Annotated in this window: 54 protein-coding genes, 1 pseudogene and 1 riboswitch; of the genes and pseudogenes, 33 read left to right on the top strand and 22 right to left on the bottom strand. The window is 73.9% G+C overall.

Annotated elements, in window-relative coordinates:
- Positions 1–70 precede the first annotated feature (70 nt).
- Positions 71–430 carry an STAS domain-containing protein gene (locus tag KSNIM_RS30715; RefSeq protein WP_263106387.1) on the bottom strand — a complete coding sequence of 120 codons (360 nt, stop codon included), beginning with the start codon at positions 428–430 and terminating at the stop codon, positions 71–73.
- 103 nt (positions 431–533) lie between these two features.
- On the opposite strand from KSNIM_RS30715, the gene KSNIM_RS30710 reads away from it, so the two are divergent.
- Together KSNIM_RS30710 and KSNIM_RS30705 are read left to right on the top strand one after the other, a co-directional pair.
- Entirely contained in the window at positions 534–1,100 is a 567-nt protein-coding gene (locus KSNIM_RS30710) for a helix-turn-helix domain-containing protein (protein ID WP_263106385.1), read from the top strand.
- Between the two features lie 96 nt (positions 1,101–1,196).
- Positions 1,197–1,793, top strand: a complete 597-nt coding sequence (locus KSNIM_RS30705) for a GNAT family N-acetyltransferase (protein WP_411543802.1) — start codon at positions 1,197–1,199, stop codon at positions 1,791–1,793.
- Between the two features lie 77 nt (positions 1,794–1,870).
- On the opposite strand, the gene KSNIM_RS30700 is transcribed toward KSNIM_RS30705, so the two are convergent.
- From KSNIM_RS30700 to KSNIM_RS30690, 3 genes are all read right to left on the bottom strand, one after another.
- Positions 1,871–3,139, bottom strand: coding sequence for a sugar ABC transporter permease (locus KSNIM_RS30700; RefSeq protein WP_263108184.1), 1,269 nt, complete (start codon positions 3,137–3,139; stop codon positions 1,871–1,873).
- A gap of 74 nt (positions 3,140–3,213) precedes the next feature.
- Positions 3,214–3,993, bottom strand: a complete 780-nt coding sequence (locus KSNIM_RS30695; RefSeq protein WP_263106384.1) for an ATP-binding cassette domain-containing protein — start codon at positions 3,991–3,993, stop codon at positions 3,214–3,216.
- 43 nt (positions 3,994–4,036) lie between these two features.
- Positions 4,037–5,140 carry a sugar ABC transporter substrate-binding protein gene (locus KSNIM_RS30690; RefSeq protein ID WP_411543801.1) on the bottom strand — a complete coding sequence of 368 codons (1,104 nt, stop codon included), beginning with the start codon at positions 5,138–5,140 and terminating at the stop codon, positions 4,037–4,039.
- A 50-nt stretch (positions 5,141–5,190) separates the two neighbouring features.
- On the opposite strand from KSNIM_RS30690, the gene KSNIM_RS30685 reads away from it, so the two are divergent.
- The gene (locus tag KSNIM_RS30685) at positions 5,191–6,456 is read left to right on the top strand and encodes a GntR family transcriptional regulator (RefSeq protein ID WP_317634075.1); all 1,266 of its coding nucleotides are present in this window, start codon (positions 5,191–5,193) and stop codon (positions 6,454–6,456) included.
- 77 nt (positions 6,457–6,533) lie between these two features.
- Here KSNIM_RS30685 and KSNIM_RS30680 read toward each other — a convergent pair whose 3' ends face one another.
- Positions 6,534–7,190 (bottom strand): class I SAM-dependent methyltransferase, encoded by a 657-nt coding sequence (locus KSNIM_RS30680; RefSeq protein WP_263106382.1) that lies wholly within the window; start codon positions 7,188–7,190, stop codon positions 6,534–6,536.
- A 334-nt stretch (positions 7,191–7,524) separates the two neighbouring features.
- On the opposite strand from KSNIM_RS30680, the gene efeO reads away from it, so the two are divergent.
- The 3 genes from efeO to efeU all read left to right on the top strand — a co-directional run bounded on the left by efeO (position 7,525) and on the right by efeU (position 10,932).
- Positions 7,525–8,661, top strand: a complete 1,137-nt coding sequence (gene efeO / locus KSNIM_RS30675) for an iron uptake system protein EfeO (RefSeq protein ID WP_263106381.1) — start codon at positions 7,525–7,527, stop codon at positions 8,659–8,661.
- Positions 8,662–8,747: 86 nt separating this feature from the next.
- Positions 8,748–10,040: an iron uptake transporter deferrochelatase/peroxidase subunit gene (gene efeB / locus KSNIM_RS30670; RefSeq protein ID WP_263106380.1), complete on the top strand. Its 1,293-nt coding sequence runs from the start codon at positions 8,748–8,750 to the stop codon at positions 10,038–10,040.
- A 40-nt stretch (positions 10,041–10,080) separates the two neighbouring features.
- On the top strand, positions 10,081–10,932 hold the full coding sequence (efeU, locus tag KSNIM_RS30665; RefSeq protein ID WP_263106379.1) for an iron uptake transporter permease EfeU: 852 nt from the start codon (positions 10,081–10,083) through the stop codon (positions 10,930–10,932).
- 226 nt (positions 10,933–11,158) lie between these two features.
- Here efeU and KSNIM_RS30660 read toward each other — a convergent pair.
- Positions 11,159–11,461 (bottom strand): annotated as a pseudogene (locus KSNIM_RS30660) (alcohol dehydrogenase catalytic domain-containing protein); the annotation flags it as partial.
- Between the two features lie 399 nt (positions 11,462–11,860).
- Between KSNIM_RS30660 and KSNIM_RS30655 the strand changes: the two are divergent.
- The 4 genes from KSNIM_RS30655 to KSNIM_RS30640 all read left to right on the top strand — a co-directional run bounded on the left by KSNIM_RS30655 (position 11,861) and on the right by KSNIM_RS30640 (position 15,551).
- The gene (locus tag KSNIM_RS30655) at positions 11,861–12,451 is read left to right on the top strand and encodes a TetR/AcrR family transcriptional regulator (RefSeq protein ID WP_263106377.1); all 591 of its coding nucleotides are present in this window, start codon (positions 11,861–11,863) and stop codon (positions 12,449–12,451) included.
- 273 nt (positions 12,452–12,724) lie between these two features.
- On the top strand, positions 12,725–13,828 hold the full coding sequence (locus tag KSNIM_RS30650; RefSeq protein ID WP_263106375.1) for a 2-dehydropantoate 2-reductase: 1,104 nt from the start codon (positions 12,725–12,727) through the stop codon (positions 13,826–13,828).
- A 14-nt stretch (positions 13,829–13,842) separates the two neighbouring features.
- Positions 13,843–14,286 carry an RrF2 family transcriptional regulator gene (locus KSNIM_RS30645; RefSeq protein WP_263106374.1) on the top strand — a complete coding sequence of 148 codons (444 nt, stop codon included), beginning with the start codon at positions 13,843–13,845 and terminating at the stop codon, positions 14,284–14,286.
- A 74-nt stretch (positions 14,287–14,360) separates the two neighbouring features.
- Positions 14,361–15,551 carry a globin domain-containing protein gene (locus KSNIM_RS30640; RefSeq protein WP_263106373.1) on the top strand — a complete coding sequence of 397 codons (1,191 nt, stop codon included), beginning with the start codon at positions 14,361–14,363 and terminating at the stop codon, positions 15,549–15,551.
- Positions 15,552–15,647: 96 nt separating this feature from the next.
- Here KSNIM_RS30640 and KSNIM_RS30635 read toward each other — a convergent pair whose 3' ends face one another.
- Positions 15,648–17,132 (bottom strand): MFS transporter, encoded by a 1,485-nt coding sequence (locus tag KSNIM_RS30635; RefSeq protein WP_263106372.1) that lies wholly within the window; start codon positions 17,130–17,132, stop codon positions 15,648–15,650.
- A 116-nt stretch (positions 17,133–17,248) separates the two neighbouring features.
- Here KSNIM_RS30635 and KSNIM_RS30630 point away from each other — a divergent pair, with 116 nt between their 5' ends.
- Both KSNIM_RS30630 and KSNIM_RS30625 read left to right on the top strand, forming a co-directional pair.
- Positions 17,249–17,689 (top strand): MarR family winged helix-turn-helix transcriptional regulator, encoded by a 441-nt coding sequence (locus KSNIM_RS30630; RefSeq protein WP_263108182.1) that lies wholly within the window; start codon positions 17,249–17,251, stop codon positions 17,687–17,689.
- Positions 17,690–17,700: 11 nt separating this feature from the next.
- On the top strand, positions 17,701–18,348 hold the full coding sequence (locus tag KSNIM_RS30625; RefSeq protein ID WP_263106371.1) for a LysE family translocator: 648 nt from the start codon (positions 17,701–17,703) through the stop codon (positions 18,346–18,348).
- An 11-nt stretch (positions 18,349–18,359) separates the two neighbouring features.
- Here KSNIM_RS30625 and KSNIM_RS30620 read toward each other — a convergent pair whose 3' ends face one another.
- On the bottom strand, positions 18,360–18,719 hold the full coding sequence (locus KSNIM_RS30620) for a UBP-type zinc finger domain-containing protein (protein WP_263106370.1): 360 nt from the start codon (positions 18,717–18,719) through the stop codon (positions 18,360–18,362).
- Positions 18,720–18,874: 155 nt separating this feature from the next.
- Here KSNIM_RS30620 and KSNIM_RS30615 point away from each other — a divergent pair, with 155 nt between their 5' ends.
- From KSNIM_RS30615 to KSNIM_RS30600, 4 genes are all read left to right on the top strand, one after another.
- Positions 18,875–19,789 (top strand): DUF2797 domain-containing protein, encoded by a 915-nt coding sequence (locus KSNIM_RS30615; protein WP_263106369.1) that lies wholly within the window; start codon positions 18,875–18,877, stop codon positions 19,787–19,789.
- A gap of 115 nt (positions 19,790–19,904) precedes the next feature.
- A complete protein-coding gene (locus KSNIM_RS30610; RefSeq protein WP_263106368.1) occupies positions 19,905–20,744 on the top strand; it encodes an alpha/beta fold hydrolase in 840 nt (279 codons plus the stop codon).
- 123 nt (positions 20,745–20,867) lie between these two features.
- Positions 20,868–21,650 carry an SGNH/GDSL hydrolase family protein gene (locus KSNIM_RS30605; RefSeq protein ID WP_263106367.1) on the top strand — a complete coding sequence of 261 codons (783 nt, stop codon included), beginning with the start codon at positions 20,868–20,870 and terminating at the stop codon, positions 21,648–21,650.
- 115 nt (positions 21,651–21,765) lie between these two features.
- Positions 21,766–22,311: a ferritin-like domain-containing protein gene (locus KSNIM_RS30600; protein ID WP_263106366.1), complete on the top strand. Its 546-nt coding sequence runs from the start codon at positions 21,766–21,768 to the stop codon at positions 22,309–22,311.
- An 80-nt stretch (positions 22,312–22,391) separates the two neighbouring features.
- Here KSNIM_RS30600 and KSNIM_RS30595 read toward each other — a convergent pair whose 3' ends face one another.
- The gene (locus tag KSNIM_RS30595; protein ID WP_263106365.1) at positions 22,392–22,658 is read right to left on the bottom strand and encodes a DUF2630 family protein; all 267 of its coding nucleotides are present in this window, start codon (positions 22,656–22,658) and stop codon (positions 22,392–22,394) included.
- 155 nt (positions 22,659–22,813) lie between these two features.
- On the opposite strand from KSNIM_RS30595, the gene KSNIM_RS30590 reads away from it, so the two are divergent.
- Positions 22,814–23,203: an SCO5389 family protein gene (locus KSNIM_RS30590; protein WP_263106364.1), complete on the top strand. Its 390-nt coding sequence runs from the start codon at positions 22,814–22,816 to the stop codon at positions 23,201–23,203.
- 32 nt (positions 23,204–23,235) lie between these two features.
- On the opposite strand, the gene KSNIM_RS30585 is transcribed toward KSNIM_RS30590, so the two are convergent.
- Positions 23,236–23,841, bottom strand: coding sequence for a TIGR03086 family metal-binding protein (locus KSNIM_RS30585; protein WP_263106363.1), 606 nt, complete (start codon positions 23,839–23,841; stop codon positions 23,236–23,238).
- Between the two features lie 76 nt (positions 23,842–23,917).
- Between KSNIM_RS30585 and KSNIM_RS30580 the strand changes: the two genes are divergently transcribed.
- The gene (locus KSNIM_RS30580) at positions 23,918–24,658 is read left to right on the top strand and encodes an alpha/beta hydrolase (RefSeq protein ID WP_263106361.1); all 741 of its coding nucleotides are present in this window, start codon (positions 23,918–23,920) and stop codon (positions 24,656–24,658) included.
- Positions 24,659–24,695: 37 nt separating this feature from the next.
- A complete protein-coding gene (locus KSNIM_RS30575) occupies positions 24,696–25,640 on the top strand; it encodes a carbohydrate kinase family protein (protein ID WP_263106360.1) in 945 nt (314 codons plus the stop codon).
- A 45-nt stretch (positions 25,641–25,685) separates the two neighbouring features.
- Here KSNIM_RS30575 and KSNIM_RS30570 read toward each other — a convergent pair whose 3' ends face one another.
- Positions 25,686–26,252: a DJ-1/PfpI family protein gene (locus tag KSNIM_RS30570; protein WP_263106359.1), complete on the bottom strand. Its 567-nt coding sequence runs from the start codon at positions 26,250–26,252 to the stop codon at positions 25,686–25,688.
- Positions 26,253–26,469: 217 nt separating this feature from the next.
- Between KSNIM_RS30570 and KSNIM_RS30565 the strand changes: the two genes are divergently transcribed.
- A complete protein-coding gene (locus KSNIM_RS30565; RefSeq protein WP_263106358.1) occupies positions 26,470–27,294 on the top strand; it encodes a tyrosine-protein phosphatase in 825 nt (274 codons plus the stop codon).
- Between the two features lie 19 nt (positions 27,295–27,313).
- Here the strand turns inward: KSNIM_RS30565 and KSNIM_RS30560 are convergent, their stop codons facing one another.
- Positions 27,314–28,306, bottom strand: a complete 993-nt coding sequence (locus KSNIM_RS30560) for a PHP domain-containing protein (RefSeq protein WP_263106357.1) — start codon at positions 28,304–28,306, stop codon at positions 27,314–27,316.
- Positions 28,307–28,432: 126 nt separating this feature from the next.
- Here KSNIM_RS30560 and KSNIM_RS30555 point away from each other — a divergent pair, with 126 nt between their 5' ends.
- Together KSNIM_RS30555 and KSNIM_RS30550 are read left to right on the top strand one after the other, a co-directional pair.
- Positions 28,433–29,341: an AurF N-oxygenase family protein gene (locus KSNIM_RS30555; RefSeq protein ID WP_263106355.1), complete on the top strand. Its 909-nt coding sequence runs from the start codon at positions 28,433–28,435 to the stop codon at positions 29,339–29,341.
- A gap of 258 nt (positions 29,342–29,599) precedes the next feature.
- The gene (locus tag KSNIM_RS30550; RefSeq protein ID WP_263106354.1) at positions 29,600–31,093 is read left to right on the top strand and encodes an MFS transporter; all 1,494 of its coding nucleotides are present in this window, start codon (positions 29,600–29,602) and stop codon (positions 31,091–31,093) included.
- Positions 31,094–31,276: 183 nt separating this feature from the next.
- Here KSNIM_RS30550 and purB read toward each other — a convergent pair whose 3' ends face one another.
- The 4 genes from purB to KSNIM_RS30530 form a co-directional block, all read right to left on the bottom strand.
- Complete coding sequence (purB, locus tag KSNIM_RS30545; RefSeq protein WP_263106353.1) at positions 31,277–32,716, bottom strand: adenylosuccinate lyase; 1,440 nt, start codon at positions 32,714–32,716, stop codon at positions 31,277–31,279.
- A 72-nt stretch (positions 32,717–32,788) separates the two neighbouring features.
- Complete coding sequence (locus KSNIM_RS30540; RefSeq protein ID WP_263106352.1) at positions 32,789–33,229, bottom strand: MarR family winged helix-turn-helix transcriptional regulator; 441 nt, start codon at positions 33,227–33,229, stop codon at positions 32,789–32,791.
- Between the two features lie 155 nt (positions 33,230–33,384).
- Positions 33,385–33,774: a DUF3037 domain-containing protein gene (locus tag KSNIM_RS30535; protein ID WP_263106351.1), complete on the bottom strand. Its 390-nt coding sequence runs from the start codon at positions 33,772–33,774 to the stop codon at positions 33,385–33,387.
- Positions 33,774–34,529 (bottom strand): HipA family kinase, encoded by a 756-nt coding sequence (locus KSNIM_RS30530; protein ID WP_263106350.1) that lies wholly within the window; start codon positions 34,527–34,529, stop codon positions 33,774–33,776. Before KSNIM_RS30530 ends, KSNIM_RS30535 begins: the two co-directional genes overlap by 1 nt.
- 127 nt (positions 34,530–34,656) lie before the next feature.
- Here KSNIM_RS30530 and KSNIM_RS30525 point away from each other — a divergent pair, with 127 nt between their 5' ends.
- The gene (locus KSNIM_RS30525) at positions 34,657–36,024 is read left to right on the top strand and encodes an NAD(P)/FAD-dependent oxidoreductase (protein ID WP_263106349.1); all 1,368 of its coding nucleotides are present in this window, start codon (positions 34,657–34,659) and stop codon (positions 36,022–36,024) included.
- Positions 36,025–36,167: 143 nt separating this feature from the next.
- A complete protein-coding gene (locus tag KSNIM_RS30520) occupies positions 36,168–37,589 on the top strand; it encodes a glycoside hydrolase family 47 protein (protein WP_263106348.1) in 1,422 nt (473 codons plus the stop codon).
- 6 nt (positions 37,590–37,595) lie between these two features.
- On the opposite strand, the gene KSNIM_RS30515 is transcribed toward KSNIM_RS30520, so the two are convergent.
- Together KSNIM_RS30515 and KSNIM_RS30510 are read right to left on the bottom strand one after the other, a co-directional pair.
- On the bottom strand, positions 37,596–38,696 hold the full coding sequence (locus tag KSNIM_RS30515; RefSeq protein WP_317634074.1) for a GDSL-type esterase/lipase family protein: 1,101 nt from the start codon (positions 38,694–38,696) through the stop codon (positions 37,596–37,598).
- 312 nt (positions 38,697–39,008) lie between these two features.
- Complete coding sequence (locus KSNIM_RS30510) at positions 39,009–40,352, bottom strand: aminotransferase class I/II-fold pyridoxal phosphate-dependent enzyme (protein WP_263106347.1); 1,344 nt, start codon at positions 40,350–40,352, stop codon at positions 39,009–39,011.
- Positions 40,353–40,386: 34 nt separating this feature from the next.
- On the opposite strand from KSNIM_RS30510, the gene KSNIM_RS30505 reads away from it, so the two are divergent.
- The 6 genes from KSNIM_RS30505 to KSNIM_RS30480 all read left to right on the top strand — a co-directional run bounded on the left by KSNIM_RS30505 (position 40,387) and on the right by KSNIM_RS30480 (position 46,236).
- The gene (locus KSNIM_RS30505; protein ID WP_263106346.1) at positions 40,387–41,058 is read left to right on the top strand and encodes a pyridoxamine 5'-phosphate oxidase family protein; all 672 of its coding nucleotides are present in this window, start codon (positions 40,387–40,389) and stop codon (positions 41,056–41,058) included.
- Entirely contained in the window at positions 41,052–41,711 is a 660-nt protein-coding gene (locus tag KSNIM_RS30500) for an FMN-binding negative transcriptional regulator (RefSeq protein WP_263106344.1), read from the top strand. Before KSNIM_RS30505 ends, KSNIM_RS30500 begins: the two co-directional genes overlap by 7 nt.
- Before the next feature lie 215 nt (positions 41,712–41,926).
- Positions 41,927–43,330 (top strand): sugar porter family MFS transporter, encoded by a 1,404-nt coding sequence (locus KSNIM_RS30495; protein WP_263106343.1) that lies wholly within the window; start codon positions 41,927–41,929, stop codon positions 43,328–43,330.
- Between the two features lie 218 nt (positions 43,331–43,548).
- Positions 43,549–44,241 (top strand): dienelactone hydrolase family protein, encoded by a 693-nt coding sequence (locus tag KSNIM_RS30490; RefSeq protein ID WP_263106342.1) that lies wholly within the window; start codon positions 43,549–43,551, stop codon positions 44,239–44,241.
- Positions 44,242–44,336: 95 nt separating this feature from the next.
- A complete protein-coding gene (locus tag KSNIM_RS30485) occupies positions 44,337–45,635 on the top strand; it encodes an MFS transporter (protein ID WP_263106341.1) in 1,299 nt (432 codons plus the stop codon).
- Between the two features lie 55 nt (positions 45,636–45,690).
- Entirely contained in the window at positions 45,691–46,236 is a 546-nt protein-coding gene (locus tag KSNIM_RS30480; RefSeq protein WP_263106340.1) for an HAD domain-containing protein, read from the top strand.
- Here the strand turns inward: KSNIM_RS30480 and KSNIM_RS30475 are convergent.
- The 3 genes from KSNIM_RS30475 to KSNIM_RS30465 all read right to left on the bottom strand — a co-directional run bounded on the left by KSNIM_RS30475 (position 46,194) and on the right by KSNIM_RS30465 (position 49,088).
- Positions 46,194–46,580, bottom strand: a complete 387-nt coding sequence (locus tag KSNIM_RS30475; protein ID WP_263106339.1) for a nuclear transport factor 2 family protein — start codon at positions 46,578–46,580, stop codon at positions 46,194–46,196. The two genes, KSNIM_RS30480 and KSNIM_RS30475, sit on opposite strands and share 43 nt — an antisense overlap.
- 56 nt (positions 46,581–46,636) lie before the next feature.
- A complete protein-coding gene (locus tag KSNIM_RS30470; RefSeq protein ID WP_263106337.1) occupies positions 46,637–47,425 on the bottom strand; it encodes a CPBP family intramembrane glutamic endopeptidase in 789 nt (262 codons plus the stop codon).
- A gap of 160 nt (positions 47,426–47,585) precedes the next feature.
- Positions 47,586–49,088 carry a glutamate-cysteine ligase family protein gene (locus KSNIM_RS30465; RefSeq protein WP_263106336.1) on the bottom strand — a complete coding sequence of 501 codons (1,503 nt, stop codon included), beginning with the start codon at positions 49,086–49,088 and terminating at the stop codon, positions 47,586–47,588.
- A 339-nt stretch (positions 49,089–49,427) separates the two neighbouring features.
- Between KSNIM_RS30465 and KSNIM_RS30460 the strand changes: the two genes are divergently transcribed.
- Both KSNIM_RS30460 and KSNIM_RS30455 read left to right on the top strand, forming a co-directional pair.
- Positions 49,428–50,000 carry a hypothetical protein gene (locus tag KSNIM_RS30460; protein WP_263106335.1) on the top strand — a complete coding sequence of 191 codons (573 nt, stop codon included), beginning with the start codon at positions 49,428–49,430 and terminating at the stop codon, positions 49,998–50,000.
- A 359-nt stretch (positions 50,001–50,359) separates the two neighbouring features.
- On the top strand, positions 50,360–50,551 hold the full coding sequence (locus tag KSNIM_RS30455) for a DUF5999 family protein (protein ID WP_095876357.1): 192 nt from the start codon (positions 50,360–50,362) through the stop codon (positions 50,549–50,551).
- Between the two features lie 131 nt (positions 50,552–50,682).
- On the opposite strand, the gene gcvP is transcribed toward KSNIM_RS30455, so the two are convergent.
- Positions 50,683–53,556 (bottom strand): aminomethyl-transferring glycine dehydrogenase, encoded by a 2,874-nt coding sequence (gcvP, locus tag KSNIM_RS30450; RefSeq protein WP_263106333.1) that lies wholly within the window; start codon positions 53,554–53,556, stop codon positions 50,683–50,685.
- Between the two features lie 222 nt (positions 53,557–53,778).
- Positions 53,779–53,883, bottom strand: a riboswitch (glycine riboswitch).
- A 265-nt stretch (positions 53,884–54,148) separates the two neighbouring features.
- Here gcvP and KSNIM_RS30445 point away from each other — a divergent pair.
- A partial coding sequence (locus KSNIM_RS30445) for a PRC and DUF2382 domain-containing protein (RefSeq protein WP_263106332.1) occupies positions 54,149–55,359 on the top strand: 1,211 nt, incomplete at its 3' end.

The raw sequence follows: 55,359 nt of genomic DNA, 5'->3' as shown, positions 1-55,359 counted from the left end.
GGCACGAGCCTATCGCCGCCGTGTCCGCACAATCCGGGCGGGCCGGGGCACGGGAGGGGTCGAACGGGGCTCAGTGCTCGCCCGCCGCGAGGGCCTCGGCGAGCGTGCCGTAGACCCGCAGCACCTCCTCCGCGCCGGCGATCTCCAGCAGCCCGGAGAGCGCGGGGCCGGGTTCGGCGAGCACCAGGGCCCCGCCGGCCGTCTCGACCACCTCCCGGGCACCGAGGATCAGGTCGAGGCCGGCCGAGTCGCAGAAGGTGAGTCCGGCGCAGTCCACGACGAGGAGTCCGGGCGTCGCGGCGACAGCCTTCTCCAGGGCCTCGCGCAGCGGCAGCTCGCCGTCCCGGTCGAGTTCGCCCTCGGGTCGGACGACCACGGCATGCGCGGAGCGCTGCACCGCGACGGTCAACTGCCCGCTGTCCGGTTCCATCGCTCGCTCCTCGTCCCGAAGGCACGCCCCTCAACGATAGGTCGACGCCGCCCGCGCGGCCCGGGCTGGGGCGGTCTCCCAGATATGGGATACAGTCCCGGATATGAGATCAGATGACCCGCTGGACCTGCGGCTCGCGGCCCGCCTCGCCGAGCTGCGCACCGCCCACGGCTGGTCTCTGGACGACCTGGCGCTGCGTGCCGATGTCAGCCGCTCCACCCTCTCCCGGCTGGAACGTGCGGAGATCAGCCCGACGGCGGCCCTGCTCGGCCGCCTCTGCCGGGCGTACGGGCGCACCATGTCCCAGCTGCTCGCCGAGATCGAGGAGAATGGCAGCGGCCTGGTCCGCGCGGCCGATCAGCCGGTCTGGACGGACCCGGCCTCGGGCTTCGTCCGGCGCTCGGTCTCCCCGCCGCTGGCCGGCCTGCGTGGCGAACTCGTCGAGGGCACCCTGCCGGCCGGCGCCTCGGTCGACTACGACGGCCCGTCGGTGCCGGGCCTGGAGCAGCACCTCTGGCTGCTCTCCGGCCGGCTCGACCTCACCGTCCAGGAGCGGACCCACCACCTCGCGGCCGGGGACTGCCTGCGCTTCCGGCTCTGGGGCCGCACCGCCTTCCGCAGCCCGGGCCCTGAGCCCGCCCGCTACGTGCTGGCCCTCGTCCTGCCCTGACCGCCCCCGACCGCCCCTGACCGCCCCAGTCCGTCCCGGCCCGCCGCACCCCGGCCCGGCCCGGTGCCGGGCCGACCGCCCCGACCGGAGGAACCCGTGCCGCCGACCACCCAGCACCTCAGCACCGAACTCCTTACCGCCGAGGCCCTGGAGAGCGCCGCCCCCGCCCTCGCCGGGCTGCTGCTCGACGCCGTCCGCGCCGGCGCCTCGGTGGGCTTCCCGGCCGACCTCACCGACGGGGCCGCGACCGCGTGGTGGCGTGCCCGGGCGGCGGCGGTCGCCGACGGCGGCCTGCTGGTGTGGACGGCCGGGCCGGCCGACGCCCCGCTGGGCACGGTCAGCCTCGCCCTGGAGCGGTACCCGAACGGCGCCCACCGGGCCGAGATCGGCAAGCTGCTGGTGCACAGCACCGCCCGCCGTCGCGGGCTGGGCCGCACCCTGCTCGCGCTCGCCGAACGGGCCGCCGCCGAGCGCGGCCGCACCCTGCTGCTGCTCGACACCGAGACCGGCAGCGACGCCGAGCGGCTCTACCGCTCCTCCGGCTGGACGGCCCTCGGCGCCGTCCCCGACTACGCGTCCGACCCCGCCGGCACGCTCCGCCCGAGCACCTTCTTCTACAAGCACCTCGACGCCGCCACCGCGAGCATCGAGACCGCAACCGCCACGACCGCAGCCACCCGGCCGCTCGGCTGACCCCGGGCAGGCGAACGACCCCTCCCCGCCGCGTCCGCCGGTGGACGCGAAGGGAGGGGCCGTGAGGCCGCCCGGAGTCAGGCCCGGCCGGCCGCCCGCTGGGTGCGGCGGGCCAGCGAGTCGATGACGACCGCGGCCAGCAGCACCGCACCAGTGATCATGAACTGCAGGGCGTTGCTGAGGCCCTGGATGTTCATGCCGGACAGGATCGAGCCGATGACCAGGGCACCGAGCAGGGCCGACCAGGTCGAGCCCCGGCCGCCGAAGAGGCTGGTGCCGCCGATGACCGCCGCGGCGATCGAGTTCATCAGCAGGTTGCCGCCGCCGGAGGTCTGGCTGGCCGACTGGATCTGGGCGGCCAGGAACAGACCGCCGACCGCCGCCATGGTCGAGGTGATCATGAAGACCGAGATCCGGGTCCACGACACGTTGATGCCGGCGCGCCGGGCGCCCTCGATGTTGCCGCCGAGCGCGAAGATCTGCCGTCCGTAGGTGGTGCGGCGGAGCACGAAGTCCAGTACCACGATGAAGATCAGGAAGATCAGCAGCGCGAGCGGCAGGCCCTTGTACTGGTTGAGGGTGTACGCCGCCAGGAACGCCACGATGGCCAGCAGGATCGTGCGCAGCGCGATGTCCAGGGGCGGCCGGGACGGCACCCCGGCGGTCTGCCGGCGTCTGGCGTCGAGGAGCTGTGAGGCGAGGAAGAGCACGACGCCGACCGCGGCCGTGCCGTAGGCGGCGATCTGCGCGCCGTAGATGGTGGTGTAGAGCTTGGAGACGATGTCGTCGCCGGGGAGGTTGATGGTGCCCTGGCTGCCGAGGATCTGCAGCATGAGGCCGTTCCAGAAGAGGTTGCCGGCCAGGGTGACGACGAACGCGGGCACGCCGATCTTGGCGAAGAAGAAGCCTTGGATCAGACCGACCGCCGCGCCGCCCGCCAGCGCGCACACCAGGGCGACCCATTGGTTGACGCCGTGGGTGACGTCCATGACGGCGAAGATCGCGGCACACAGGCCGGAGACCGAGCCGACGGAGAGGTCGATCTCGCCGAGCAGCAGCACGAAGACGACGCCCAGGGCGATCATGCCCGTGCCGACGATCTGCTGGGAGAGGTTGGAGAGGTTCTGGGCGGACAGGAAGCTGGAGTTCAGACTGCCGAAGACCACCCAGATCACGATGAGGGCGATGATGACGGGCAGTGACCCGAGCTCGCCGCTGCTGACGCGGCGACGGAACTCCTGGACATAGCCCTTCAGGCCCTGCTGGCGGACGATCAGGCGCGGGTCCACCGCCGGGGTGGCGGCGGCCGCGACGTCGACCGGGGCGTTGACGCCGCCCTTCGGCATGCTGTCCTCGGGCAGCGGGACCCGTCCGGATTCACGTCCGGGCTCCTGGCCGGGCCCGCCGGTGGGATCGTCGGTCACTGTTGTCCCTCCTGTCCGCGGGCCCTGCGCCGGGTCACGGCGTTGTCGGTGGCACCGGTGATGGCGGAGATGATCTCCTCCTGATTGGTGGCCCGGCGGTCGAACACGCCGTTGTTGCGGCCGAGCCGCAGCACGGCGATCTTGTCGGAGACCGCCATCACGTCGGCCATGTTGTGGCTGATCAGGATGACCCCGAGGCCGCGCTCACGCAGGCGCTCGACCAGGTCGAGGACCTGGGCGGTCTGCTCGACGCCGAGCGCGGCGGTGGGTTCGTCCAGGATGACGACCTTCGGGTTGCCGACCAGGGCGCGGGCGATCGCGACGGTCTGGCGCTGGCCGCCGGAGAGCGAGGCGATCGGGATGCGCACGCTGGGAATCCGGATGGAGAGCGTGCTGAGCAGTTCTCGCGAGCGCTTCTCCATGGCGACCTCGTCCAGGACGCCGAACTTGCGGATCTCCCGGCCGAGGAAGAGGTTGCCCACCACGTCCAGGTTGTCGCAGAGCGCGAGGTCCTGGTAGACGGTCGCGATCCCGAGGTGCTGGGCGTCCTGCGGCCGGTGGATGCTGGTGGCCTTGCCCTGCCACTCGATCACGCCGTCGTCGGGCACGTACACCCCGGCGATCGCCTTGACCAGTGTGGACTTGCCGGCGCCGTTGTCGCCGACGAGCGCGACGACCTCGCCCGCGGGCACCTCCAGCTCCACGTCGGTCAGCGCCTGGACGGCGCCGAACCGCTTCGAGACCCCGCGCAACGCCAGGACGGGTGGGCCTTCCACAGATATCAGCTCCCTTGTCGGTCGGACGGGTGGGAACGCCTCGTCACTGGAGACCGGCGGCCTTGCAGGCGTCGGCGTAGGTGGGAGTGCAGATCTGCTCGACGGTGTAGAGGCCGTCCTTGACCACGGTGTCCTTGATGTTGGACTTGGTGACCACGATCGGGGTGATCAGGTTCGCCGGCACCTTCTGGCCGCTGCCGCTGGTCGCGGTGGTCGGCACGTCGCTCGGGGTGGGCGTGGTGCCGTTGGCCCAGGCCGCGACGATCTTGGCGCTGGCCTCGGCCTCCGGCTCGTACGGCTTGTAGATGGTCATCGTCTGGGTGCCTGCGACGATGCGCTGGATACCGTCGAGCTGGGCGTCCTGGCCGGTCAGCGGGACGCTGATGCCGGCGGCCTTCATGGCGGTGGCGGCACCGGCGGCCATGCCGTCGTTGGCGGAGTAGATGCCCACGACGTTGGGCCCGCCGATCGCGGTGATCGCGGCGGCGGTCTCCTGGTTGGCCGTGTTCGGGTCCCAGTTCGGGGTGTCGTACTCCTTGCCGACCGTGAGCTTGCCGTCGATCACGCTGTGCGCGCCGGCCTTGAACTGACCCGCGTTGGGGTCGGTCGGCGAGCCGTTGATCATGATGATCGAGCCCTTGCTGGCGTTCGCGCCGACCGCGTCCACCAGGCCCTGGCCCTGGAGCTGGCCGACCTTGAAGTTGTCGAAGGAGACGTACGCGTCGACCGGGCCCTGCGCGAGGCGGTCGTAGGCGAGCACCTTCACGCCGGCGTCGTGGGCCTTCTGCACGGACGCCTGGATGGACTTGGAGTCGACGGCGTCCAGGACGAGGATCTTGTTGCCCTTGGTGAGGGCGGTGTCGACCTGCGTCTGCTGGAGCGTGGCGTCCTGGTTGGCGTTGTAGTAGTCGATCTGCGCACCGGGGACGAGCTTCTTGATGTTCGCCTCGAGCAGCGGACGGTCGAACTGCTCGTAGCGGGTGGTCTTGGACTCCGGGAGGAGCAGGCCCACCTTGACGGTGCCGCCGGAGGCGGCGCCTGACGCACCGGAGCTGGTGGACTGCTTGGCGCTTCCGCAGGCGGCCATACCCAGACCGACGGAGGCCGCCGTGGCGGCGACGACAAGCTGACGTACGACGAGCTTCACTGGACAGCCTCTCACTCGATCTCACCCCCGGACTCCGAGTCTGCGAGCGAATGACCGGCCCCGCGACAGCGGCTGGGCCAATGCGCGGTGGAATATCGCCCGTTCGGCCGTACCCGTCTCGACGGGGACCACGGGTGACCGGCAACACCGGGGCCTGCACCGAAGATTCACCCGCAACGGACCAATGGTCCAGACCAGTGCCCTATGCTGACGGTGCACAGTCATGGGGTAGCGCTACGGATACGACCAGTGGGGGTCTCCTCGGCATGCCTGGACAACGGACGGAACGCCGTGCACCGGCGTACCTGGACATCGCGCGCGATCTGGGGGAGGACATCGGGCGGGGGCGGTTCCCCGCGGGGCAGAACCTGCCCTCGGAACGGCAGCTCGCCACTACGTACGGAGTGAATCGGCAGACGGTGCGGGCCGCACTGCAACACCTGCGGGCCCAGGGCTTCGTGGCCGGCGACCACCTGGGCACCTACGTGCTCGCTCCGCGGGAGGGGCGACCGGCCCGGTCCTCCCCCGGCCCGGCACCCGCCCACGCCTTCCCCGGCTCCTTCGTCCGCACGGCCCGCCCGGCCGCCGGACGCGGGCGGCTGCTGCGCCGGCCGCCCGAACACTGGGTGGCCGCAGCGCTGGAGCTGCCGCCCCGGCGCGCCGCGCTCGCCTACGACCACCGGCTGCGGGACGGGGACGGGCGCACCCTGCAGTCGGCCAGCTCCTGGTTCGCCCCGGCGCTGACGGTGCTGCTGCCCGGGCTCGGGCGGGCCGCGTGGGCGCTCGGCGAGGAGCCGGAGAGCGGCCGGGAGGCTGACCTCGCCGAGCTGTACGGCTGGGCGGCCGCCGCCGGCCTCAGGCTCCGCGCCGCCGACAGCGTCCAGCTGGCCCGCGGCAGCGCGGAGCACGCCTCGCCCGGCGGTCTGGAGGTCCGGCGCACCATCGCCGACCAGCACGGACGCCCGCTGATCGGCACCGTGTTCCGGATCGCCGACGAGCAGGCCGAGCTGCGGTACGCGGACAGCCAGGCGATCCTGCCGGCCGAGGGCCGGGCCCGCCCCGCGGGCGGCGCGCACCGGATCGCCGAGCCGGACCGGGCCGTGCTGCACTCCTGGGCCTCGCCGAACGCCCCGGACCGCGGGCTCGCGCTGCGGGCCAGGATCGTGCTCGCCTGCGAGCACGCCTCGGCGGAGGAGGCGGCCGGACGGCTCGGGCACTCGGCACAGCTGGTGGCCGCCTGGCGGGACAGGTTCCGCGCCGGCGGCCTGCAAGCGCTGGAGGCCTCACCGCGCAAGGCCAGGTCCCGCCCGCGCTGAGCCCCGCGGGCGCGGCTGTCGGGCATGTCTTCCACGGGCAGTCGGGTGGTCGATTCAGGGGCGCTGGGGGCACCTCCCTATGGCCGCCCGATCGCCCTTGAAGGCGTGCTCCAAGGCTTGCGCAGCCGGACGAGGGCGTCGATGGCCTCGCCCGCCGTGCCGTGGCCGTCGGGGGCGGCCACGGTGCGGCGCACCCGCTCGGCGCGGACGGTCTCCAGGCCGAGGCCGGCGAGGTCGTCGAGGACGTCGGCGGGGGTGAAGAGCACCCGCGGGTCCTGCGGTCCGCCGGTGCCCTCGGTGAGGTTGAGGCTGTCGTGGCCGACGACGAGCAGGGTGCCGCCGGGGGCCAGGGCCGCGGCGGCCCGGCGCAGCGCGGTGCGGCGGTCGGCGGCGGGCAGCTGCAGGTAGGCGACGAGGACGAGGTCGTACTCCGCAGGGCCTGCGGTGCGGGTGAGGACGTCGGCGCGCACCCAGTCGATCCGGTCGGCGGCGCCGGCCGGGCGGGTGGCCGCGAGGGTGCGGCCGCGGTCGAGGGCGACGGCGGAGAAGTCGACGGCCGTGGCGTGCCAGCCGCGTTCGGCGAGCCAGACGCTGTTGCGGCCCTCGCCGGCGGCGAGGTCGAGGGCGCGGCCGGGCGGCAGTTCCTCGCACTCGCGGACGACCCAGCGGTTGGGCTCGACGCCCCAGAGCTGCTCGGTGGCGCGGTAGCGCTCGTCCCAGTCCTGACTGTCCATCGGCGGCCTCCTCGGTCCGAGGGTACGCGGCGGCCGACGTACGGCCGGTGTATGACCTTGGTAACCCCGGGGCTGGGGCGGCGGCGCCGGACGGGCGGGGCGAGCCCGCCCCGCACCCGATGAGCAGGTGGACGAACGATCCTTCTGCCGAGGCTGCGGGGCGGGTGCCGGACCGGCGCGCGGACGGGCGCCGGCCTGCCGACGGGCCGTGATGTGCCGGGGTCACGGCTGGGATTCGATGCCGCTGTCTGACGGTCCGAAAGGTTGTTAGGTTAGGCTTGCTTCCCTTACTGTCCTGGGTGCCGGAAAACCGACCAGCACCTCGGAGTACGCCATGCCCGCCCGCCGCTCCACCGCAGCGACGCTCCTGACCATCGCCGTGGCCGGCGCAGCCCTGGCCGGCTGCTCCAAGAAGGACGACGCCGCCTCCTCGGACGCGGTCAAGGTCACCGCCTCCGACTCCGCGTGCGAGGTCGCGAAGACCAGCTTCCCGGCCGGTGCGGTCGAGCTCTCCGTCCAGAACCAGGGCTCGAAGTCCACCGAGGTCTACGTCTACGCCGCCGGCGACAAGATCGTCACCGAGCGCGAGAACATCGGCCCGGGCACCACCGTGAGCATCCACGCCGAGATCAAGGCCGGCGAGTACGAGATCGCCTGCAAGCCGGGCATGACCGGCGACGGCATCCGCCAGAAGATCACCGTCACCGGTGCCGCCGCGCCGGCCGCCAAGGCCGACCCGCGCCTGGCCGCCGCCGTCGAGGCGTACCGCAAGTACGCGCAGGAGCAGGCCGACGCCACCATCCCGGTGGTCACCCAGTTCGCCGAGGCCGTCAAGGCCGGCGACGCCGAGAAGGCCAAGTCGCTGTTCGCCGCCTCCCGCGTGGGCTGGGAGCGCACCGAGCCGATCGCCGAGAGCTTCGGCGACATCGACCCGAAGACCGACACCCGCGAGGACGGCCTGGAGGCCGGCCAGCAGTGGACGGGCTGGCACAAGATCGAGAAGTCGCTCTGGGCCGACGGCGCGATCACGGACGACGACAAGAAGCTCGCCGACCAGCTGGTCACGGACCTGAAGGACTGGCAGTCCCGCATCGCCAAGGCCGAGATCACCCCGACCTCGATGGCCAACGGCGCCAAGGAGCTGCTGGACGAGGTCTCCAAGAACAAGATCACCGGTGAGGAGGACCGCTACTCCCACACCGACCTGTCGGACTTCGCCGCCAACGTCGACGGTGCCGAGAAGGCCTACGAGCTGCTGAAGCCGGTCGCCGCCGAGAAGGACGCCGCGCTGGCCAAGACCCTGGACGCCGAGTTCGCCGCGATCAAGGTGCTGCTCGGCAAGTACAAGCAGGGCGAGGCCTACACCTCGTACGACAAGATCACCCAGCCGGAGCGCAAGGCGTTCTCGGACGCGGTGAACTCCCTGGGCGAGCCGCTGTCGAAGCTCGCCGCCGCGGTCGTCACCGGCTGATCCCGGCCCGACCGCACCAGCGCCCCGCCGCGGCGGCCCGACCGGGCCGCCGCGGCATCCGCAGAGACAGGACCGAAGGAAGCCCCGTGGACGCCGAGACCGCCGAGACCACAGCGCCGGACACCGCCACCGACCAGGCCGCCCCCACCCGCCGTGCCGTCATCGGCTGGGCCGGCGCCGGCCTCGCCCTGGGCGCGGCCGCCGCCGGCTCGGTCGCCGCCGCGACCATGCACGAGGCCGCGCCCGCCGCCGCCCCCGGCATCGACTCCACCGTCGACATCCCCTTCTACGGCGACCACCAGGCCGGCATCGCCACGCCCGTCCAGGACCGGCTGCACTTCGCCGCGTTCGACGTCATCACCAAGGACCGCGAGGCCCTGGTGAAGATGCTGAAGGAGTGGACGAAGGCGGCTGCCGCGATGACCGCGGCCCGCGAGGTCGGCGCCGGCGCGACCGGCGGCCTCCCGGAGGCCCCGCCGGACGACACCGGCGAGGCGCTCGGCCTGCCCGCGTCGCGGCTGACCCTGACCGTCGGCTTCGGCCCGACGCTCTTCGAGAAGGACGGCGAGGACCGGTTCGGCATCAAGGCGAAGCGGCCCGAGGCCCTCGTCGACCTGCCGAAGTTCCCCGGCGACCGGCTGGAGGCGAACCGCACCGGCGGCGACATCTGCGTCCAGGCCTGCGCCGACGACCCGCAGGTCGCCGTGCACGCGATCCGCAACCTGGCCCGGATCGGCATGGGCGTGGTCAACGTCCGCTGGTCGCAGCTCGGCTTCGGCAAGACCTCCTCGACCACCCCCGAGGCGCAGACCCCGCGCAACCTCATGGGCTTCAAGGACGGCACCCACAACATCGCCGGCACCGACGCCAAGTCGCTGGCCGACCACGTGTGGGTCGCCCCCGGCGACGGCCAGGACTGGATGACCGGCGGCTCCTACCTCGTCGCCCGGCGGATCCGGATGACCATCGAGACCTGGGACCGCACCCCGCTCAAGGAGCAGGAGGACATCTTCGGCCGCAGCAAGCTGGAGGGCGCCCCGGTCGGCAAGCAGAAGGAGCGGGACACCCCGGACCTGTCCGCGATGAAGGAGGACGCGCACGTCCGCCTCGCGCACCCGGACAGCAACAACGGGCTGATGATCCTGCGCCGCGGCTTCTCCTTCACGGACGGCACCGACGGCCTCGGCCGCCTGGACGCCGGCCTGTTCTTCCTCGCCTACCAGCGCGACACCCGCAAGGCCTTCGTGCCGCTGCAGTCGAAGCTCGCCGCCAACGACGCGCTGAACGAGTACATCACGCACGTCGGCTCCGGCCACTTCGCGTGCCCGCCCGGCGTCCGCAAGCCCGGCGAATGGTGGGGCCAGGCCCTGTTCGGCTGACCCCCTGCCCCCGTACCACCTCCACCCCCGGGAGTCTCTCGTGTTCGGCAACTACCTGATCGGTCTGCGGGAAGGCCTCGAAGCCAGCCTCGTGGTCTGCATCCTGATCGCCTATCTGGTCAAGACCGACCGCCGGGACCGCCTCGCGCCCGTCTGGGCGGGCATCGCCGCGGCGGTCGTGCTGAGCATGACCTTCGGCGCCGTCCTCCAGTACGGCTCGACGCAGCTCAGCTTCGAGGCGCAGGAGGCGCTCGGCGGCTCCCTGTCGATCGTCGCGGTCGGTCTGGTCACCTGGATGGTGTTCTGGATGCGCCGCACCGCCCGGCACCTGAAGGCCGAGCTGCACGGCAAGCTGGACGCCGCGCTGGCGATGGGCACCTTCGCCCTGGTGGTGACGGCCTTCCTCGCGGTCGGGCGCGAGGGCCTGGAGACGGCGCTGTTCATCTGGACGGCCGTCCAGGCGACCAGCGACGGCGTGCGGCCGCTGGTCGGCGCGATCCTCGGCCTGCTCACCTCGGTGGTGCTGGGCTGGATGTTCTACCGGGGCGCGCTGAAGATCAACCTCGCCAAGTTCTTCACCTGGACGGGCGCGATGCTGGTCGTCGTGGCCGCCGGCGTGCTCGCCTACGGCGTGCACGACCTGCAGGAGGCCGGCTGGATCCCCGGCCTGACGAGCCAGGCCTTCGACGTCTCCAGCACCGTTCCGAAGGACAGCTGGTACGGCACCCTGCTGAAGGGCGTCTTCAACTTCCAGCCGGACCCGACGGTGCTGCAGGTCGCGGTCTGGGCCGCCTACCTGGTGCCCACGCTCTTCCTCTTCCTGCGGCAGTCCGGCGGCTCGGCCCCCAGGCCGGCCCCCGTCCCCGCGGCGGCGGAGAAGCCCGCCGCCTGAAGCCCGTCCTCCGGGCGGACGGACGATCGGTCAGGGGCGCGGGGAACTGCGCACTTCGGATGTGGCTCCCCGTACGAACCAGGGGTCGGCCCTGATGGCGGAGACGGCCCTTCCCGGACTGCGCGGTTCCCCGCCGCGCCCCTGACGTGACCGCCCGAGTCGTTTCCTCGCGCTTCAGAAGGTCCCGTACCCCGTCGGGGGTGCGGGACCTTCCGCGTTTCCGCGGGTGTCGGTAGTGGCCGGTCGACGCCGCGCCGGAGTTGTCGCAGAGCCAGGGCTCACCGATCGCGCAGGCCGGGCAGGCCCGGGAGGCGGGAGCCCGGTTGAGGACCACCGGGTCGCCGGGCGCCACCCCGGTGACGCCCTCGCCGACCGAGACGACCGTGCCGGCGCCCTCGTGGCCGAGGACCAACGGGAGGGTGGCGCGCAGCATGCCGCGGCCGATCGACAGGTCGGAGTGGCAGACACCGGCGGCGAGCCGGACGCGGACCCGGCCGGGCCCCGGGTCCGGCAGGACGATGTCGGTGATCTCGAGCGGGGCCCCGGCGGAGCGCCGGACGGCGGCGCGACCATGGCGGTCGCCTCGGTGGTCTTCTCGGTGGTCTTCTCGGTGGTCTTCTCGGTGGTCTTCGGGTGCGGGCGGGGGCCGCGCGGGCGTGCGGTCAGAACTGGAGGGACTTGGTCTGCAGGAACTCCTCGAGGCCGTGCCGGCGGAGTTCGCGGCCCACACTGGTCCGCGTAGCGCTCCACCCGATGCTCCCCGGAGTCCGCTCCGGATTTAACTAGCAGTGGTAGTTAACTGGCGGGTAGCCTGTCGGCGCACGACCGCGGCGCGCCGCGGCGCCGGGAGTGACGCCCCCTCACACCCGGGCACCGGTGACCGGCCACCGCCCGGATGCCCGCCCCGGCGCCTGTAGGGTTGGGCCGCATGAACGCCCGAACAGCCCCCGCCACGGCGGCCTCCCGCAGGTCCGAGGCCCGGGAGCGGCTGCTCGACACGGCCGCCGGACTGTTCTACGCGGAGGGCGTCCGGGCCGTCGGCGTCGACCGGCTTATCGCCGAGGCGGGCATCACCAAGGCCACCTTCTACCGGCACTTCCCCGGCAAGGACGAACTCGTCCTCGCCTACCTCGACCGCCGCGACCGGGACGTCCGGGAGCGCCTCGCGGCGGCGGCCGCGGCCTCGCCCGACCCGCGCAGCACCCTCGCCGTCCTGGTGGCGGCCCTCGCCGACGAGGTCTGCGGACCGGGCTTCCGCGGCTGCCCGTTCATCAACGCCGCCGCCGAGTACCCCGACGCCGACCACCCGGTACGCCGGCTGGTCGCCGCCCACCGCCGCTGGTTCCGCGACGCGCTCGCGGACCTGCTCACCGCCTGCGGCCACCTTGACCCGGCGGGCGGCGCCGCAGCCCTGCTCCTCCTCCGCGACGGTGCGATGGTCGCCGGCTACCTCGACGGCACCGAAACCCGCGACCGCATCACCGCCACCGCCGCGGCCCTCCTCGGCCCGCTCCCCTGACGGAGGCCTCCGGGTACACCGGGCATCCCCGGGGGCGGGAAATCCCGGCATCCCCAGGGGCGCGGGGAACTGCGCGAATCGGGAGGCGCAGACCCACGGCCTTCCGTCTCTCGCAGTTCCCCGCGCCCCTCAGTTGCCCCTACTCGTCGGGCCCAGCGGACTCCTGGGTGCCCCGCGTTCCGGCGCACCCGCGGATGGCCCGTTCCCCACGGCCCGGGCCACCGTCTAGGGTGCTCGGCACACCGCCCGTACCCCCACCGGAGGATGACTGCCGTGACGTCCGCCCCGTCCGTTCCGCCGTCCGAGCGGCTGCGGATCGCCGTGCTCGGCGCCGGCAGCATCGGCTGCCACCTGGGCGGTCTGCTCGCCGAGGTCGCCGAGGTCACCCTGATCGGCCGGCCGGCCGCGATGGACGCGGTGCGCGAGCACGGCCTCACCCTCACCGGGGGCGGCCGCCCCGCCGTCCGGGTGCCCGCCGGAGGCCTCCGTACGGCCACCGACCCCGCCGCCGTCGAGGGCGCCGACCTTGTCCTGGTGACGGTGAAGTCGGCCGCGACCGCGGAGGCCGCCGGCTCCGTCGCCGAGCTGCTCGCCCCGGGCGCCGCACTGGTCAGCTTCCAGAACGGCCTGCACAATCCGGCGCTGATCAGGTCGGCCGTCGGTGCGGGGCATCCGGTGGTGGCCGGCATGGTGCCGTACAACGTGCTGCAGACCTCGCCGGGAGTGTTCCACCAAGGGTCCGGCGGGGCGCTGATGATCGACGACCAGCCGGCCGGCGCCCCGCTCGCGGCGGCCGCGGCCGCGGCCGGACTGCCGGTCGAGCGCCGCGCCGACATGCGCGAGGTGCAGCACGGCAAGCTGCTGATGAACCTCAACAACGCGGTCAACGCGCTCTCCGGCATGCCGCTGCGCGAGGAGCTCGGGCAGCGGGCGTTCCGGCGCTGCCTGGCGCTGTGTCAGCAGGAGGCGCTGGCGGCGATGCGGGCGGAGGGCGTGCACCCGGCCCGGCTGGGCGCCCTGCCGACCGCGCTGATGCCCCGCCTGCTGGCGCTGCCCGACGGCGTGTTCCGGAGGCTGGCGGCGGCGACGCTGAAGGTGGACGCCGAGGCCCGCTCGTCCACCTGGGAGGACCTGCAGCGCGGCCGGCGGACGGAGATCGACAGTCTGCAGGGCGAGGTGGTGGCGATGGCCGGGCGGCACGGGCTGGCGGCGCCGGCCAACGCCCGGCTGATCGAACTCGTCCGGGAGGCGGAGCAGGCCGGGCCCGGCGGGGCACGTGTGTGGGCGGGCGCGGAGCTGCTCGCCGAGCTGCGGGCCGCCCGACCTGCGGGAACGCGACAACGGGGACCCCAAAGACGAATCCAGGATTCGCATTAGATAGTCTTCCCGATGTGAGGCTGACCAAGGGCACCGACATCGCGCTGCGCATCGCCATGCGGCTGGCCGTGCTGGACGAGGCGTCCAACCCGACCACCCGCGAGGTCGCGGCGGCGATGGAGGTTCCCTACACCCACGCGGCCAAGGTGGTGAGCAGGCTTCAGCACCTCGGGGTGGTGGAGGCCCGCCGGGGCCGCAGCGGCGGTCTGGCGCTCACTCCGGCCGGCCGCACCGGTTCGCTCGGCGCCCTGCTGCGCGAACTGGAGGGGATCGGCGACGTGGTGGGCTGCGAGGACGACCCGCCATGTCCGCTCCGGTCGTCCTGTCGGCTGCGCGGGGCACTCCGCCAGGCGCAGGAGGCGTTCTTCGCGGTACTCGATCCGCTGTCGGTCGAGGATCTGGTCGCCTCTCCGACCGGCCCGGTCCTCCTGGGCCTCTCCGTCCGCCCGCCGGACTGATCCGCCCCACCGGACACCCCGCCGTTCCCTGTCCCGCAAAATACGAAGATCAAATACCTATTAAGGAGCCGTCCATGCTGTCCCCGCAGAGCGCCCCGGTCGTCGAAGCCACCCTGCCGGTCGTCGGCGCCGCCGTCGGCGACATCACCGCCCGCTTCTACGAGCGACTGTTCGAGGCCCACCCCGAGCTGCTGCGCGACCTGTTCAACCGCGGCAACCAGGCCAACGGCACTCAGCGGCAGGCACTGGCCGGCTCCATCGCGGCGTTCGCCACCGCGCTGGTCGCCCACCCCGAGCAGCGGCCGGACGCGATGCTCGCCCGGATCGCCCACAAGCACGCCTCGCTGGGCGTCGCACCGGAGCAGTACCCGGTGGTCCACGAGCACCTGTTCGCGGCGATCGTCGAGGTGCTCGGCGAGGCGGTGACCCCGGAGGTGGCGGCGGCCTGGGACGAGGTGTACTGGCTGATGGCGAACGCGCTGATCGCGCTGGAGAAGGGCCTCTACACCGGGGCCGGCACCGACCCCCAGGCGCTGTGGCGCCCTTACACCGTGGTCGCGCGGCTGCTGGAGACCGATGACGTGGCGACCTTCCTGGTGCGGCCGGCCGACGGCGGCGCGCTGCCGGAGACCACCCCGGGCCAGTACGTCTCGGTCCAGGTCGAACTGCCGGACGGCGCGCACCAGATCCGCCAGTACAGCCTCTCGGGGCAGCCGGACGGCGCCCTGCAGTTCTCGGTGAAGCGGGTGGCGGGCACCCCGAACGGTGAGGTCTCCAACCACCTGCACGCGCACGTCGGGCCGGGCGCGACCCTGCTGCTGAGCCCGCCGTTCGGCGACGTGACGCTGGCCGAGGGCGACGGCCCGGTGCTGCTGGCCTCCGCGGGCATCGGCTGCACCCCGATGATCGGGATGCTCTCGCACCTGGCGGCCACCGGCAGCACCCGGCGGGTGATCTCGGTGCACGGCGACCGCGACCAGCTGGCCCACGCCTTCCGCGCCGACCTGCAGCAGCTCACCGCCAAGCTGGCCGGCGCCGAGGCGCACGTCTTCTACGAGCAGCCGGCCGGCGAGTGGCCCGCCGAGCGCACCGGCCTGGTCGACCTCGCCGGCGTCGAGATCCCGGCCGGCACCACCGCCTACCTCTGCGGCCCGCTGCCCTTCCTGCGCTCGGTGCGCGGGCAGCTGATCACGGCGGGTGTCCGCCCGGCCGACATCCACTACGAGGTCTTCGGCCCCGACCTGTGGCTGGGCGCGGACGCCTGACGCCCCCTCACCCCCGCAGGTCCTCACCCCCGCGGGCCGGCACCCCTCCAGCAGGGGTGCCGGCCCGCGGCGCACCGGCCTCGCGGCCGGCCGGCCTCAGGACTGCGCGGCGGGCTCGGCGACCGCGTCCCGCTGCGCGTCCCGGGCCGGCCCGGCATGCTCGGCACGGCCGGGCACGGCGAGGGTGACCAGGGCGGCGAGGACGGCGGTGCCCAGGCCGATCGCCAGACCCGTCCGGAAGCCGTTCTCGGAGGGCAGTACGGCCGGACCCATCGTCACCGTCATGTGTGAGAGCACCACACCGACCACCGCGGCCGAGGTGGAGGTGCCGATCGACCGCATCAGGCTGTTGAGGCCGTTGGCGGCGGCGGTCTCCGAGGCGGGCACGGCCGACATGATCAGCGCGGGCATCGCGGCATAGGCGAAGGCCACGCCGGCGCCGATCACGCAGGAGAAGAGCACCATGCCCCAGACGTGGCCGGTCAGGCCGAGCGAGAGCGCGTAGCCGGCCGCAATGACCAGGGAGCCGATCAGCAGTGAGACCTTGGGGCCGCGGGCCGCCGAGATCCGTGCGGAGAACGGCGAGACGGCCATCATCACCAAACCGGACGGGGCCATGCACAGGCCGGCGACCACCATCGAGCGGCCGAGGCCGTACCCGGTCCGTTCGGGCAGCTGCAGCAGCTGGGGGACGATCAGCGACATCGCGTACATCGCGAAGCCGATCACCACCGAGGCCAGATTGGTCATCAGCACCTGGCGGCGGACGGTGGTGCGCAGGTCGACCAGCGGGCTGCCGGTGCGCAGTTCCCACCCGCCCCACAGCAGCAGCACCGCGGCGGCGGCGCCGAACAGGCCGAGGGTGGTGCCACTCGCCCAGCCCCAGTCGCCGCCCTTGGAGACGGCGAGCAGCAGGCAGAGCAGTCCGGCGGAGAGGCCGACGGCGCCGACCAGGTCGAAGCGGCCGCCGGCACGCACCGGCGACTCCGGCACGAAGGTCATGACCAGGGCGATCACCACCGCGCCGATCGCGGCGGACGCCCAGAACAGCACGTGCCAGTCGGCGTGCTGGGCGACGACGGCGGCCAGCGGCAGGCCGAGTGCGCCGCCGATGCCGAGCGAGGAGCTGACCAGGGCCATCGCCGGGCCCATCCGCTGCGGCGGCAGTTCGTCCCGCATGATGCTGATGCCGAGCGGGATGACGGCGGCGGCGCAGCCCTGCAGGGCGCGGCCGACGACCATCGGGACGAGGCCGCCGGCCAGCGCCGGGACGAGCGACCCGATCACCATCAGGGCGAGGCTGACGAGCAGGACGCGGCGCTTGCCGTACATGTCGCCGAGCCGGCCGAGCACGGGGGTGGCGAGGGCGCCGGCGAGCAGGGTGGCGGTGATCGCCCAGGATGCGTTGGCGGATGTGGTGCCCAGCAGTTCCGGCAGGTCCGGGATGAGCGGGACGACGAGCGTGTTCATGAGCGACACGGCGATGCCGGCGCCGGCGAGGACGCCGATGATCGCGCCGCCGGTGCGTGCGGGGGGAGCTGTGCTCACGGGGGACTCCAAGTCACGGGGTGCGATATGCATCGTACACACGATATGCATGATGCACATAGGATTGACTGGAACCCGACGATCACCGACGGCGGAGCGACGAGGAGGACGTTGTGCACGAGGAGCTCGGCGACCTCGAACGCGAACTGATGCTGATCGGACGCCACCAGGCGATGGGCTCGCTGCGCGCCGACCCCGGAGGCCGGCTGGAGCGCAGCGCGTACACCCTGCTCAGCCGGATCGAGGCCGAGGGCCCGATGACCATCGGTCAGCTCGCCGAGGCCTTCAACCTGGACACCTCCACGGTCAACCGGCAGACCGCCGCGATGCTCCGTCAGAACCTGGTCGAACGCATCCCGGACCCGGCCGGCGGCATCGCCCGCAAACTGCGCATCACGGAGGAGGGCCTGCGCCGGCTGCACCACGACCGCGAATGGTCGCTCAACGGCCTGGCCTCCGTGCTGGCGGACTGGCCGCAGGACGAGGTCGCCGCCCTCGCCCACCTGCTCACCCGTCTCAACCGCAGCATCGAGGCCAAGGAGGGCCGCAGCTGGCCCCGCCCCGACACCCCGGGACGGGCCGACCGATAGGCTCACCGGGCATGGACAACGCCACCGCCCTCTGGTCCTTCGCCGTGCTGGTCGGCCTTCTGACGCTCACCCCCGGCCTCGACACCGCCCTCATCCTGCGCACCGCCGTCCTCGGCCGCCGCCGCCGCGCCTGGGGCGTCGTCCTCGGCATCCAGACCGGCACCCTCGTCTGGGGCGTGCTCGCCTCCGCCGGCGCCACCGCCGTGCTGACCGCCTCCCACCTCGCCTACGAGCTGCTGCGCTGGGCCGGTGCGGCCTATCTGCTGTGGATGGGCGGACGCATGATCCGCGAATCCTGGCGGCGCGAGCCCGCCGGGCACTCCGCGACCGAGTCCGAGCCCGCGGACGCCGCCGAGCGCGACGGCTTCGGCCCCGGCTGGCGGCGCGGGGCACTCACCAACCTGCTGAATCCCAAGGTCGGCGTCTTCTACATGGCACTGCTGCCGCAGTTCATCCCGCCGGGCGCCCCGCACCTGGCCTTCGGCACGCTGCTCACCTGCGAGCACATCGTGCTGGGCACACTCTGGTCCGCCGTCCTGGTGGGCTTCGCCCGGGTCGTCCGCCGTTGGCTCGCCGGGCCGACCGCGAAGCGCGTCCTCGACCGGATCACCGGCGGCGTGGTCGCCCTCTTCGGCCTGAGGCTCGCCCTCGGCGACTGAGGCACCGCGCCTCAGTGCAACCGGCTCCGCCAGTCCGCGGGCACCCTCTCGGACGGGCCGGGCGATGGCTGCGCGTCCGGCCGGGAGAGCGGCGGCGCCAGCGCCGGACCGGTGTAGTACTCGCCGGTCTCGGTGTTCCAGAACCAGTCCTCGCCCGGCTCGAAGCTGGTGATGAACGGGTGCCCGCTCTCCCGGGCGTGCCGGGTGGCGTGCTGGGACGGCGAGGAGTCGCAGCACCCGATGTGCCCGCACTCGGCGCACCGCCGCAGGTGCAGCCACCAGCCGGCGTCCTGCCCGGCGAGGCACTCGACGCATCCCTGACCGCTCGGCACCGCCGACGGATCGATCCCGGCAATCCGCTGCTCCGCCATGCCGCAGCCTCCTTCGCATCGCCCTCCCCGCGCCTTTGACCGTACGCCCGCCGCCCCGCTCCCGCAGGGGAGCGGGGCGGGCGGCCTGCGGGGACCTCCCCGCCTGTCAGTGGCGTCTGGTGGGATGGGGCGGGCGGATACGAGGAGGGCATGGAGTGGACGGGCAGGCGGGGTGGCGCTGCACCGGGTTGCACTGGCAGGACGGGCGCCCGGTGCTCGGGGCGGTGCGCGGGGGCCGGCTCCGCGAGCGGGTGGTCGCGGCGGGGCAGCAGGTGAGCTGGCGGTTGCACGGTCCGCGGTACTGCTCGGGGCCGTGGCTGGCCGGCGAGGCGGACCGGCGGCCCTGCCCGCACCGGGCGGAGATCGGCCCGGACGGCGGCGCGGTGCTCTGCCCGCCGTGCCAGGCGGTGGACCGCGGGCTGGCGCTCGCGCGGGACAGGATCCTCGACGACGGCCGCACGTACCTGCTCTACCTGGCCTGGTTCGGCGGCGACCTGGCCAAGGTCGGGCTGACGGCGGAGCAGCGCGGCCGGGCCAGGCTGCAGGAGCAGGGTGCCCCGGTGTTCACCGTGGTGGCCCGCGGCCCGCTGCCGGCGGTGCGCCGGGCGGAGCTGACGGTGTCCGGGGCGGGGCTGGCACGGGAGCGGTTCGGCGTGCGGGCGAAGGCGGAGCAGTGGTGGCACCTGCCCGGCCCGGCGGAGCGGGCGCAGCGGGTGGCCGAGTTGCGGGCGGCGGTGGTCGGGCTGCTCGCCGGGCATCCGGTGGAGTTGTTCCCGTCGGGCGAGGTGGTGGACCAGGTCGGGCTGTTCGGGCTGACGGACGGTCCGCCGCGGGTGTACCGCGAGGTGGTGGCGGTGACGGACGGTGCGACGGTGGGCGGGACGCTGCGGGCGCCGATCGGGCGCCAGCTGTTCCTGGAGCAGCCGGACGGCGGCGAGCCGCTGCTGCTGGACGCCCGGCGGCTGACGGGCTGGGGGCTGTCCGCGGCGCCGTCCGGGCCGTGCAGTGGGGTGGAGGTGCGCGCGCACCGGCGCCCGCCGGCCCCTGACGCCCAGCCGGCGCTGTTCTGAGGGATCCCGTCCCTTCCGGCCCCCGGGTGGGGGGCGGATCCCGGCGAAGCCCTTGCAGGGTTGCTACCCGTCGGTAATCCTTGCTGACATTCCGTCCAGCAGAGGAGCGCCCCGCATGCCCGCCGAGGTCACTTTCGCCCTGCCCTCCCCGTACGGCCCGCGCACCGCGACGGTGCGCTACCACCGCGAGGGCTCCGGCAGCCCGCTCCTGCTGCTGCACGGCATCGGCCACCACTGGCAGGCCTGGGGGCCGGTGCTGTCCGCGCTGACCGCGCGGCACGACGTGATCGCCGTCGACCTGCCGGGCTTCGGCAGCTCGCCCGCCCTCCCGGAGGGCGTGCCGTACGACCTGGAGGCGGCCGTCCCGACCGTCGGCGCGTTCTGCGCCGCGCTCGGCGTCGAGCGCCCGCACGTGGCGGGGAACTCGCTCGGCGGACTGCTCGCCCTCGGCCTCGGCCGCGCCGGCCTGGCCCGCTCGGTCACCGCCCTCTCCCCCGCCGGCTTCTGGACGGAGCCGGAGCGGCGCTACGCCTTCGCGGTGCTCACGGGCATGCGCCTCGGCGCCCGGACACTGCCGCAGCCCGCAGTCGAGCGACTGGCGCGGTCCGCCGCCGGCCGCGCCCTGCTGGTCAGCAGCATCTACGCCCGGCCGGGCCGGCGTTCGCCCGAGGGCGCGATCGGCGAGACCAGGGCGCTGCGGGAGGCCGCGGGTTTCGCGCCGACACTGGCCGCGGGCCGCCGGGTCCGCTTCACCGGGGACGTGCCGGGCGTGCCGGTCACCATCGCCTGGGGCAGCCGGGACCGCCTGCTCGTCCGCCGGCAGGGCGTCCGGGCGCTGCGCGAGATCCCCGGCGCCCGTCTGGTGCGGCTGCCCGGCTGCGGGCACGTGCCGATGAGCGACGATCCGGCGCTGGTCGGCCGGGTGATCCTCGACGGCTGCGCGGCTGCGGCCTGAGGCCCGGGCCGGCACCGGCGGCGGCCCGGTGGCACACCCGGCCGCGGGGGTGGCAGAGATCACGCTCTGCTACGGGGCACCTACGGTGGCGTAGGTCACTTCAGAGGGTGAAACATCGGCACCATGTCTGATCCGATGGAGACCTTTGACCCCACTTCCTACGTCGCCCTCGGCGACAGCTTCACCGAGGGCCTGAACGACCCCGGCCCCGACGGCCGCTACGCCGGGTGGGCCGACCGCCTCGCCGGGATGCTCGCCGACCGCCGGCCGGACGGCGACTTCCGGTACGCCAACCTCGCCGTCCGCGGCCGCCTGCTCGACCAGATCGCCGCCGAGCAGGTGCCCGAGGTCCGGCGGATCGCGCCGGACCTGGTGACCTTCTGCGCCGGCGGCAACGACATCCTGCGTCCGGGCAGCGACCCGGACGAGGTCGCCGAGCGGTTCGAGTCGGCCGTCCTGCAGCTCCGCGAGAGCGCCGGCACCGTGCTGGTCTGCACCGGCTTCGACACCCGCACCGTGCCGGTGCTGCGCCACCTGCGAGGCAAGATCGCCACGTACAACGGCCACATGCGGGCGATCGCCGACCGCAACGGCTGCGCGGTCGCCGACCTGTGGTCGCTGCGCTCGGTGCACGACCGCCGGGCCTGGAGCGAGGACCGGCTGCACCTCTCGCCCGAGGGCCACCAGCGGGTCGCCCTGCTGGCCGCCCGCTCGCTCGGGCTGCCGACCGAGCAGGACCCGGAGGCGCCCTGGCCGGACCGCCCCGAGCCCACCCCGGCCGAGCAGCGCCGCGAGAACCTGCAGTGGGCCCGGACGTACCTGATCCCGTGGGTCGGCCGGCGGCTGCGCGGCGAGTCCTCGGGCGACCATGTCGAGGCCAAGCGCCCCGAGCTGCTGCCGCTCTGAGCACCCGGAGCCCGGCCGGCGCCCCCGCCCGGGGGCGCCGGCCCCGGTTTCCCTCCGCCCGCGTCCGGCATACCGTCGGTCGTGACGGGACCGCCCGCGCACAGGAGGCACCGCCATGGCCGACAGCTTCGCCGTCGACGTGACCCGCATCAGCCGCGAGGCGCTGCGCACGATGGCCGCCGAGCCCGACACCGCGCCGCACCTGGACGAGGAGCGGGCGATCAGCGTGCTCAACGACGTGATCGCCACGGAGGTGGTCGGCTGGCTCCGCTACACCCGGGACGCCCTGGCCGCCGCCGGCGGCGACCCCGAGGCCGCCCGGGCGGCCGCCCTGCTGACCGCACAGGCCGACCAGGGCATGCGGCACGCCGTCGCGGTCGCCGAGCGGATCACCGTACTCGGCGGGCGGCCCAACTTCGACCCGGACACCCTCGCCCAGCGGGCCCACACCGACTACTCGGTGCCCGCGGACGCCGCACTCACGGCCACCCTCGACCGCAATCTGCGGGCCGAGCGGATCGTCCTCGCGACGTACCGGGAGATCGCGGACTGGTTCGGCGACCGCGACCCCGACAGCCGCGACCTGCTGCACGCACTGGCCGCCGACGTGCGGCGCAACGCCGAGGCGCTGGAGGACCTGCTCCGCACCCGCGCCAGCTGACCCGCCCCCGCGGCGTTCCCGCCCCGCGGCCCCGACCCACCCGCGCGGCCCCGACCCGCCCCGCCGCCGAGCCCGGGGGCTCAGGACTCGTACCGCTCGACCTCCTCGATGCTGCGCACCGCGGCGAGATCGGGATCGTCTCCCGCGTCGACCCGTGCCCGACGCTGCCGGAGCAGGTCCCAGCACTGGTCGAGCTCCGCCTCCAGCTCGCGCAGTCGCTCCCGCTCGCTGGCCGGGTCGATCCGTCCTTCGGCCAGCATCGTCCGCAGCTCGCGCTCGGCCGCGACCATCTCACCGATCCGGTCCAGGATCCGCCGGTCGGTGCCGCCACTCGGTTGCTCGTCCACCGGGACACCTCCTCGCTCCCCAGCCTAGGAACGGCCGGTGTGCGGCGCGACCCGGCACCCGTTCGGCGGAGCAGCGGCTTGACAGGGCGTCAGACGCCGATCAGGATGGCGCTTGCTGGAAATGACTTTCACTTTCATAAGCTGAGGAGCACCACATGTCCCTGAACGTCCCCGCCGCCCTGCTGGAGAAGGCCGAGCACGGCGAGGTGGAGGAGGCGGAGTTCGTCGAGACCGTCCGCACCTCCCTGCCGTACGCCTACCGCACGGTCGCCGAGCTCAGCGGCGAACTGCAGGACTCGCCCGCCGAGTTCGCCGACAACACCACCGCGCCGACGGACGAGGAGCGCGGGCAGCTGCTGCGCGCCATGGCCAGCGACGCCATCCGCGGCAGCCTGGAGCGGCACTTCGGTGTGAAGATCGCCTTCCAGAACTGCCACCGGGTCGCGGTCTTCCGCCCCGGCACCGAGCGGACCGAGGCGTACGCCCGGTTCACCTCGGCACGGGCGCAGCTGCTCAACCAGGTGCCCGGCCTGCGCAGCTGTTGACCACCGCGGTCGGCGGCGCCGGCCGCGCCCGGTCAGCCTCCCGTGCGCAGCGGGTCGGCCGGGTCGCGGCCGGCGAGGCCGAGCAGTCTGGTCTGCGCGTCGGCGTCCTTGGGCACCGGCACGGCCGGGCCGAACACCCCGGAGGAGGAGAGGTCCTCGCCGTACTTCCCGAGCTCGGCGAGGGCGAACTCGGCGGCCTCCCGGTCCATCGCGAGGTCCGCTCCGACCCCGACCGCGAGGTCCCAGGCGTGGATGATCGCGTCGACCGTCATCTCCCGGCAGTAGCCGGCCGCGGGGCGCCTGCCGTACGACAGCTGGACGGTCCGCTCGAGTGCGCCGGGGTCCTCGAAGGCGGCGCGGGACGCCTCGGCGGCGGCCGTCCAGGCCGCGACCGGGTCGTCGCCGAGCACATCGCCGTCGAAGCGGTCGCCGACCTCCGCGACGGTGCGGCCCGCCAGCAGCGGCGGCGCCCAGAGGTGCTCGGAGGTCAGGTGGCCGACCAGGTCGCGGACGGTCCAGTCGGCGCAGGGCGTCGGCGCCGCCCAGGAGTCGTGGGCGGCGGCCCTGCGCACGTGCCGGCCGAAGGTGTCCTGGGCGTCGGCGAACAGCTTCAGCACGGCTTCCGGTTGTTCTGCCATGTCTCCACCCTTCACCCGATCGGACGGTGCGGCACCCTGGAGGAACCGACCGGCCGCCCCGGACGTCGCCCGGTCCATGGACCGCTCCCACCCCGAACGACCCCGGATCGACCGGTTCCCCCTCGAGGCGGACGGCGAGCAGCTCGCCGCCGTCGCGCTCGCGCCCGCCGACCCGGTCGGTCTCACCGCCGTCGCCCTCCACGGCGCGGGAGACAGCGACAGCGCCCGCCTGCTGCCACTGCTGGGCGACCTGGCCGCCCGGGGGTGCCGCGCCCTCGCCCTGGACTTCTCCGGCCACGGCGCGAGTTCCGGACGGCTCGCGGAACTGTCGCTGGAGCGCCGGCTGCGGCAGGCCGCCGCCCTGATCGACCGGCACGCCGGCGGCGGGGGGCTGGTGCTGGTCGGGTTCAGCATGAGCGGGCAGACGGTGGCCGATCTGACGGCACGGTACGGGCCCCGGGTACGGGCCGTCGGGCTCTGCGCCCCGGCCGTGTACGCGCGGGAGGCCTGGCCGGTGCCGTTCGGCGCGGGATTCACCGGGATCGTCCGACGGCCCGGCAGCTGGCGGGACTCGGCGGCGCTGCCCGCACTGCGGGCCTTCGGCGGGCGGTCGGTGCTGGTGGTGCCCGGCCGTGACGGGGTGATCCCGGCCGAGGTGACCGCGGAGGTCGGGCGGGCGCTGACCGCGCGTTCCGAGCACACCCGGCTGGAGCTGCCGGACGCCGTCCACCGGCTCGGCCGCTGGTTCGGCGAACACCCGTCGCCGCGGCAACGGTTCGTCGCCGCGCTGCTCCGCGGGGCCGGGCACCCGGCATGATGGCCTCCTCACCGCCGCCCGCGCAGGAGGTCCCGCCGTGCCCAGCAGTCCGGTCCGCGTCACCGTGATCGGCGAGTGCGTCGCCGACGCCTTCACCGATGCCGCCCTGAGCGGGCCCGGCGAGCTGGCGCTGCGGGTGCACCCTGGCGGTGGGCCGGCCAACACGGCGGTGGCGCTGGCCCGGCTGGGCACGCCGGTGGCCTTCCGGGCGCGGCTGGCGGACGACGTATTCGGGCGGCTGTTCCGCGCGCAGCTGGCCGGCTCGGGGGTCGACCTGTCGGGCTGTGTGGCGGCGGCGGAGCCGAGCACCCTGGCGGTCGCGGAGCTGGACGGCGAGGGCCGGGCGAGCTTCTCGTTCCATGCCGAGGGCACGGCGGACTGGCAGTGGACGGAGGCCGAGTTGGCGGCGGTCCCGCCGGCCGGACCGGTCTGTGTGCACACCGGCTCGCTGGCGCTGGTGCGGGACCCGGGCGGTCCCGCGATCGAGGCGTACCTGGCCCGGGCCGCGGCGGGTGCGACGGTGTCGATCGACCCCAACGTCCGTCCGCTGCTGGTCGATCCGGCGGTCTACCGCGAACGGCTGCCACGCTGGTGCGCGCTGGCGGACGTCCTGCGGCTGAGCGTGGACGACGTCGGGCACCTCTACCCGGAGAGCGTGGTCGAGGAGGTCTGCGACCGGTTCCACGAGGACGGTGTGCCGCTGGTGGTGGTGACGCTCGGCCCGCAGGGCGCGCTGGCCTCGCTGAATGGGGAGCGGATCGCGGTACCGGCCCGGCGGGTGGAGGTGGTGGACACCGTCGGCGCGGGGGACGCGTTCACGGCCGGTCTGCTGCACCGGCTGGACGCGCAGGGTCTGCTGGGCGGGCGGCTGGACGGGGTCACGGTGCCCGCGGTGGCCGAGGCGTGCCGCTTCGCGGCCGGGGTGGCGGCGCTGACCTGTGCGGTGGCCGGCCCCAACCCGCCCTGGGCGGACCGGCTCTGACCGGCCGCCGGCCGCCGCCGGAGTCTCCGGGCGGGGCGGCCGGTGCTACTCGGCCGGCGCCTTCTCGCGCAGCACCTCGACGAAGGCACGCATCCAGGCCGGGTGGTCGGGCCAGGCGCGGGCGGACACCACCACGCCGTCGACCACGGCCTCGCCGTCGACGAAGTCGGCGCCGCCCGCCGCGACGTCCGGCTCCAGCGCCGGGTAGGCGGCGGTGGTGCGGCCGTTGAGGGTGCCGCCGACCAGGGTGATCAGCGGGCCGTGGCAGATCTGCGCGACCGGCTTGTCCTCCTGGAAGAAGTGCGCGGCGATGCGCTGCACGTCGGCGTTGTTGCGCAGGTACTCGGGGGCGCGGCCGCCGGGGATCACCAGCGCGACGTAGTCGGCCGGGTCCACGTCGGCGACGGCGACGTCGGCGGGCCAGGTGTAGCCGGGCTTCTCCGTGTAGGTGTCGAAGCCGTCGACGAAGTCGTGCACCACGAACTGCAGCGTCTTCTTGGCGGGCGCGGCGATGTGCACCTCGTACCCCTCCTCGCGCAGCCGCTGGTAGGGGTAGAACACCTCCAGCGACTCCGCCGCGTCACCGGTGACGATCAGGATCTTGGCTGCCATGTCCGGCGGTACCGTCCTTCCTCCGCCCACCCTGTGTGAGCCCCGACACACACTGCCGCCTGGCGGACCGTCGGGCAATGCGGCGCGCGAGGCACGGACGGCACGCGCCCGGCGCGCCGGTGTGCGCCCCCCTGCGCGCCCCACGGCGGGTCGGCGGGTGCCCGGCCGGGCGGACGCGCTCCGCGAGCGGCCGGTCACCGGAGGGCCTAGCGTGCAGATGAGTCGCGTCCCCTGCCTGGAGGTAGCCATGCAGTGCTCGCAGATCGTGGGCTCCAGCACCGTCGCCAACCTGCGTGATCTCGGTGGCATCGTGCTGCCCGGCGGCCGCCGGATCCGTGCCGGGCTGGCCTTCCGCTCCGGCCAGCTCGACCGCCTGGACATCCCCTCCGACCCCGTCTTCGCCGCCCTCGGCGTACGCACCGTCGTGGACCTGCGCACCGAGCGGGAACGCGCCGCCCGCCCCGACCGGGTGCCGGGCGGGGCGCACCTGCTGGTCGCCGATGTGATGGCGGACCCGGCGGGCACCGGCACCGCCGCCCGGCTGGCCGCCGCCTTCGCCGACCCGGCGCTCGCCAACCGGGAGTTCCGCGGCGGCCGGGCGGCGCGGGCGCTGGCCGCGGACTACCGCTCGTTCGTGACGGCCGAGTCGGCCCGCCAGTCGTACCGCCAGCTGCTGACGGCGCTCGCGCACCGGGACGGCGGCCCGGTGCTCTTCCACTGCACCGCGGGCAAGGACCGCACCGGCTGGGGGGCGGCGCTCGTCCTGCTGCTGCTCGGCGCGGACGACCGGACGGTCGTCGCCGAGTACCTGTCGGTGGGCGCGGCGGTGCAGGCCGCGTTCGCCCCGCTGATCGAGGAGTTCGCCGCCGCGGGCGGCGACCCGGAGATCGCGGACGCGGTGTTCGGCGCGCACCCCGCGTACCTCGCCGCGGCCCGACAGGCGGTCGAGGACGGCTGGGGCGACGTCGAGAGCTACGCCCGGGCCGGGCTCGGCATCAAGGACGAGACCCTCGGCCATCTGCGGGAGCGGCTCACCGCCTGAGCGCGCAGGACGCCGGCCCTCAGGCGGCCGTCCAGGCGAGCAGCTCCTCGACCGGGCGCGTGTTGACGATCCGCTCCGGGTCGAGCCCCGCGTCGGCCGCGCGGGCGCAGCCGTACTGCTGCCAGTCGAGCTGGCCGGGGGCGTGCGCGTCGCTGTCGATCGCGAAGACGCAGCCGGCGTCGATCGCGAGCCGCAGCAGCCGGGTCGGCGGGTCTCGGCGATCGGGGCGGCAGTTGATCTCGACCGCGGTGCCGGACTCGGCGCAGGCCGCGAAGACCGCCTCGGCGTCGAACTGCGACTCCGGGCGGGTACGGCCGCCGACCAGTCGTCCGGTGCAGTGGCCGAGGACGTCGACCAGCGGGTTGCGGACGGCGGCGAGCAGGCGGCGGGTCATCGGGGCGCGATCCATCCGCAGTCTGGAGTGGACGGAGGCGACGACCAGGTCGAGTTCGGCCAGCAGGTCCTCGTCCTGGTCCAGTGAGCCGTCGTCGAGGATGTCGCACTCGATGCCGGTGAGCAGCCGGAAGGGCGCGAGCTCGCGGTTGAGGCCGGCGACCACGTCGAGCTGCTCGCGCAGCCGTTCCGCGGTGAGGCCGCGGGCGACGGTGAGGCGGGGCGAGTGGTCGGTGAGGACGGCCCAGGCGTGGCCGAGGTCGCGGGCGGTGCGGGCCATGGTCCCGATCGGGCTGCCGCCGTCGGACCAGTCGGAGTGCAGGTGGCAGTCGCCCTTCAGGGCGGCGCGCAACGCGTCGGCGCCCTCGGCGAGCGGACCGGCGCGCTCCTCGAGTTCGGCGAGGTAGCCGGGGACGCGTCCGGCCGAGGCCTCGGCGATCACCTGGGCGGTCTTCGGGCCGACGCCGGGCAGGCGGGCGGCTCGGGCGGCGTCGACCGGGCCTGCGGGCAGGGCCCGGGCGGCCTCGGCCGCCGTGCGGAAGGCCTTCACCCGGTACGGGGAGGCGTCCTCGCGCTCCAGCAGGAAGGCGATGCGTTCCAAGGCCGCGACTGGCTCCATGGGGCCAGTGTCGCCAAAGCCTGGCCGGCCCGCGCGCGACCCCTTGTTGACATGTCGTCTAACTGGTTCACTGCTCCCGTCGGTGCACCCGATCCCCCACGCCCCCGACCCCACCGGAGCCGACCGATGCGCGACACCGCCCCCGCCCCGCACGCCGACCGCCGGGAACAGAACGCCGCCCGGCTGCTGCGCGCCTCCGCCCGCCACTCCTACGACCCGCTGACCGAGATCGACTGGGACGCGCCGATCGACCCGGACCACTTCGCCCTGCCGCCGCACCGGGTCACCCTCTACGGCACCCCGCTGTGGGAGACCCTGACGCCGCGGCAGCAGGCCCGTCTGAGCGTGCACCAGCTGGCCTCGGCGACCGCGGCCGGCATCTGGTTCGAGCTGGTGCTGATGGAGGGCCTGATCCGGCACGTCTACGAGGGCGACCTGACCACCCGGCACGCGCAGTACGCGCTGACCGAGGTCGCCGACGAGTGCCGGCACTCCACCATGTTCGCGCGGTACATCGCCGCCACCGGCTACCCGTCGGCCCGGCCCTCGGCCAAGGCGCACCGGCGCGGCAAGTTGCACTTCCTGCTGAACGACACCGCGATCACCTTCGCCGGAGCGATCTTCGTGGAGGAGTTCACCGACGCGATGCAGCGGGAGATGGTCCGCGACGAGTCGCTGCAGCCGCTGGCCCGGGCGGTCGCCCGGATCCACGTCGTCGAGGAGGCCCGGCACATCGGCTACGCCAAGCCCGAGCTGGAGCGGATCTGGGCACGGATGGGTCCGGCCCGCCGGGCGGTCTTCCGGCGCGGCCTGCTGGTGCTGGCCCGGCTCGCGGTGGCGGAGCTCGTCCACCCGCGGGTGTACGCCCTCTCCGGCCTGGACGTCCGCGAGGCGGAGCGCACCGCCGCGGCCAACGAGCACTGGCGGGCGGCCCGCGTCGAGTGGGCCCGCAAGGCGCTCGCGTTCTTCACCGACCTCGGCATCGTCGACCACCGGACGGCACCGCGGTGGCGCCGCGCCGGCCTGCTCGACTGAGCCCCGCCACCCCGCCCCCGCCCGGCCCGGAGCACGGCGCCGCCGGCCACCGCGCCGAGGCCGTGGGTGACGGCGGAGGCGGCGATGAGCAGCTGCCGCACGCCGGTCCGCACCGCGCTGCGGACCGGGCCGAGGCCGACGGCGGCGCCGGAACCCCGAGGCGCACGGCCGGTCGCGGTGCGGGGTGCCGCGGCCACGGCGGGTGGCCCGTGCGCGGCGGGGGTGCACGAGGTGCCGGGTGCGGCGCAGGATCGAAGGATGAGCGGCGATCGGGCGGCACTGACGATCCGGATGGGCACCCCGCGGGCGCGCTGGGTGCTCCTGGCGACGGTCCTCGGCTCCGGCATGGCGATGCTGGACGGCACGGTGGTGAACGTGGCCCTGCCACGGATCGGCGAGGACCTCGACGCCTCGCTGGCCGCCCTGCAGTGGACGGTCAACTCCTACCTGCTGACCCTCGCGGCGCTGATCCTGCTGGGCGGCTCGCTGGGCGACCGGTACGGGCGGCGGCGGGTCTTCCTGATCGGGGTGGCCTGGTTCGCGGCGGCGTCGGCGATCTGCGCGGCGGCCCCGACGATCGAGGTGCTGATCGCGGCGCGGGCGCTGCAGGGCATCGGCGGGGCACTGCTGACACCGGGTTCGCTGGCCATGCTGCAGGCGGTGTTCCACCCGGACGACCGGGGCGCGGCGGTGGGCGCCTGGTCCGGGCTGGGCGGGGTCGCGGCGGCGGTGGGCCCGTTCCTCGGCGGATGGCTGGTCGACGGCCCTGGCTGGCGCTGGATCTTCCTGATCAACGTGCCGGTCGCGGTGGTGGTGATCGCGGTGTCCGCCCGCCACGTGCCGGAGACCCGCGATCCCGACCGTTCGGGGCGGTTCGACGTCCTGGGCGCGGTGCTCGCCGCACTGGCACTCGCCGGGGTGACGTACGCGCTGACCGAGACGGGCAGCTCGTTCGCGCCGGTCGCGGGCCTGCTGGGAGTGCTGTTCGGGGTGGCCTTCGTGCTGGTGGAGCGGCGCACCGAACAGCCGATGCTGCCGCTGGAGCTCTTCTCGTCCCGGCTGTTCACCTCGGTGAACCTGGTGACTGTGTGCGTGTACGGCGCGTTCAGCGGCGTCTTCCTGCTGCTGACCGTGCAACTGCAGGTGGTGTCGGGGTTCAGCCCGCTGACGGCAGGGGTGGCGCTGGTGCCGATCACCGTGCTGATGCTGGCCTTCTCCAGCCGCGCGGGCCGGCTCGGCCGGGCGGTCGGGCCGCGGCTGCCGCTCTTCCTCGGGCCGGTGATCTGCGCGGCCGGTGTGCTGCTGATGCTGCGGATCGGCCCGGACGCCTCGTACTGGACGGACGTACTGCCCGCGGTGACGGTGCTCGGCTGCGGAATGACACTGCTGGTGGCACCGCTGACGGCGACCGTGCTCGCGGCGGTCGACGTACGGCGGGCCGGGATCGCGAGCGGGGTCAACAACGCGGCGGCCCGCGCCGCGGGCCTGCTGGCGGTGGCGGCGCTGCCCGCACTGGCCGGACTCAGCGGCAACGCCTACCGGGTGCCGGCCGCGGTGGACGACGCCTTCGAAACGGCGATGCTGATCTGCGCCGGACTGCTCGCGGCGGGCGGACTGCTGGCCCTGGCGACCGTGCGCGGCGACGCCCTGGAACCCGAACGGGAGATCGCCGAACCGAACTGCGGCTGGCGCTGCGACACCACCACCCCGCCGATCGACCCGGGCCACCCCGCCAGACGCACCGAACCGTGAAGGCGAACGAGGAGCCACAACAGGGGCACGCGGGGAACTACGGCGTTCACCCCAGGGGCGCGGGGAACTGCGCAGTCCGGGATCGGCGTCACGACGGTTCAGGGCAACCCCTGATTGCACCGTGACCCTCCTCCGGCTTGCGCAGTTCCCCACGCCCCTCGGCGGGTGCCGTCTGAGGGATTCCTAGAGGATGTCGCCCGGGGCGTACTTGGCGGCCTCCGGGTAGGCGTCCGCGACGGCCTCGACCCGGCGGACGACCTCGGCGACCTGGGCGCCGGCCGCACCGGTGAAGGAGAGCCGGTCGGCGAGCAGCGCGTCCAGCGCGGCCCGGTCGAGCGGGATGCGCTCGTCCTCGGCGAGCCGGCCGAGCAGCGCGTTCTCGCGGGCACCCTCGCGCATGGCGAGCGCGGAGGCGACGGCGTGCTCCTTGATGACCTCGTGTGCGGTCTCCCGGCCGACGCCGGCCCGCACCGCGCCCATCAGCACCTTGGTGGTGGCCAGGAACGGCAGGTAGCGGTCGAGCTCGGCCTCGATGACGGCCGGGAAGGCGCCGAACTCGTCGAGGACGGTGAGGAAGGTCTCCAGCAGGCCGTCGAAGGCGAAGAAGGCGTCCGGCAGGGCGACCCGGCGGACGACGGAGCAGGAGACGTCGCCCTCGTTCCACTGGTCGCCGCCGAGCTCGGCGGTCATCGAGGCGTAGCCGCGCAGGATGACGGCGAGGCCGTTGACGCGCTCGCAGGAGCGGGTGTTCATCTTGTGCGGCATCGCGGAGGAGCCGACCTGGCCGGCCTTGAAGCCCTCGGTGACCAGCTCGTGGCCGGCCATCAGGCGGATGGTCTTGGCGAGGCTGGAGGGGGCGGCGGCGAGCTGGACGAGGGCGGAGACGACCTCGAAGTCGAGCGAGCGCGGGTAGACCTGGCCGACGCTGGTGAGCACGTGGTCGAAGCCGAGGTGGCCGGCGACCCGGCGCTCCAGCTCGGCGAGCTTCTCGGCGTCGCCGCCGAGCAGGTCGAGCATGTCCTGGGCGGTGCCGACCGGGCCCTTGATGCCGCGCAGCGGGTAGCGGGCGACGAGCTCCTCGAGGCGGTGGAAGGCGACCAGCAGCTCGTCGGCGACGGTCGCGAAGCGCTTGCCGAGGGTGGTCGCCTGGGCGGCGACGTTGTGCGAGCGGCCGGCCATGACGAGCTCGCCGTACTGGGCGGAGAGCCGGCCGAGGCGGACGAGGACGGCCACCGTGCGGTCGCGGACGTGCTCCAGCGACTGGCGGATCTGGAGCTGCTCGACGTTCTCGGTGAGATCGCGCGAGGTCATGCCCTTGTGGATCTGCTCGTGCCCGGCGAGGTCGCTGAACTCCTCGATGCGGGCCTTGACGTCGTGCCGGGTGATCCGCTCGCGGGCGGCGATCGACTCGAGGTCGACCTGGTCGATCACGCGCTCGTAGTCGGCGACGGCGCCGTCGGGGACCTCGATGCCGAGGTCCTGCTGAGCCTTGAGGACGGCGAGCCACAGGTGGCGCTCGAGGACCACCTTGTGCTCGGGGGACCAGAGCTGGGCCAGGGTCGCCGAGGCGTACCGGTTGGCCAGGACATTGGGGATCTGGGGCTTCGCGCTCACGCTGGGCAAGCCTAACAGCCGAGGTCGAGGCGGCCCGCGCCGCCCGTCGCCGCGCCCCGGTGTCCGGACGGGCCGGGCGTCTCAGCGCTCCGCGAGCAGCGGCAGCACCTGGCGGCACAGCTGCTGGAGGGCGGTGCGCTGCTCCGGGTCCAGGCTGGCGAAGGCCTCGTGCGTGCGGACCATGTCGGAGCGGATCAGGTCGAGCACCTCGCGGCCCTGACCGGTGATGCCGACGATCTTGACCCGGCGGTCGCCGGCCGCGGCCTCGCGGTGGGCGAGGCCGAGCGCCTCCAGCCGGTCGACGATGCCGGTGACGTTGGAGGCGTCGCAGCCGAGCCGGCCGGCCAGCGCGCGCATCGGCACCGGCTCCTGGACGGCCTTGAGCGCCTTGGCCTGCGAGGAGCTGAGCCCGTGCCGGGCGGCCGCGGCGGCGAAGTCCTGGAAGTAGGCGGCACCGACGGCCGCCATCGACTCCATCAGGTCGGCGGCGGACGGTGCGGTGGTGGACGCTGTCGTGGCCATGCGGCCAGCGTACGCCGGTATTCTTCAGCGGCTCAAGATTTGAGGACGGCAAGCACTGCGTGGCGCGCGGCACACCGGCCGCGCGCCCGCGCCCCGTCGGAGCGCAGACCGATCGGAGCGCAGACCGATCGCCGACCGATCCGAGCACCGACCGCTCAGAGCACCAACTGCTCGAAGAGGTGCCGCAGCTCGCCCTCCGGGTCGCCGGTCAGCCCGGTGTGCACGGGCCCCGGCTGCAGGACGGCGCTGCGCGGCGCGGTCAGCCAGCGGAACCGCTGCCCCGGGCTGTCCCCGGCCGCGGGCCCGGCGGCCTCGCCGCCCGCGCAGACGGCCTCCACGCCGTGCAGGGCGCGGCGGACGGCGTGCACGTCCGCGACCGGGTCGAGCGAGAGCAGCCGGCCCTGGTCGAGGTGGGTCCGGGCGCCCAGGTAGCCGGACTGCCGGCAGTACAGCAGCACCCCGACGTTGATGAACTCGCCGCGCTCCACCCGGGGAACGGCGCGGATCACCGCGTACTCGTAGTCGTCGCGCGTCGGCTCGGCCATCAGCCGGCCACCTCCGGAAGCCAGTCGTGGCGGCCCGCCAGCCGGGCCGTCAGCAGGTCGCGGTACGCGGCTCGGACCGCGTCGGGCGAGTCGAAGCCCGGCTCGTCGGCCAGCCAGACCTCGGGGACGGCGGCGACCGCGGCCTCCAGTGCCGCCGGTACGAGCGGGGCGAGTTCCGCGTCGGCCGCCTTGAGGTCGGGGTCGGCGCGCAGCAGGGCGTGGTCGCCCGCGTCGTAGCGCCGGCCCGCCCAGGCCGCGGACCCGGCCCAGTGGTGATGGAAGATCAGGGTGGCGCCGTGGTCGATCAGCCGCAGCCCGCCGGCCGCCATCAGCATGTTGGGGTTGCGCCAGGACCGGTCGACGTTGCCGGTGAAGGCGTCGAACCAGAGCACCCGCCCGGCGAGCGCGGGGTCCACGTCGAAGCAGAGCGGGTCGAAGTTGAGGGCACCGCTGACGAAGGCCATGCCGAGGTTCGCGCCGCCGCTGGCCCGCATCTGGTCCTGGATCTGGTGCTCGGGCTCGCTGCGGGCGAGCACCGGGTCGAGGTCGAGCAGCACGAGCTCGGGCACGGGCAGCCCGAGACCGCGGCCGAGCTCGCCGGCCAGCACCTCGGCGATCAGCGCCTTACGGCCCTGTGCGGCACCGCACCACTTGAGGACGTACAGCCGCCGGTCGTCGGCCTCGACCAGGCCGGGCATGGAGCCGCCTTCTCGCAGTGGCGTCACGTACCGGACCGCCGTCACCTCGGGGAGCATCCGGCCAGCCTATCGGCGCCCGGCTACTCCCCGTGCCGTGCTGCGGTGGCAGGGCCCGTTCGTCCGTGCGAGTTTGGGGGAAAACGATGTCCCGGCACGGCACGGACGAGCACGTAAGGGATGGACGATGGAGCGACCCAGAATCGTCATCGTGGGCGGCGGTTTCGCCGGCCTGGAGTGCGCACGCCGCCTGGAACGCAAGCTCGCGCCGGCGGAGGCCGAGATCTCCCTGGTCACTCCGTTCAGCTACCAGCTCTACCTGCCGCTGCTGCCGCACGTCGCTGCCGGGGTGCTCACCCCGCAGTCGGTCGCGGTCTCGCTGCGCCGGACGCTGCGGCGCACCCACATAGTGCCGGGCGGTGCGATCGGGGTGGACCCCCGGTCGAAGGTGATCGTGGTCCGCAAGATCACCGACGAGGTGGTGGCCGAGCGCTACGACTACCTGGTGCTCGCCCCCGGAAGCGTGACCCGCACCTTCGACATCCCCGGGCTGCGGGACTACGCGCGCGGGATGAAGACGCTGGCCGAGGCCGCGTACGTGCGCGACCACGTGATCGCACAGCTGGACCTCGCCTCGACCACCCTGGACCAGCGCGAGCGGGAGTCCCGGCTGCAGTTCGTGGTGGTCGGCGGCGGCTACGCGGGCACCGAGACGGCGGCCTGCCTGCAGCGGCTGACCACGGCGGCGATCCGCCGCTACCCGCGGCTGGACCCGCGGCTGATCAAGTGGCACCTGATCGACATCGCGCCGAAGCTGATGCCGGAACTCGGCGACAAGCTGGGCACCACGGCCCTGGAGATCCTGCGCGGACGCGGGATCGAGGTCTCGCTCGGGGTGTCGGTGGCCGAGGTCGGCGCCGAGAACGTCAAGTTCACCGACGGCCGGCTGCTGCCCTGCCGCACCCTGATCTGGACGGCCGGCGTGGTCGCCAGCCCGCTGATCGCCACGCTGGACGCGGAGACCGTCCGGGGCCGGATCGCGGTGACCGCGGAGATGCGGGTGCCGCAGTTCGACGGGGTGTTCGCGCTCGGCGACGCCGCCGCCGTACCGGACCTCGCCAAGGGTGACGGCGCGGTCTGCCCGCCCACCGCCCAGCACGCGGCGCGGCAGGGCAAGGCGGCCGCCGACAACGTCGTCGCCGCAATGCACAACCAGCCGCTGGAGCCCTACTACCACAAGGACCTCGGCCTGGTCGTCGACCTTGGCGGCAAGGACGCCGTCTCCAAGCCGGCGGGTATCGAACTGCACGGCCTGCCCGCCCAGTTGGTCGCCCGTGGGTACCACCTGATGGCGATGCGGACCAACTCCGGCAAGTTCCGGGTCGGCGCCAACTGGCTGCTGAACGCGACGGCCGGCGACGACTTCGTCCGCACCGGATTCCTCGCCCGGCAGCCCGCCCGGCTGCAGGACTTCGAGTACACCGACGCCTATCTGACGAAGGACCAGGTCCGCGAGCACGCACAGATGCTGCTCGCCAAGGGATCCGCCACCTGACGGAGGGTCAACGACACCTGTCGGGTGAATCCGGCAGTCGGACCGAACCCGGCGCTACCGCCCTGACCTGGGCGGCAGCGCCGACACGCGTCGTGTGGTGATTGTCTGACCACGGACGGTGCGCATGACTACCGTCCGGCAGCATGCGATCACTCTCCCTGCCCCGCCGCCGTACCGTGCTCTCCGCCGCCGCCGTGGCCACCGCCGGGGCCGCGCTCGCCCGACCCGCCGCCGCAACCGCGCTCGCCGCCCCCGCCGCCGGAATGCCGAGTGACGCCGTGGCCGCGCGGGAGATCCGCGACGAGTTCGTGCACAGCTGGGAGGGGTACAAGCAGGCCGCCTGGGGCTACGACGAGGTCCGGCCGGTCTCCGGCGGCAGCAACGACTTCTTCGCCGACGGGCGCACCTTCGGCCTGTCCATCGTCGAGGCGCTGGACACCCTGTGGCTGATGGAGCTGGACGACGAGGTCGCACGTGCCGCCGACTGGATCGAGCGGGAGCTCGACCCGGCCCAGGACGCCGACGTCCAGGTCTTCGAGACGATCATCCGGCTGGTCGGCGGCCTGGTCGCCGGCTACCTCTGCACCGGCCGGCAGCCGCTGCTGGACCGCTGCCGCGAACTCGCCGACCGGCTGCTGCCCGCCTTCACCCGCTCCCCCACCGGCATGCCCTACCGGTACGTCAACCTGCGCACCGGGGCGGTGTCCGGCAGCACCAGCCCGCTCGCCGAGATCGGCTCCAACATCCTCGAGTTCGGCATGCTCTCGAAGCTCACGGGCAACCAGAAGTACTGGGACGCGGCGAAGCGCGCCATGCGGGCGGTCTTCGACCGGCGCTCCGCGCTCGGCCTGCTCGGCACCTCGCTGAACATCGAGACCGGCCGCTGGACGGACACCACCTCCTGCGCCCCCAACCCGCCGGTCGACTCCTACTACGAGTACCTGTGGGCCGGCGCCGAGCTCTTCGGGGACGGCGAACTCGGCGACTGGTACCGGCTGCTGACCGGCTCCGTGCTCCGCTACCAGCTGGAGCACCGGGGCGGCTACGCCTGGTACAAGCAGGTCGACTACGCCACCGGGCGGACGACGGGCCGCGGCGCCTCCGAGCTCGGCTCCTTCTACCCCGGGCTGCTCGGCAAGGGCGGCGACCTGGACGCGGCGGTGGACTACTACAACACCTGGACGATGATCCTGGACAACAACCCGGTGGTGCCGGAGGCCATCGACTACGGCAACGCCACCGTGCGGTCGGGCCGCAACGACCTGCGGCCCGAGTACGTCAACGCCTCCTTCGACCTGTGGATGCTCACCGGCGGGCAGCGGTACAAGGAGACCGCCTACACCTACTTCGCCGGGCTGCGGGACAACCTGCGGGTGCCGGGCGGCTACACCGTGGCCGAAGACGTCACCGTCACCCCGCTGCGGCGCGGCGACCTGACGCCGGGCTACTGGTTCGCGGAGAACCCCAAGTACCTGTACCTGATGTTCGCGGCGGCGCCGCGCTTCGACTACCGCTCCGGGCTGCTGTCCACGGAGGGCAAGCTGATGCGCGGCGCCGTGCGCTGAACCCCCTCAGCGGGCCGTCAGGTACATCCCGGTGGCGTCCCGGCCGGGCGTGTTGCGGCAGGACCAGTTGCCGGTCGGCTGCGCGTTCAGCAGGGTCAGGCAGCGGCCGAGGGCCAGCTGGGCGTAGTGGTTCGGGTGGAAGGACTCCTGCAGGGCGCCCTGGGTGGTGGTGCCCATGTCGAGGAAGCGGGCCCACTCGCTGGTGGTCGCGGACGGCGCCGTGCCGGGCGCCGCCAGCCGGGTCGCGGTCGAGCAGACCTCGCGGCCCTGCAGGAGGTCCCGCAGGTCGAGGAACTGCACGCCCTTGGCGGCGGCGACGGCGGCCAGCCGGGCCGAGATCTGCGGGACGAGCGAGTCGCGGGCCCAGTCGGCGTCGAGGTTCCAGAACGGGCAGCCGCCGGTGTTGGTGCGGCTCCAGCCGCTCTCCGGGTAGCGGTTCTCAGTGCTGCGCGGGATCGGCGACGGGTAGGACTGCAGCACCACCCGGTAGGAGGAGGGCGCGTAGCCGGCGGCGGACATCACCGCGCGGACCTCGTCCACGGCCTTGCCGACGCCGGCCATCGCGGCGTCCATCTTCGCGTCCACGGCGGCCTGCTGGTCGTCATGGCAGTAGGACCACCAGATCTCGTAGTCCTGGACGCAGGTCGAGATCACGTCACTGAAGCCCAGGTCGTTGCCGCCGACGGAGAGCGTGATCAGCTTGACGGTGTTCTGCGCGGCGACGGCGGCCAGTTGGTCGGCCTGCGGGGCCTCGCCCTTGAAGGACTGCCCGCCGTTCGCGGCGCGGAAGACGTTGGCGGTGGTGGCGCCGGAGCAGGCGAGGTTGATCTGGGTCTGCGCGAGGCCCGACGCGGAGCGGACCTCGGCGGAGTCGGAGCGGTCACAGCCGGAGGCGTAGGTGGTGCCGTAGACCCGGGTCGGGTCGTAGCCGCTGCCCGTCCAGGCGCGGTCGGTGCCGTCGCGGCTGCCGCTGGTGGTGTCGCTGTTGCCGTCCCAGCGTCCGGCTTCGCCGGAGATGTAGCTGTCGCCCATCGAGACGACGGCGGTGGGACCGGCGGCGGCCGCCGGGGTGGCGGCGGTGACCAGCATCGGCAGGGCGAGGGTCACGGCCCCGCACAGGGCGGCGAGCCGCCGGGCGCCGGGTCTTCTGCGGGCGGTGGTGCTTCTTCTGGCAGGGCGGATCTCGGGCACGGCGAAACTCCTGCGGACGGCCCCGCACTGTGGGTGCGCGGGGCTGGTGAGGGTGGACCGCCGGCCGGTGGCGCGATGAAGATGGCATGGACGCGGTTATTACCGCCAGGTATCTGCATGCCACAATTCGGACAGTGACGGGGTTTCTCCCTGCGTCACCGCCCCCGCACTCGCCACTCGCCGGCCCCTCGCCGGCCCCTCGCCCGATCCGCCGCGGATCCGCCCTGCTCAGACCCCTCGCGCGCCGACGCGGCCCGCCGCGAGCACCTCCGCCACGTCCGCCGCCAGCCGATCCGCCTCACCCGGCTCCAGGCCCGCGACGCAGAGCCGGATCGCCGGCTCCGAGTGCAGCCGGAACCGGGCACCGGGCGCGGGCACCCAGCCGCGCTGCACCAGCCCCGCCACCGCCGCCGTCTCGTCCCGCACCGGGATCCACACGTTCAGCCCGCTGCGCCCGTGCGCAGCGACGCCGCGGGCGGCCAGCGCCCGCAGCAGGGCGTCCCGGCGCTCGCCGTAGGCCGCCGCCACCCGGGCGACCGGCGCGGCGTCGCTGCGCCACAGCTCGGCGACGGCCCGCTGCAGCAGGTGGCTGACCCAGCCGGCGCCCAGGCGCTGCCGCCCCAGGATGCGCCCGACCGTGTCCTCGTCGCCGATCGCGACGGCGAGCCGCAGGTCCGGGCCGTAGGTCTTCGCCGCCGAGCGCACCAGCAGCCGGTACTCGGTGATCGGGACGCCGTCCGGCCCCGCCGCCAGCGACTGGAACGGCAGGTCGACCATGCCGTGCCCGTGGTCGTCCTCGATCAGCAGGACGCCCGGACTGCCGGCGATCACCTCGCGCAGGGCCGCGGCGCGGGCCGGACTCAGAGCGGCGCCCGTCGGGTTCTGCGCCCGGCTGGTGACGATCAGGCAGCGGGCGCCCAGCGCCAGCGCATTGGCCACCTCGACGGGCAGCGGCCCCTCGTCGTCGGTGCGGACCGGCACCGGCCTGAGGCCGAGCGCGGGCACCAGGTCGAGCAGGCTGCCCCAGCCGGGATCCTCCACCGCGACGAGGTCGCCGGGGCGCAGCCGGGCGGCCAGCGCCCGCTCGATGGTGTCGAGCGAGCCGGAGCAGACCGCGATCGGGCCCGCCGGGGCGCCGTCCGACGCGAAGGACGCCCGGGCCAGCTCGACCAGCCCCGGGTCGGCGGGCGGGTGCCCGTACAAGACGGGCTCGCCGGCGGCCGCGGCGGCGAGGGCGGGGCCGAGCCCGGGCAGCAGCGCAGGGTCCGGATTGCCGGCCGAGAGGTCGCGGGCGCCCGGCGGGACGGCGATGCCGACCTCGTCGCGCGGGGTGGTGACCGGACGGGCGCGGACCCGGCTGCCCTTGCGGCCGGCCGTCTCGATCACACCGCGGTCGCGCAGCAGCCGGTAGGCGGCGGCCACGGTGTTCGGATTCACGCCCAGCTCGGCGGCGAGCTCGCGCAGCGGCGGCAGGGCCGCCCCGGGCGCCAGCCGCCCCGCGGCGACGGCCGCCTCGACGTCGGCCGCAATCTCACTGGCCCGCCGACCCTTGATCGGATACTCTCCTAGCACAAAGAAGATTATGCACTAGTGCAGTGAGGTTGTCATGTCGGACACGGCCTACGCCCGGACCCCCCGCACCGTCCCCACCCGATCGCGCGACCGCGCCAGCTGGGACAGGGCGGCCGTGCACGCCGTCCTCGACAGCGCCTGGGTCTGCCACTTCGGCTTCGTCGCGGACGGCGCGCCCGTCGTGCTGCCCACCATCTACGCCCGGGTCGGCGACGCGCTGTACCTGCACGGGTCGACGGGCAGCCGTCCGTTGCGCGGCGCCGGGGCCGACGACGGGCTGCCGGTGTGCGTCACGGTCACGCAGGTCGACGGCATCGTGCTGGCCAAGTCGGCCTTCAACCACTCCGTCAACTACCGCTCGGTGGTGGCCCACGGCATAGCCCGGCAGGTCACCGACCCGGACGAGCTGGCGGTGGCGCTGGACGCGCTGGTCGACCACGCGGTGCCCGGCCGCTCGGCCGACGCCCGGCGCGCCAACGCCAAGGAGCTGGCGGCGACGGCGGTCGTCCGGCTCGACCTGGACGAGGTGTCCCTCAAGTGCCGCGCCGAGGGCGTCAACGACGACGAGGCCGACCTCGCGCTGCCGCACTGGTCGGGCGTGGTGCCGGTGCGCACCGTGTACGGCGCCCCCGAGCCGGACGCGAGCACATCCGGCGCCGTCCCCGGCTACCTCGCGGACTTCGTCGCCGAGGTGCAGCCGTGCTGATCCGCTCGTGGGACCGCGGCGGTGACGCCGAGTGGCGCGCGTGGCTCGCCGAGGGCCGGGACTTCGGGGTGCTCGCCGCCAACGGCCCGCAGGGGCGGGGCCCCGTGCTCGTCCCGACGCACTTCCTGCTGGACGCGGACGCCGGCGAGATCCTGCTCCACCTCGCGGCGCCCAACCCGGTCTGGGCCGCACTGCGGGCCGACCCGCACGCCACCCTGGCGGTGACGGACGACTACGCCTACGCCCCCGGCTACTGGCGCGCCGAGCCGGGCACTCCGACCAGCCTGTACGCCTCGGTGCACTTCCACTGCACCGCCGAGATCGTCGAGGACGCGGCGGGCAAGGCCGAGATCCTCCGTCGCCAGCTGGCGCACTTCCAGCCGGAGGCACCGCTCGCCGTCGCCCCCGGCGAGGAGCCGTTCGGGCCGCTGCTGAGCGGCCTGCGCGGGCTGCGGCTGACGGTCCGCGAGGTCCGGGCGAAGTTCAAGTACGACGACAAGAAGCCGGTGGCCGAGCAGGCGGCACTGGCCGACCGGCTCGCCGAGCGCGGCACCGGGCTGGACGCCGGGGCGCGGGCGCAGCTGCTGCGCCGCAACGCCCTGCGGACGACCGCTCCGGACGACCGCGCCGGCCGGGTGGCGGCGGGCGGGTGACAGGGGGCCGGTGACAGGGGCGAATGACCACGTGCGGACGGCGCCGCCCGGGTGAGGCGCCCGGGTGAGGCGACCGGGTGATGCGTCCGGGTGACCGCCGTCGCCCGCCCGGCCCGGCCCGGCGGGCGGCGGGGGTCCGGAACTGATGGACTGTGGGACGTGCCCTGTCCGTCCGGCCGAGCAGGAGGGCCGCCGACCGCCGAGGAGCCGCTCGCGTGTCAACCCCTCCGCCGCACGCCGAGGACCACCTCGGCCACGTCGTCTTCATCTCGGCCGCGGCCGCGATGGGCGGCTTCCTCTTCGGCTACGACAGCGCCGTCATCAACGGCGCGGTGACGGGCATTCAGCGGCACTTTGAGGTGGGCAACGGCACGACGGCGTTCGTCGTCGCGATCGCGCTGCTCGGCTCGGCGTTCGGCGCGGTGATCGCCGGTCGGCTCGCCGACCACTTCGGCCGGGTGCGGACGATGCTGCTGGCCGCGGTGCTGTTCGCGATCAGCGGCGTCGGCTCGATGTTCCCGCCGAGCATCGGCCTGCTCGGCTTCTGGCGGGTCGTCGGCGGCATCGCGATCGGCATCGCCTCGGTGATCGCCCCGACGTACATCGCCGAGGTGGCACCCACCGCCTACCGGGGTCGGCTGGCCTCCTTCCAGCAGCTCGCGATCGTGCTCGGCATCACCGTCTCCCAGCTCGCCAACTACGCGCTGAACCAGGCGGCCGGCGGCGAGTCCACCAACCACCTCGGCGGTATCCAGGCCTGGCAGTGGATGCTCGGCGTGGAGGCGATCCCCGCGCTGGTGTACGGGCTGATGGCGCTGGCCGTCCCCGAGTCGCCGCGCTACCTGATCGCCGACCGGCGCGAGGAGCAGGCCCGCGAGGTGCTGGCCGAGGTGGAGGGCCCGGACGTCGACCTGGACGCGCGGATCGCCGAGATCCGGGCGGTGCTGCAGGCTGCGCACAAGCCCCGGGCGAAGGACCTGCTGGGCGGGCGGTTCGGCCTGCTGCCGATCGTCTGGATCGGCATCGGCGCCTCCGTCTTCCAGCAGTTCGTCGGCATCAACGTGATCTTCTACTACTCCTCGTTCCTCTGGCAGTCGGTCGGCATCAACGAGTCCAACTCCCTGCTGATCAGCCTCTCCACCTCGATCGTCAACGTGATCGGCACGGTGCTCGCGATGTCCCTGGTCGACCGGATCGGCCGCAAACCGCTGGCACTGGCGGGCTCGGTCGGCATGGCCCTCTCCCTGGGCACCGCCGCATGGGCCTTCTCCTACCGGCAGGGCACCGGCGACAGCGCGACGCTCGACCAGACCTACGCCACGGTCGCCCTGATCGCCGCACACGTCTTCGTGTTCTGCTTCGCCTTCTCCTGGGGCGTGGTGGTCTGGGTGCTGCTCGGCGAGATGTTCCCCAACCGGATCCGGGCGCTGGCCCTGTCGGTGGCGGCCTCCGCGCAGTGGATCGCCAACTGGGCGATCACCGTCTCCTTCCCGGACCTCGCCGACTGGAACCTGTCGGCGACCTACGCCATCTACGCGGGATTCGCGCTGCTCTCCATCCCGTTCGTGGTCTTCTTCATCCGGGAGACCAAGGGCCGGGCGCTGGAGGAGATGGGCTGACGGGTGCGGGCGCCCGCTCACCCGATCGGCACGGTGCGCGTCCCCCGTGCCGTGCGGCCGCCGCGCATAGCATCGTCCCCGCGACTCCCGTCCCGCAGCACGACACTCACAGCTCCACGCTCGCAGCACGGCTCCCGCAGCACCGCTCCCGTACCGTCCGGCGGACCTCCCGGGCCCGCCGCCCGCCGCGCGCACGCGGCCCACCCCACGGAGAGGCCATGGGCAGTTCCCCGCAGAACGTCACCTTCCCCAGCAACGGGGGAACGGCGCACGGCTACCTGGCGATGCCACCGCAGGGCACCGGTCCGGCGCTGGTGGTCGTCCAGGAGTGGTGGGGCCTGACCTCGCAGATGGTGTCGATGGTGGACCGCTTCGCCGCCGAGGGCTTCGTCACCCTCGCGCCGGACCTGTTCGGCGGCGCCACCACGCACGACCGTGAGGAGGCCGCCCGGATGCTGCGTGAGCTGCCGCCCGACCGGGCCGCCCGCGACCTGCGCGGCGCGGTCGACCTGCTGCTCGGGCTGCCGCACGTGGTCGGCGACGCGGTCGGCGTCGTGGGGTTCTGCATGGGCGGCGGGTTCGCCCTGGTGCTGGCCGCGCAGGAGGGCGACCGGGTGGCCGCGGTGGTGCCCTTCTACGGCCTGCCGAGGATCCCCGACTACGACTACCGCGGCCTGACCGCCCACGTGCTCGGCCACTACGGCGAGGAGGACCGCTCGATCCCCCAGGAGGCGGTGGACGAGGCCGCGATGCTCATCGGCGAGGCCACCGACCGGCGGCCGGAGATCCACTTCTACCCCGCCGGGCACGCCTTCATGAACGACGAGAACCCGGCCGGTACCTACGACCCGCTGCAGGCCGACATCGCCTGGCAGCGCACGCTCAGCTTCCTCTGGGGCCACCTGGGCTGACCGCCGGCACCGGCCGGCGGCCGCACCGCTCCCACCGGACGGCGGGCACCGGAAACCGGATGGACATCGCGCGGTGGAACACCGATAGTCTCCGGGTGACCTCCCCCGACTCCCCCGCCGCCGCGCCCACCGGCCCCCGTGCACCCCGCCCGTTCGCCTGGGCCGGACGGAACTTCCGCATACAGACGGCCGCCACCGTGGTCAGCGGGCTCGGCAACGCCGCCGCACCGATCGCCACCGCGTTCGCCGTGCTGGAGGCGGGCGGCTCCACCACCGAGGTGGGGTGGGTGACGGCGGCGCGGCTCGTTCCGCTGGTGCTCTTCCTGCTGGTCGGCGGCGCGCTCGCGGACCGGCTGCCGCGGCACCACGTGATGGTCGCCGCCAACCTCTTCAACGCGCTCTCCCAGGCGGTGCTGGCGGCCCTGGTGCTGTCCGGCGCACCGCCGGTCTGGGCGCTGGTGCTGCTCTCCGCCGCGGGCGGCGCCGGCCAGGCGTTCTACGCGCCCGCCTCTGAGGGCATGATCATGGAGAGCGTGGCCGCCGAGCACGCCGGCAAGGCGTTCTCGGTCTACCGGATGGCGATGAACGGCGCGCAGATCGGCGGTGCGGCGCTCGGCGGCGCACTGACCGCCGCGGTCGGGCCCGGGTGGGTGCTGGTGCTGGACGCGGTCGGCTTCGCCGTCGCCGGCGGCCTGCGAGTCTTCCTGACGGTCGCCCGGGCGCCCCGCGACACCGCCCACGACGGTGGGCTAGTCCACGAACTCCGGCTCGGCTGGCGCGAGTTCGCGTCCCGGCGGTGGCTCTGGGCGGTAGTGCTGCAGTTCTCCGTGGTGGTCGCCTGCGTCGGCGCGGTGGAGACGGTGTACGGGCCGGTCGTCGCCGACCTCCGCTTCGGCGGAGCCCGTGCCTGGGGCCTCGCGATGGCCGCCTTCGGCATCGGCATGGTCGCGGCCGGTGTCCTGATGACCCGCTGGCAGCCGCGCCGCATCCTGCTCACCGGCAACTGGGGCGTCTTCCTCTTCGCACTGCCCGGTCTCGCCCTGGCGGCCCGCGCAGGCCTGCCCCTCCTGGTCGCGGCGATGTTCGTCTCCGGCGTCGGCGTCACCGTCTTCGGCGTCAACTGGATGGTCGCGCTGCAGCAGGAGATACCGTCCGAGATGTTCTCCCGGGTCAGCGCGTACGACCACCTCGGCTCGATCGCGCTCACCCCGCTCGGCACCGCGCTGGCCGGGCCCGCGGCCGACGCGCTCGGCCTGGACGGCGCGCTGTGGACCTGCGCCCTCGTCACGCTCGTGCTGGCCGCCGCCGTCCTCGTCGTCCCCGAGGTCCGCCGGCTCACCCGCCCGGCGCCCTCGCCCGCCCCGGCGGCCGCCCCCGAGCCGGTCTGCGTCTGAGCAACCGGCACAGCCGGTGGCGCGTCCTTCACCGGTACAGACCGAGGGGGACCGCGTGCCGGACGCACCGCTGCTGTACATCGACGTCGACGGCGTGCTCAACCCCGCCGACCCGTACCCGGAGGACGGCTTCCGACGGCACGAACTGCTCGGGTACGAGGTGCTGCTCTCACCGGTGCACGGCGAGTGGCTGCGGGAGCTCTCCGGCAGCTACGAGCTGTGCTGGGCCACCACCTGGCAGGACTCCGCCAACGAGCACCTCGCACCGCTGCTCGGCCTGCCCGAGCTGCCGGTGGTGGGGGTCAACCGGTACGTCCGGCAGCCCGGCGACCCGCGGATGCGGCTCGCCGAGCTGTTCTCCGGCTTCAAGTGGGCGCCGATCCTCCGGCACGCGGCGGGCCGTCCCTTCGCCTGGATCGACGACGTCATCCCGCCCCGGCTGGTCCGGAACTCGCTCCTGCGCCGGGACCGCCTGCTGATCCCCGTCGACCCCCACCAGGGCCTCGAACGCCACCACGTCGACCGCCTGCTCCGACGTCCGCCCACCGGCCGCCGTCGTCACTGGTCCACCCCGGGCGGGACACGGGTGGCCTGGTGGTAGTACATCCGCCAGCCGCCGTCGCGGCCCCTGCGCCAGATCGAGCTGTGCCGGCTGTGGCGCTCGCCGAGCACCGTCTCGAACGTCAGGTGCACCAGCCCCGGCGCGAGCCGCACGCCCGTGATCTCGGAGGGCTCGTAGCGGGGACCGTCCGCCGAACTGCCCGGGTGCCCGGCCAGCTCCGCGAGCATCGTCGCGTACGTCCACCGCCGCCCCGAGCCGCCGACCTCCACGAACTCCGGGTCGAGGAGCCGCCCGGCGAGCTCCGGCGAGGAGCGCACCCGCGGATCCATGAGCTGCAGCTCCCCCGCGATCGCCTGTTCCACCTCGTCCGCCGCACTGTCCATGGACACATCCTCCGCACGGCCACCGCCCCCACCGCAACCCGATAGGGAGCCGGCCGTCAGGCGGTGGGCAGCCAGCTGACGTGGCCGGCGAGCAGGGCGTAGCCGACGAAGGCGACCGTGTCGATCAGGGCGTGCGCGACCACCAGCGGCATCACCCGGCCCCAGCGGCGGTAAAGCAGGCAGAAGACCACGCCCATCACCATGTTGCCGACGAGCCCGCCGACGCCCTGGTACAGGTGGTACGACCCGCGCAGCACCGAGCTGGTGACCACCGCCGCCGGCCAGGACCACCCCAGCTGGCCGAGCCGCCGCAGCAGGTAGCCGACCACGATCACTTCTTCAAGGACGGCGTTCTGCCAGGCGGAGCCGATCAGGACGGGGACGCGCCACCACACGTCCGGCAGGCCGGAGGGGGCGACGGTGAGGTTGAAGCCGGCGGCCTGGGCGGCGAGGTAGAGGCCGAGGCCGGTGCCGCCGATCGCGGCGGCGACCAGTGTGCCGCGTCCGAGGTCCCGTGCCTTGTCGCGGAGGTCGAAGCCGAGCACCCGCAGCGAGGTGCCCTCCCGTACCAGCAGGTAGCCGACCAGCACGACGGGCATGAGTCCGCGGGCGATGTAGTAGAGCTGCCAGGCGAGGTCGATCCAGGGCCGGCCCGGCGCGCGGGAGCCGTTGAGGGTGGCGACCTGCTGGCCGAGGGCGATCGGCTGGGTCAGCGAGTCGGCGAAGCTGATCAGGGCGGCGATGCCGCTGGCTCCGAGGGAGAGGCCGAGCACGATGAGCAGTTCGACGCCGAGCAGGCGGCGGGCCGGGGTGCCGGTCTCCGGCTCGGTCGTAACGCTGGTCACCTGGTCTCCCGCGCGGCGGCTCGCTCCCCGCGGCCGGCCGGCGCGCGGGCCCGGCGGCGCGGACGGCCTCCGGGCCGATCATCCTCGCACACGCGGATGAGAGCGCCCCGCCGCGAGCGCCGGCCACGGGCACCGGTCGCGGGCGGCGGGACGCTGCAGCTCAGCCGACCGGCCAGGTGTGCACGGGTTCGCCGGTGCGCATGTACTCCACGTACCTCCTGGTCATCGCGGCGATGGCGGCGGTGCGGTCCATGCCGAAGTGCTCGCGCAGCCGGTGCACGGTGGCGGCCTGCCAGGAGGCGCCGTTGGTGCGGCGCAGGCAGCGCTGTTCGATGACACCGAGGTAGCGGTCGCGGTCGGCGGGTTCGATGCCCCACTCGTCGAGGCCCTGGTGGGCGAGCGGGAGCAGCTCGTTCAGCACGAGCTCGGTGACGGGGGTCGGGGCGGTGCCGCCGCGGCCGGCCCGTCCGTGCCGGGGCCAGTGCAGGACGGCGTCGATGCCGTGCCGGGCCGCGGTGTGGAAGTTCTCGTCGGCGCGTTCGAAGGGCAGCCTCGTCCAGACCGGCCGGGACTGTTCGGCGAGGACGCGGACCAGCCCGTAGTAGAAGGCGGCGTTGGCGAGGACGTCGGTGACGGTGGGGCCGGCGGGCAGGCAGCGGTTCTCCACCCGGAGGTGGGCGATGCCGTCGGCCACGTCGTACACCGGGCGGTTCCAGCGGTAGATGGTGCCGTTGTGGAGCCGCATCTCGGCGAGCTTCGGGACGCCGCCGGAGGCGAGCACCTTGACCGGGTCCTCGTCGTCGCAGATCGGCAGCAGGGCCGGGAAGTAGCGGAGGTTCTCGGCGAAGAGGTCCAACGCGGAGTCGACCCATCGCTCCCCGAACCAGGTGATGGGGCGCACGCCCTGCGCCTTGAGCTCCGCCGAACGGGTGTCACAGGCCTGCTGGAAGAGCACCGGGCGGGTCTCGCGCCACAGTTCGCGGCCGAACAGGAACGGCGAGTTGGCGCCGAGCGCGACCTGGCAGGCGGAGACCGCCTGGGCCGCGTTCCACACCGGTGCGAACTTCTCCGGTGTGACCTGCAGGTGGAGTTGGAGCGAGGTGGCGGCCGCCTCGGCCACCATCGAGACCGACTCGACCGCGAGGTGCTCGACGCCCTCGATGTCGAGGGCGATGTCCTCGCCGCGGGCGGCCAGGATCTGGTCGCTGAGCAGGCTGTAGCGGTTGTTGTGGGACATGCTGTCCAGGCCGGTGTGGTCCAGGTCGAGGGTCGGCAGGATGCCGACCATGACGATCCGGGCGCCGGCCTCGGCGGCCTGCCGGTCCGCGTACCGCAGGCAGGTGTCGACCTCCTCGCGGAGCTCCTCCAGGACGTGCCCGCCGAGCCGCCGAGGGGCCACGTTGACCTCGATGTTGAACCGGCCCAGCTCGGTCTGGAAGTCGGCCGACGCGATGGACTCCAGGACCTGCGAGTTGCGCATGACCGGCATGCCCTGCTCATCGGCCAGGTTGAGCTCGATCTCCAGGCCCATCATCGCTCTGGGGCGGTCGAAACGTCCCTCGCGCAGCATCCGCTCGAGCACGTCCAGACAGGACTGGAGCTTGCGCCGGTACAGCTGCCGGTCGGACAGTTCAGCGCGAGTGGCCGCGACCTTCTCGCCCATGAGCGTCCTCCTCCCCTAGGTCGACCGTGCATGCATCATGCCCATCCGGAAGATCGATAGCCCGAGGTCCCGAACGCGGTGGCGAGGCCTGGAACTGACGGACCGTCAGCCAGGAGCGGACTTGCCGCCCCACACCGAACGTGATAAGAAGGTCACCCTGCGCACCTGTTCGAGTAGAATTCGCACTGCGCTCCCGGCCGGTTTCCCGCCGCACGACAACCTCGTGCACGCGTGGTTCCGTGCCCGCACCGCGATCATGCCCAACCGGACACGGCCCAGGTCCCGCCACGCCGGTATGCCGCACTCGCACGCCGATCTCGCACAGAGAGGCGACCCGCCATGACTCTGCAGACCCCCCAGCCACCGCCGAGCGCCCTGCGCGCCGTGCTGGCCGCCCTCGACGACGAGGGTGCGCTGAGCAAGCCCGCAGCCGCCGCGCTGCGCCATACCGCCGGTCCGCTGCTCCCCGCGCATCCGCTGGCCGTGTACGTGCTGGAGGGGACGGCGCTGGGCACCGCGCGGCGCACCGGCTGGCGGTTCCTGATCAAGCAGGGCAGCGGCGCCGTCGTCGCGGCCGCCGAGGTGACGGAGACGGCCGCCGGGCACACCTTCTCGCACTTCGCGGCCGGCCCCTACCTCGACTCCACCGTCCAGGCGCTGCGGCAGGCCTGGCAGCTGGCGCAGGGTTCGCGGACGATCCGGCTGCCGCGGCTGCTGACGATGCCGGGGCACTACGCCACGGCGCTGTGGTTGAACGGTTCGGCACCGGACGGCGGGGACGACCTGCTGATCCCGCTCTCCCCCGCGCCGCTCGGGGTGACGGCCCACCGGATCTACCGGGCGGGCGAGTTGCTGGCGGCGCTCGAGCGTCCGCCGCTCGGCGGCGCGGCGATGCTGCTCAGCCAGAGCTGATCCTCCGCGGGCCCGGCCCGCCGGAGCCCATCCGCCGGACCGCACCCTCGCATCACCCGGACGGGCCATCGGTTCTGACCTACCAGGGTCAGAAACCCGGTGGCCCGTCCGGCCGTTCCGGCGCCGGTCGGCCGCCTGAACGGGTGATCTCCCGCAACGGGTTGTGGCTCATGTCACAAAAAGGCTGCGGGAATGACCCGGGATGCCGACACTGGGAACCAGCGGATGTGGGGGCTTGTCCTACCCACCGGAGCGCCGGTTCACACCTGGGCCGGCGAGGATGATCCGCCGGCAGGGCGGCGCGCCACGGGGGGTGCCGTGCGGCGGGGCAGGATCCGAGCGAAGCGAGGGTACGAGCTATGTGCCAGCACCGTCCTGAGTGTCCTTCGGCCGAGTCGGCCGACCGTGAGGCGGCCGTACCGGTGGCCCGCCACCCCGAGCAGGGCTGGAGCCTGCTCTGCAACGGCGTCCTGCTCTTCGAGGACACCGGTGAACTGCTGCCCGACGGCCGGGTGATCGCGCCGCGGCGCCCGCTCGCCGTGGCGGCCTGACCGACCCGGCACGACCCGGCACGACCCCGGTACCGGCGGCCGCCGCGCGCACCGGCGGCACGCCGGTCCGGAACGCCACGAGGGCCCCGGAGGATGCGTCCTCCGGGGCCCTCGCGTCCTGCGCTACCGGCTCAGTTGCCGTACTCGTCCAGCGGCGGGCAGGAGCAGACCAGGTTGCGGTCGCCATAGGCGCCGTCGATCCGGTTCACCGGCGGCCAGTACTTGTCCGCGGGGTTCACGCCGGCCGGGAAGACCGCCTCCTCGCGGGTGTACGGGTGCTGCCAGTCGCCGGCCAGGTTGGCGGCGGTGTGCGGGGCGTTGCGCAGCGGGTTGTCCTCGGCGGACCACTCGCCGGAGCCGACCTTCTCGATCTCCGCACGGATCTCGATCATCGCCTCGCAGAAGCGGTCGATCTCGTGCAGGTCCTCGGACTCGGTGGGCTCGATCATCAGCGTGCCGGCCACCGGGAACGACATGGTCGGGGCGTGGAAGCCGTAGTCGATCAGGCGCTTGGCCACGTCGTCGACCGTCACGCCGGTCTCCTTGGTGAGCGGGCGCAGGTCGATGATGCACTCGTGCGCCACGAGGCCGCCGGGGCCGGTGTAGAGCACGGGGAAGTGCGGGGCCAGCCGCTTGGCGATGTAGTTGGCGTTCAGCACGGCCACCTGGGTGGCGTGCTTGAGGCCCTCGCCGCCCATCAGGCGGACGTACGACCAGGAGATCGGCAGGATCGCCGCCGAGCCCCAGGGGGCGGCCGAGATCGGGCCGACGCCGGTGGCCGGGCCGGCCTCCGCCTGCAGCGGGTGGTTCGGCAGGTACGGCGCGAGGTGCGCGCGGACCGCGACCGGGCCGACGCCCGGGCCGCCGCCGCCGTGCGGGATGCAGAAGGTCTTGTGCAGGTTCAGGTGCGACACGTCGGCGCCGAACTTGCCCGGCTTGGCCAGGCCGACCAGCGCGTTGAGGTTGGCACCGTCGACGTACACCTGGCCGCCGGCCTCGTGCACCATGGCGCAGATCTGGGTGATCTCGGTCTCGTACACGCCGTGGGTGGACGGGTAGGTGACCATCAGCACCGAGAGCTGGTCGCGGTGCTGCTCGATCTTGGCCTTGAGGTCCTCGACGTCCACGTCGCCGTCGACCAGGGTCTTGACCACGACGACGCGCATACCGGCCATCACCGCGGAGGCGGCGTTGGTGCCGTGCGCGGAGGACGGGATGAGGCAGACGTCGCGCTGGGTGTCGCCGTTGGCCAGGTGGTAGGCGCGGACGGCCAGCAGGCCGGCCAGCTCGCCCTGGGAGCCGGCGTTCGGCTGGATGGAGACGGCGTCGTAGCCGGTGACCTCGACGAGCTGCTGCTCCAGGCCGTGGATCAGGCTGAGGAAGCCCTGCACCTGGTCGGCCGGGGCGAAGGGGTGCAGCTGGCCGAACTCGGGCCAGGTGACCGGCTCCATCTCGGTGGTGGCGTTGAGCTTCATGGTGCAGGAGCCCAGCGGGATCATGCCGCGGTCCAGCGCGTAGTCGCGGTCCGACAGGCGGCGCAGGTAGCGCAGCATGGCGGTCTCGGAGCGGTGGCTGTGGAAGACCGGGTGGGTGAGGTACTCGTCCTCGCGCAGCAGGGCGGCCGGCAGGGCGTCGGCGGTCTCGTCGAGCTCGCCGCCGGCGACGCCGAACGCGGCCCAGAGGGCGGCGACGTGCTCGCGGGTGGTGGTCTCGTCGCAGGAGATCGAGACGGTGTCGGCGTCGACCTTGTGGATGTTGATGTTCGCCTCGAGGGCGGCGGCGACGACCTCGTCGGCGCGCTGCGGGACGCGTGCGGTGACGGTGTCGAAGAAGGCGCCGTGCGCGAGCTCCACGCCGCCGGCACGCAGGCCCGCGGCGAGCGCGGCGGCGTAGCGGTGGGTGCGGCGGGCGATGTCCGCGAGGCCGTCGGGGCCGTGGTACACGGCGTACATCGAGGCCATCACGGCGAGCAGCACCTGGGCGGTGCAGATGTTGCTGGTGGCCTTCTCGCGGCGGATGTGCTGCTCGCGGGTCTGCAGGGCCAGGCGGTAGGCGCGGTTGCCGTCGGCGTCGACGGAGACGCCGACCAGGCGGCCGGGCAGGTTGCGGGCGAACTCGGCGCGGACGGCGAGGTAGCCGGCGTGCGGGCCGCCGAAGCCCATCGGCACGCCGAAGCGCTGCGAGGTGCCGCAGGCGATGTCGGCGCCCATCGAGCCCGGGGACTTGAGCAGGGTGAGGGCGAGCAGGTCGGCGGCGACGGCGACGACCGCGCCGAGGCCGTGGGCCTGCTCGATGACCGGGGTGAGGTCGCGGACGGCGCCGCCCGCACCCGGGTACTGGAGCAGCACGCCGAAGACGCCGCGCTCGGCGATCTCGGCCGGGATGCCCTCGGACAGGTCGGCGACGACGACCTCGACGCCGGTCGGCTCGGCGCGGGTCTCGATGACGGCGACGGTCTGCGGCAGGGTGTCGGCATCGATCAGGAAGACGCCGCCCTTGACCTTGGTGACGCGGCGGGCGAGCGCCATCGCCTCCGCGGCGGCGGTGCCCTCGTCGAGCAGCGAGGAGCCGGAGGTGGCGAGGCCGGTGAGGTCGGAGACCAGGGTCTGGAAGTTCAGCAGCGCCTCGAGGCGGCCCTGCGAGATCTCCGGCTGGTACGGGGTGTAGGCGGTGTACCAGGCCGGGTTCTCCAGCACGTTGCGCAGGATCACCGGCGGGGTGAAGGTGCCGTAGTAGCCGAGGCCGATCATGGAGGTGGCGACCCGGTTACGGCCGGCCAGCTCGCGCAGCTCGGCGAGGACCTGGGCCTCGCTGCGGCCGGCCGGCAGGTCCAGCGCGGTCAGGCTGCGGATGGCCTCGGGGACGGCCGCGTCGGCCAGCTCGTCCAGCGATGCGAAGCCCACCTGGGCGAGCATCTTCTCCTGGGCGGCGGCGTCGGGGCCGATGTGGCGGGTCTCGAAGGGGCTGGCCTGCTCGAGCTCGGTGAGGTTCGGCTGGGCGTTCATGGGGGTCGAGGCCTCCTGGTCACGGACCGGCGGGGGTACGCACGCCGGTCGGCCGCCGTGGGGAGCCGAGACGCACGAACCCGTCAGGCCTCCCCCTCTGTCATCGGTACCTGAGAGCTTCGCCGTCCCGACGCCCGAGGGCATCTCGTCGGCTTGCACCGTCGGTGAGGGTGGTGCCGACGGCTCCTGTGCCGGCGGTCCTGCCCTGCTTTCCAGAGTGACCTGGCCCACGCGGTACGGGTGCCTGAGAGATTCCGGGGAGGAGTTGCTCCTTCGGCGCCCCTTCCCCCAGCTCAGCGGGGTCGGGGACTCTCCCGCGCGGGCTCGGCGGTCGCCGCCCAGGGTACCAGCGGGACCACCTGGAATGACGGGCGCTGTGACGGGCGTCCCACCGCCGCGGCGCGGGTCCGCGGGGCGGCGGTGGCGGGCGCACGGACCGCGGCCCTCCCCCGGACGGCCGATCGGCGGCCCGGACGGGCGCTGCCGGCTCGCCGGTGACCGGTTCATGGCGTTCTGTGTAGATGGCGTCTGGTCAGCTCCTCCAGCCGTCCCGACCTCCGCGTACACACAGGAGCAGCAGCTGGAGGACAGCGTGCAGACCGATATCGATCCGCGAGACCTGATCGGGCACAAGGCGGTCGACCGGAACGGTGAGAAGATCGGCACGGTCGACGAGGTGTATCTCGACGACGCGACCGGTGAGCCCGAGTGGGCCGCGGTCCGCACCGGGATCTTCGGCCGGGACGCCTTCGTCCCGCTGACCACCAGCGAGTTCTCGGGCGAGGAGTTGAAGGTCCCGTACGACAAGTCGCTGGTGAAGGAGTCCCCGGACTTCGGCGTGGGCCAGCACCTGTCGCCCGCGCAGGAGTTGCAGCTCTACCGCTACTACGGGCTGGACACCTCCGGCAACGGCCGGCCGGGCGCGGAGGCCGCCCTGCCGCCGTCCGCGGAGCGTCCCGGCGACGCCGACTTCGGCGCGGTCGCGCAGCCCGCGCCGGAGCAGTCGGCGGCGCACGGCCGGCCGGCCGCCAACGGCCACGGCCGGACGGACCACGCCGACGGGCAGCACGGTGGCGCACGCCACGACGGGCCCCGCCAGGACGGTGCCCGGCCTGACCGTTCCCGGCAGGACAGCTCGGAGAACACCATGCAGCTCCCGGTGGTGCCGGCCGGCGGCAGCGTCCGTCCGCCGGTGGCGCCGACCGCCGCGCAGCGACCCGAGCAACCCGAGCGGCCCGAGCGGCAGCAGGGCGGCAAGGCCTCGGCGCACGGACCGGTCGAGATCGTCTGCCGCGAGGAGCGGCTGGACATCAGCACCGAGTGGCACGTGCTGGGTACCGTCCGGCTGCGCAAGTACGTCACCTCGGAGGCGGTGGAGCGCCGGGTGCCGGTGGTGCGCGAGCGGGTGCGGGTGGAGCGGGTGCCGGTGAGCGACGCCGAGCGGGCCGCGCTCAGCGACCAGGAGATCGCCGAGGCCGTCGAGGAGGTGACCCTGCGCGAGGAGCGGCCGGTGGTGCGCAAGTACCTGGCTCCGGTCGAGCGGGTGCGCCTGGTGGTCGAGCGGTACACCGAGGAGGAGATCGTCCGCGAGGAGCTGCGGCGCGAGCAGGTCGAGGTGCACGACGGGACCTCGCACCAGTCGTACGGCCCCCGGACGGCCGACCACGCCGACGCTGCGGCCGGGCACGCACCGGCGAACGGTCAGCAGGCCCAGGGGCAGCCGGCGCCCGGTCAGCCCGCACACGGGCAGGCCGCGCAGGGGCAGCCGGCGCCGCACGCGTCGGGCCCGGCGCCCGTCCAGGT

Origin of the sequence: Kitasatospora sp. DSM 101779 (assembly GCF_025655475.1) — a bacterium.
GTDB lineage: Bacteria > Actinomycetota > Actinomycetes > Streptomycetales > Streptomycetaceae > Kitasatospora.
This window is presented reverse-complemented; position numbering and strand designations above follow the sequence as displayed.

Coding starts and splice junctions, on each gene's coding strand:
- KSNIM_RS30680 (WP_263106382.1), bottom strand. CDS start 7,190: ATGGACAGTCAGGACTGGGACGAGCGCTACCGCGCCACCGAGCAGCTC.
- KSNIM_RS30555 (WP_263106355.1), top strand. CDS start 28,433: ATGCGCGACACCGCCCCCGCCCCGCACGCCGACCGCCGGGAACAGAAC.
- KSNIM_RS30710 (WP_263106385.1), top strand. CDS start 534: ATGAGATCAGATGACCCGCTGGACCTGCGGCTCGCGGCCCGCCTCGCC.
- KSNIM_RS30460 (WP_263106335.1), top strand. CDS start 49,428: ATGACTCTGCAGACCCCCCAGCCACCGCCGAGCGCCCTGCGCGCCGTG.
- KSNIM_RS30585 (WP_263106363.1), bottom strand. CDS start 23,841: ATGGCAGAACAACCGGAAGCCGTGCTGAAGCTGTTCGCCGACGCCCAG.
- KSNIM_RS30565 (WP_263106358.1), top strand. CDS start 26,470: ATGAGTCGCGTCCCCTGCCTGGAGGTAGCCATGCAGTGCTCGCAGATC.
- KSNIM_RS30590 (WP_263106364.1), top strand. CDS start 22,814: ATGTCCCTGAACGTCCCCGCCGCCCTGCTGGAGAAGGCCGAGCACGGC.
- KSNIM_RS30700 (WP_263108184.1), bottom strand. CDS start 3,139: ATGCCGAAGGGCGGCGTCAACGCCCCGGTCGACGTCGCGGCCGCCGCC.
- KSNIM_RS30630 (WP_263108182.1), top strand. CDS start 17,249: ATGCTGATCGGACGCCACCAGGCGATGGGCTCGCTGCGCGCCGACCCC.
- KSNIM_RS30455 (WP_095876357.1), top strand. CDS start 50,360: ATGTGCCAGCACCGTCCTGAGTGTCCTTCGGCCGAGTCGGCCGACCGT.
- KSNIM_RS30540 (WP_263106352.1), bottom strand. CDS start 33,229: ATGGCCACGACAGCGTCCACCACCGCACCGTCCGCCGCCGACCTGATG.
- KSNIM_RS30625 (WP_263106371.1), top strand. CDS start 17,701: ATGGACAACGCCACCGCCCTCTGGTCCTTCGCCGTGCTGGTCGGCCTT.
- KSNIM_RS30570 (WP_263106359.1), bottom strand. CDS start 26,252: ATGGCAGCCAAGATCCTGATCGTCACCGGTGACGCGGCGGAGTCGCTG.
- KSNIM_RS30535 (WP_263106351.1), bottom strand. CDS start 33,774: ATGGCCGAGCCGACGCGCGACGACTACGAGTACGCGGTGATCCGCGCC.
- KSNIM_RS30550 (WP_263106354.1), top strand. CDS start 29,600: ATGAGCGGCGATCGGGCGGCACTGACGATCCGGATGGGCACCCCGCGG.
- KSNIM_RS30465 (WP_263106336.1), bottom strand. CDS start 49,088: ATGGGCGAGAAGGTCGCGGCCACTCGCGCTGAACTGTCCGACCGGCAG.
- KSNIM_RS30490 (WP_263106342.1), top strand. CDS start 43,549: ATGGGCAGTTCCCCGCAGAACGTCACCTTCCCCAGCAACGGGGGAACG.
- KSNIM_RS30600 (WP_263106366.1), top strand. CDS start 21,766: ATGGCCGACAGCTTCGCCGTCGACGTGACCCGCATCAGCCGCGAGGCG.
- KSNIM_RS30635 (WP_263106372.1), bottom strand. CDS start 17,132: ATGCATATCGCACCCCGTGACTTGGAGTCCCCCGTGAGCACAGCTCCC.
- KSNIM_RS30620 (WP_263106370.1), bottom strand. CDS start 18,719: ATGGCGGAGCAGCGGATTGCCGGGATCGATCCGTCGGCGGTGCCGAGC.
- gcvP (WP_263106333.1), bottom strand. CDS start 53,556: ATGAACGCCCAGCCGAACCTCACCGAGCTCGAGCAGGCCAGCCCCTTC.
- KSNIM_RS30505 (WP_263106346.1), top strand. CDS start 40,387: ATGTCGGACACGGCCTACGCCCGGACCCCCCGCACCGTCCCCACCCGA.
- KSNIM_RS30610 (WP_263106368.1), top strand. CDS start 19,905: ATGCCCGCCGAGGTCACTTTCGCCCTGCCCTCCCCGTACGGCCCGCGC.
- KSNIM_RS30640 (WP_263106373.1), top strand. CDS start 14,361: ATGCTGTCCCCGCAGAGCGCCCCGGTCGTCGAAGCCACCCTGCCGGTC.
- KSNIM_RS30685 (WP_317634075.1), top strand. CDS start 5,191: ATGACCGGCCCCGCGACAGCGGCTGGGCCAATGCGCGGTGGAATATCG.
- KSNIM_RS30580 (WP_263106361.1), top strand. CDS start 23,918: ATGGACCGCTCCCACCCCGAACGACCCCGGATCGACCGGTTCCCCCTC.
- KSNIM_RS30715 (WP_263106387.1), bottom strand. CDS start 430: ATGGAACCGGACAGCGGGCAGTTGACCGTCGCGGTGCAGCGCTCCGCG.
- KSNIM_RS30475 (WP_263106339.1), bottom strand. CDS start 46,580: ATGGACAGTGCGGCGGACGAGGTGGAACAGGCGATCGCGGGGGAGCTG.
- KSNIM_RS30520 (WP_263106348.1), top strand. CDS start 36,168: ATGCGATCACTCTCCCTGCCCCGCCGCCGTACCGTGCTCTCCGCCGCC.
- KSNIM_RS30655 (WP_263106377.1), top strand. CDS start 11,861: ATGAACGCCCGAACAGCCCCCGCCACGGCGGCCTCCCGCAGGTCCGAG.
- efeO (WP_263106381.1), top strand. CDS start 7,525: ATGCCCGCCCGCCGCTCCACCGCAGCGACGCTCCTGACCATCGCCGTG.
- KSNIM_RS30525 (WP_263106349.1), top strand. CDS start 34,657: ATGGAGCGACCCAGAATCGTCATCGTGGGCGGCGGTTTCGCCGGCCTG.
- KSNIM_RS30605 (WP_263106367.1), top strand. CDS start 20,868: ATGTCTGATCCGATGGAGACCTTTGACCCCACTTCCTACGTCGCCCTC.
- KSNIM_RS30560 (WP_263106357.1), bottom strand. CDS start 28,306: ATGGAGCCAGTCGCGGCCTTGGAACGCATCGCCTTCCTGCTGGAGCGC.
- KSNIM_RS30530 (WP_263106350.1), bottom strand. CDS start 34,529: ATGCTCCCCGAGGTGACGGCGGTCCGGTACGTGACGCCACTGCGAGAA.